Annotated in this window: 39 protein-coding genes (2 of these 39 cut by a window edge); 20 read left to right on the plus strand and 19 right to left on the minus strand. The window is 39.6% G+C overall.

Features of this window, described 5'->3' with window-relative positions:
* Positions 1-365, minus strand: partial view of an N-acetyltransferase family protein gene (locus tag AC04Q1_RS19460; protein WP_478366231.1) — the 5' portion only. 73 nt of this gene lie to the left of the window's left edge; only the first 365 of its 438 coding nucleotides appear in the window; the start codon lies at positions 363-365; its stop codon lies off the left edge, out of view.
* Positions 366-545: 180 nt separating this feature from the next.
* Between AC04Q1_RS19460 and AC04Q1_RS19465 the strand changes: the two genes are divergently transcribed.
* From AC04Q1_RS19465 to AC04Q1_RS19480, 4 genes are all read left to right on the plus strand, one after another.
* Positions 546-1,151: a TetR/AcrR family transcriptional regulator gene (locus tag AC04Q1_RS19465; RefSeq protein WP_478366232.1), complete on the plus strand. Its 606-nt coding sequence runs from the start codon at positions 546-548 to the stop codon at positions 1,149-1,151.
* Between the two features lie 71 nt (positions 1,152-1,222).
* On the plus strand, positions 1,223-2,425 hold the full coding sequence (locus AC04Q1_RS19470; protein ID WP_478366233.1) for an efflux RND transporter periplasmic adaptor subunit: 1,203 nt from the start codon (positions 1,223-1,225) through the stop codon (positions 2,423-2,425).
* Positions 2,426-2,449: 24 nt separating this feature from the next.
* Positions 2,450-5,644: an efflux RND transporter permease subunit gene (locus AC04Q1_RS19475; RefSeq protein WP_478366234.1), complete on the plus strand. Its 3,195-nt coding sequence runs from the start codon at positions 2,450-2,452 to the stop codon at positions 5,642-5,644.
* Positions 5,631-7,037: a TolC family protein gene (locus AC04Q1_RS19480; protein ID WP_478366235.1), complete on the plus strand. Its 1,407-nt coding sequence runs from the start codon at positions 5,631-5,633 to the stop codon at positions 7,035-7,037. The genes AC04Q1_RS19475 and AC04Q1_RS19480 overlap by 14 nt, the downstream gene beginning before the upstream one ends.
* A gap of 1,329 nt (positions 7,038-8,366) precedes the next feature.
* Here AC04Q1_RS19480 and AC04Q1_RS19485 read toward each other — a convergent pair.
* Both AC04Q1_RS19485 and AC04Q1_RS19490 read right to left on the minus strand, forming a co-directional pair.
* Complete coding sequence (locus AC04Q1_RS19485) at positions 8,367-8,936, minus strand: hypothetical protein (protein ID WP_478366236.1); 570 nt, start codon at positions 8,934-8,936, stop codon at positions 8,367-8,369.
* Positions 8,937-10,598: 1,662 nt separating this feature from the next.
* On the minus strand, positions 10,599-11,309 hold the full coding sequence (locus tag AC04Q1_RS19490) for a hypothetical protein (RefSeq protein ID WP_478366237.1): 711 nt from the start codon (positions 11,307-11,309) through the stop codon (positions 10,599-10,601).
* A gap of 353 nt (positions 11,310-11,662) precedes the next feature.
* On the opposite strand from AC04Q1_RS19490, the gene AC04Q1_RS19495 reads away from it, so the two are divergent.
* The 9 genes from AC04Q1_RS19495 to AC04Q1_RS19535 all read left to right on the plus strand — a co-directional run bounded on the left by AC04Q1_RS19495 (position 11,663) and on the right by AC04Q1_RS19535 (position 22,528).
* Positions 11,663-12,124 carry a lysozyme gene (locus AC04Q1_RS19495; RefSeq protein ID WP_478366238.1) on the plus strand — a complete coding sequence of 154 codons (462 nt, stop codon included), beginning with the start codon at positions 11,663-11,665 and terminating at the stop codon, positions 12,122-12,124.
* Positions 12,125-12,274: 150 nt separating this feature from the next.
* Positions 12,275-12,484 (plus strand): hypothetical protein, encoded by a 210-nt coding sequence (locus AC04Q1_RS19500; RefSeq protein WP_478366239.1) that lies wholly within the window; start codon positions 12,275-12,277, stop codon positions 12,482-12,484.
* A gap of 210 nt (positions 12,485-12,694) precedes the next feature.
* Positions 12,695-14,263 carry a type I restriction-modification system subunit M gene (locus tag AC04Q1_RS19505; RefSeq protein ID WP_478366240.1) on the plus strand — a complete coding sequence of 523 codons (1,569 nt, stop codon included), beginning with the start codon at positions 12,695-12,697 and terminating at the stop codon, positions 14,261-14,263.
* Positions 14,264-15,427: a restriction endonuclease subunit S gene (locus AC04Q1_RS19510; RefSeq protein ID WP_478366241.1), complete on the plus strand. Its 1,164-nt coding sequence runs from the start codon at positions 14,264-14,266 to the stop codon at positions 15,425-15,427. It abuts the gene before it with no gap.
* Between the two features lie 24 nt (positions 15,428-15,451).
* Positions 15,452-16,444 (plus strand): hypothetical protein, encoded by a 993-nt coding sequence (locus tag AC04Q1_RS19515; RefSeq protein WP_478366242.1) that lies wholly within the window; start codon positions 15,452-15,454, stop codon positions 16,442-16,444.
* Positions 16,445-16,451: 7 nt separating this feature from the next.
* Positions 16,452-19,298, plus strand: a complete 2,847-nt coding sequence (locus tag AC04Q1_RS19520; RefSeq protein ID WP_478366243.1) for a type I restriction endonuclease subunit R — start codon at positions 16,452-16,454, stop codon at positions 19,296-19,298.
* Positions 19,299-19,311: 13 nt separating this feature from the next.
* Positions 19,312-20,256, plus strand: a complete 945-nt coding sequence (locus tag AC04Q1_RS19525) for a toll/interleukin-1 receptor domain-containing protein (protein ID WP_478366244.1) — start codon at positions 19,312-19,314, stop codon at positions 20,254-20,256.
* A gap of 86 nt (positions 20,257-20,342) precedes the next feature.
* A complete protein-coding gene (locus AC04Q1_RS19530) occupies positions 20,343-21,266 on the plus strand; it encodes a DUF5655 domain-containing protein (RefSeq protein ID WP_478366245.1) in 924 nt (307 codons plus the stop codon).
* Between the two features lie 29 nt (positions 21,267-21,295).
* Positions 21,296-22,528, plus strand: a complete 1,233-nt coding sequence (locus tag AC04Q1_RS19535) for an AbiH family protein (RefSeq protein WP_478366246.1) — start codon at positions 21,296-21,298, stop codon at positions 22,526-22,528.
* A 437-nt stretch (positions 22,529-22,965) separates the two neighbouring features.
* Here AC04Q1_RS19535 and AC04Q1_RS19540 read toward each other — a convergent pair whose 3' ends face one another.
* The 4 genes from AC04Q1_RS19540 to AC04Q1_RS19555 form a co-directional block, all read right to left on the minus strand.
* Positions 22,966-25,635: a porin family protein gene (locus AC04Q1_RS19540; RefSeq protein ID WP_478366247.1), complete on the minus strand. Its 2,670-nt coding sequence runs from the start codon at positions 25,633-25,635 to the stop codon at positions 22,966-22,968.
* A complete protein-coding gene (locus tag AC04Q1_RS19545) occupies positions 25,635-26,366 on the minus strand; it encodes a GLPGLI family protein (protein ID WP_478366248.1) in 732 nt (243 codons plus the stop codon). Before AC04Q1_RS19545 ends, AC04Q1_RS19540 begins: the two co-directional genes overlap by 1 nt.
* 250 nt (positions 26,367-26,616) lie before the next feature.
* Complete coding sequence (nhaA, locus tag AC04Q1_RS19550; RefSeq protein WP_478366249.1) at positions 26,617-27,771, minus strand: Na+/H+ antiporter NhaA; 1,155 nt, start codon at positions 27,769-27,771, stop codon at positions 26,617-26,619.
* A gap of 683 nt (positions 27,772-28,454) precedes the next feature.
* Positions 28,455-29,075, minus strand: coding sequence for an L-threonylcarbamoyladenylate synthase (locus AC04Q1_RS19555; RefSeq protein WP_478366250.1), 621 nt, complete (start codon positions 29,073-29,075; stop codon positions 28,455-28,457).
* Between the two features lie 83 nt (positions 29,076-29,158).
* Here AC04Q1_RS19555 and AC04Q1_RS19560 point away from each other — a divergent pair, with 83 nt between their 5' ends.
* Positions 29,159-30,820 (plus strand): FMN-binding glutamate synthase family protein, encoded by a 1,662-nt coding sequence (locus AC04Q1_RS19560; protein ID WP_478366251.1) that lies wholly within the window; start codon positions 29,159-29,161, stop codon positions 30,818-30,820.
* 458 nt (positions 30,821-31,278) lie between these two features.
* Here the strand turns inward: AC04Q1_RS19560 and asnS are convergent, their stop codons facing one another.
* The 9 genes from asnS to lpdA all read right to left on the minus strand — a co-directional run bounded on the left by asnS (position 31,279) and on the right by lpdA (position 41,562).
* On the minus strand, positions 31,279-32,727 hold the full coding sequence (asnS, locus tag AC04Q1_RS19565; RefSeq protein ID WP_478366252.1) for an asparagine--tRNA ligase: 1,449 nt from the start codon (positions 32,725-32,727) through the stop codon (positions 31,279-31,281).
* 120 nt (positions 32,728-32,847) lie between these two features.
* Positions 32,848-33,843, minus strand: a complete 996-nt coding sequence (locus AC04Q1_RS19570; protein ID WP_478366253.1) for a transglutaminase family protein — start codon at positions 33,841-33,843, stop codon at positions 32,848-32,850.
* Between the two features lie 86 nt (positions 33,844-33,929).
* A complete protein-coding gene (locus AC04Q1_RS19575; RefSeq protein ID WP_478366254.1) occupies positions 33,930-34,865 on the minus strand; it encodes an alpha-E domain-containing protein in 936 nt (311 codons plus the stop codon).
* Between the two features lie 10 nt (positions 34,866-34,875).
* A complete protein-coding gene (locus tag AC04Q1_RS19580; protein WP_478366255.1) occupies positions 34,876-36,324 on the minus strand; it encodes a circularly permuted type 2 ATP-grasp protein in 1,449 nt (482 codons plus the stop codon).
* Between the two features lie 905 nt (positions 36,325-37,229).
* Positions 37,230-37,757, minus strand: coding sequence for a ferritin (locus AC04Q1_RS19585; RefSeq protein ID WP_478366256.1), 528 nt, complete (start codon positions 37,755-37,757; stop codon positions 37,230-37,232).
* A gap of 352 nt (positions 37,758-38,109) precedes the next feature.
* Positions 38,110-38,469, minus strand: coding sequence for a hypothetical protein (locus AC04Q1_RS19590; protein ID WP_478366257.1), 360 nt, complete (start codon positions 38,467-38,469; stop codon positions 38,110-38,112).
* A gap of 126 nt (positions 38,470-38,595) precedes the next feature.
* Positions 38,596-39,156, minus strand: coding sequence for a GNAT family N-acetyltransferase (locus AC04Q1_RS19595; protein WP_478366258.1), 561 nt, complete (start codon positions 39,154-39,156; stop codon positions 38,596-38,598).
* Positions 39,157-39,996 carry an MBL fold metallo-hydrolase gene (locus AC04Q1_RS19600; RefSeq protein ID WP_478366259.1) on the minus strand — a complete coding sequence of 280 codons (840 nt, stop codon included), beginning with the start codon at positions 39,994-39,996 and terminating at the stop codon, positions 39,157-39,159.
* A gap of 177 nt (positions 39,997-40,173) precedes the next feature.
* Positions 40,174-41,562: a dihydrolipoyl dehydrogenase gene (gene lpdA, locus AC04Q1_RS19605; protein ID WP_316847982.1), complete on the minus strand. Its 1,389-nt coding sequence runs from the start codon at positions 41,560-41,562 to the stop codon at positions 40,174-40,176.
* 697 nt (positions 41,563-42,259) lie between these two features.
* Here lpdA and AC04Q1_RS19610 point away from each other — a divergent pair.
* The 4 genes from AC04Q1_RS19610 to AC04Q1_RS19625 all read left to right on the plus strand — a co-directional run bounded on the left by AC04Q1_RS19610 (position 42,260) and on the right by AC04Q1_RS19625 (position 48,081).
* Positions 42,260-45,547, plus strand: a complete 3,288-nt coding sequence (locus tag AC04Q1_RS19610; protein WP_478366260.1) for a TonB-dependent receptor — start codon at positions 42,260-42,262, stop codon at positions 45,545-45,547.
* Between the two features lie 177 nt (positions 45,548-45,724).
* On the plus strand, positions 45,725-46,036 hold the full coding sequence (locus tag AC04Q1_RS19615; RefSeq protein WP_478366261.1) for a hypothetical protein: 312 nt from the start codon (positions 45,725-45,727) through the stop codon (positions 46,034-46,036).
* A gap of 380 nt (positions 46,037-46,416) precedes the next feature.
* Positions 46,417-47,610: a M12 family metallopeptidase gene (locus tag AC04Q1_RS19620; RefSeq protein ID WP_478366262.1), complete on the plus strand. Its 1,194-nt coding sequence runs from the start codon at positions 46,417-46,419 to the stop codon at positions 47,608-47,610.
* 189 nt (positions 47,611-47,799) lie between these two features.
* On the plus strand, positions 47,800-48,081 hold the full coding sequence (locus AC04Q1_RS19625; protein ID WP_478366263.1) for a hypothetical protein: 282 nt from the start codon (positions 47,800-47,802) through the stop codon (positions 48,079-48,081).
* Between the two features lie 60 nt (positions 48,082-48,141).
* Here AC04Q1_RS19625 and AC04Q1_RS19630 read toward each other — a convergent pair whose 3' ends face one another.
* Positions 48,142-49,323 carry an AIR synthase related protein gene (locus tag AC04Q1_RS19630; RefSeq protein ID WP_478366264.1) on the minus strand — a complete coding sequence of 394 codons (1,182 nt, stop codon included), beginning with the start codon at positions 49,321-49,323 and terminating at the stop codon, positions 48,142-48,144.
* Between the two features lie 764 nt (positions 49,324-50,087).
* Positions 50,088-52,262, minus strand: a complete 2,175-nt coding sequence (locus AC04Q1_RS19635) for a glutamine synthetase III family protein (protein ID WP_478366265.1) — start codon at positions 52,260-52,262, stop codon at positions 50,088-50,090.
* Positions 52,263-52,464: 202 nt separating this feature from the next.
* On the opposite strand from AC04Q1_RS19635, the gene AC04Q1_RS19640 reads away from it, so the two are divergent.
* Together AC04Q1_RS19640 and AC04Q1_RS19645 are read left to right on the plus strand one after the other, a co-directional pair.
* Positions 52,465-53,313, plus strand: a complete 849-nt coding sequence (locus AC04Q1_RS19640) for an energy transducer TonB (protein WP_478366266.1) — start codon at positions 52,465-52,467, stop codon at positions 53,311-53,313.
* 11 nt (positions 53,314-53,324) lie between these two features.
* Entirely contained in the window at positions 53,325-53,675 is a 351-nt protein-coding gene (locus AC04Q1_RS19645) for an FEKKY domain-containing protein (RefSeq protein ID WP_478366267.1), read from the plus strand.
* A gap of 720 nt (positions 53,676-54,395) precedes the next feature.
* Here the strand turns inward: AC04Q1_RS19645 and purL are convergent.
* Positions 54,396-57,671: the 3' portion of a phosphoribosylformylglycinamidine synthase gene (gene purL, locus AC04Q1_RS19650; protein WP_478366293.1), read on the minus strand. It continues 450 nt past the right edge of the window; 3,276 of the gene's 3,726 nt are visible here — the last part of the coding sequence; the start codon falls outside the window, past its right edge — the gene reads right to left on this strand; it ends in the stop codon at positions 54,396-54,398.

Below are 57,671 nucleotides of genomic sequence, written 5' to 3' on the forward strand. Positions count from 1 at the left end.
CAGCCTTGTCTGGTATAAAATGCTGCTGCGCGGGTATTGGGTGCTGTGCCCAGCCAAACCAATTCTTGTGTTTGATCGAAATACCAATCCATCATCAAGCGGTGCAGCTCTTTGCCAATGCCCTGGCCTTCAAATTCAGGGCGAAGAAATAAAGCCCAGATATTATGATCCTTCAGATCGACAATAGCGAAACCCACTAACTTGCCATCCACTTCGCAAACCCAGCCTTTACCACGTTGTGTAATAAATTCTTCACAATCTTTGTCAGTAACCAGTGCCGGATCTGACAAAGTGTTCTCTTTTACGGTATGTCTGACAATTTGCATCGCCGCAATGTCAGTCGTTTTTGCTTCACGGAAAATCATTTTATATTTTTTTTGAGAAAGTTAATTTATTTGAAAAAGCCATTTAAATGCTTTAATCGTTGATTATCAGTTATAAAACTAAGCAATAAAATGTTTATGACAAATGAATGATTGTGAATTCTGGAATTGGTTCTACATTTGCTTAACGGTGTTAGATTATTTACACCTAATATTCCAGTCATGGGAAGTAAAGAAAGAATTCTACGTTTAAAAGATGAAACCAGAACAAAAATTCTGGATGCAGCCTTGAACATTGTTCAAACAGAAGGCTGGCAGGCATTGAGTATGCGTAAAATTGCCGACCAGATTGAATATACTGCACCAATTATTTACGAATACTTTTCTAACAAAGATGGCATCTTACTGGAACTCACCAGAAGAGGTTATTTAATGTTGGCCAAAGATATCCGCGAAGCCAGAGATCAGCACGAATCTCCGGAAGATAAAATGGAAGCCATGTGGATTGCCTACTGGAACTTCGCCTTTACCCATAAAGAATTTTATCAGTTGATGTACGGTGTGGATATGGTTTGTTGTACCGTGAAAAATTCGATGGCCGAAGCCGAAAACGTAGGTAGTATGTTGGGCGACGTTATTGAATCTCTGTTTGAGAAGAAACCGGTTTCTGAAGATGATATCTGCATGAAGTATTACACCTATTGGTCGATCATTCATGGTTTGATTTCCATCAACCTGGTCCGCCCGAACGGAAGAACAACAGACGAGTTAAACCAGCAAATTTTAAAGGATGCCATTAAAGGCATTACGTTATCGATTAACAGTTAATTTTTTTTTACCCGGTAATTTAACACTGTTAGATTATCTACACACTATAATTCCCAATTAAATTTAATTATATGAAATCTCTACACCGCTTGTACCCGCTACTTAACACCGTTAAATGGTTTAATGGTATTAATTTAATGTTAACTATTTCTCTTGCATCTATAATTTTGGTAAGCTGTAAATCATCTCCTGATCAATCGGCTGCCGCACCACCGCCACCTGCATTACCTGTAAGCGCGATTAACTCGGCTACAGAAACCACTTATATCGAATATCCGGCCTCTATTCAGGGTGCTGTTGATATCGATGTCCGTCCGCAGGTAAGTGGTTACTTACAAAGCGTTCTGGTTAACGAAGGTGCTTATGTTAGCGCCGGACAAACCTTATTCAAAATTAACGAAAACCCTTTCCGTGAGGCTTTAAACAATGCTAAAGCAAGCTTACATGCTGCTGAAGCCGCGATTCTAAATGCACAACTGGAAGTGGATAAGTTAACACCACTAGTACAGAACAAAGTTGTTTCCGACTATCAGTTGAAGACTGCTAAAACAGCTTATAAAATTGCCCAGGCCAATGCCGAGCAGGCAAAAGCCAGTGTAGCTTCGGCACAGATCAACTTAGGTTATACCAATGTTAAGGCTACGGTAAGTGGTTACATTGGCCGTATTCCGAAGAAACAGGGAAGTTTAGTATCTCCAACGGATCAGGTTGCGTTAACGCAGTTATCCGATATCCACGAAGTACACGTTTATTTCGCGCTGGCTGAAAACGACTTCAATAACTTTAATGCCAACTACCCGGGTAAAACACCTGCCGACAGGATTAAACATTTACCTGCAGTTGAGCTTTTGTTGGCCGATAACTCTGCTTATCCGATTAAAGGTAAAATCGACATGATCGACGGGCAGTTCGATAAAAACACAGGTGCCATTACCTTAAGGGCCAGTTTCCCTAACGCCAGCGGTATCCTCCGCTCGGGTAATACGGGCAAGATCCGTTTAGGTTTACAGCACGATGATGCCATCCTGGTACCTCAGTCATCTACGGTAGAAATGCAGGATAAAGTATTCGTATTTACCGTAGGCGATAGCAGCAAGGTGAAAAAACAAGCCATTACCATTGTGGGTAAAAGCGGCGAAAATTACCTGGTTAAAGACGGGGTAAAAGTTGGCGACCAGATCGTATTGAGCGGCGTTGACAAATTACAGGAAGGCATGGTAATCGCGCCTCAAAAAGCAGCAGACAAAGTAGCTGTTGCAAAAACAAAAAAATAATAAACATTTAAAGTTTAAGCAATCATGTTTCAGAAATTTATAGACAGGCCTGTACTTTCGACTGTTATTTCCATCCTTTTGGTAATAGTTGGTATACTTGGCTTAACAAAATTGCCCTTAGAGCGCTTTCCAAATATCGCCCCTCCGTCGGTATTGGTAACCGCCGTGTACCCAGGGGCCAATGCCGAAACGATTTTACGTTCGGTAACCCCTTCACTGGAGGAAGCCATTAATGGTGTGGAGAACATGACCTACATGACCTCGAGCGCCAGTAACGATGGTACTTTAGCGATTACGGTTTACTTTCAACAAGGTACCAACCCCGATCAGGCGGCTGTTAACGTGCAAAACCGTGTTTCGCAGGCCACCAGTCAGTTGCCGGCAGAGGTTGTACAATATGGTATCACCACTACCAAACAGCAAAACAGTTTTATTGGTGCGATCGGTGTATACTCTGAAGATCCCAAAAAATACGATGCCGTTTTTGTAAACAACTATGCGCAGATCAATATCATTCCGGAACTTAAACGTATCCCGGGTGTAGGTTCGGCAAGTGTATTTGGTGGGATTAAAGATTATTCAATGCGTATTTGGTTAAACCCAAGTCAATTGGCTACTTATAAAATTACTCCTAATGAAGTGATTACCGCCATTCAGGACAAAAACCTGGAAGCGGCACCAGGTAGGGTTGGTGAACGTAGTGATGAGGCTTTTGAATACATCATTAAATATAAAGGTAAGCTGACCAAACCTGAGGAATATCAAAATATCGCAATCCGCTCGAATTCGGATGGTTCTATATTGCGTTTAAAAGATGTGGCCCGTGTTGAACTGGGTGCTTACAGTTATGGTAGTGTGAACCGTTTAAACGGACATGATGGTATCACCATCGGGGTAATCCAGTTATCAGGCTCTAATGCCAACGAAATCCAGATTTCGATTGATAAACTGTTGGCTAAACTGTCAAAAGATTTCCCTGCTGGGATTAAATACAATCAGTTTTACCGTACCAAAACCGATCTTGACGAATCCATCAATCAGGTGGAGCACACGCTGATCGAAGCCTTCTTACTCGTATTTATCGTTGTATTTATCTTCCTTCAGGATTTCAGGTCTACCTTAATTCCGGCTATTGCGGTTCCGGTGGCGATTATCGGTACCTTCTTTTTCATGCAGCTGTTTGGCTTCTCGGTTAACCTTTTAACCTTGTTTGCATTGGTGCTGGCCATCGGTATTGTGGTGGATGATGCGATTGTGGTGGTAGAAGCGGTGCATGCCAAGATGGAAGAAAACCCTTCGCTGAGTCCGAAGGCGGCAACTACTGAGGCGATGCACGAGATTACCGGAGCGATTATATCCATTACCCTGGTGATGGCGGCGGTATTTTTACCGGTTGGTTTTATGACTGGTTCTACAGGTATTTTCTACAAACAGTTCGCTTTAACTATGGCCATCGCCATCATTATATCAGCTGTGAACGCTTTAACTTTAAGTCCTGCATTGGCAGCCTTATTCTTAAAGAACAAACATGCCGAGGGTGGACACCACGCACCTAAAAAAGGTTTTGTAGAAAAGTTTTATGCAGGTTTTAACGGTGGTTTCAATTATATGACCAACCGCTATATTGGTGGCTTAAGAGTGCTTATCCGTAATAAATGGATCAGCATGGGCGGGCTTGCCTTAATCGTTTTGGTTACCGTTTTTCTGGTAGGCAGAACTAAAACAGGTTTTATTCCTACAGAGGATCAGGGTTTCGTGGCTATCGCGGTGGCCAGTCCATCAGGAACCTCATTGGCCAATACCAATAAAATGTTAAAACAGGCTGAGGCTGAGTTGAGGGCAATGCCATCAGCAAGGTTTGTGATGTCGTTGGCAGGTTATAACTTCTTAACCGCATCCAACAGTCCTTCAGCTGGTCAGATTTTCTTATTGTTAAAACCAAATGAAGAAAGGGGCGCGGTAAAAAATATCGATGAAATCCAGAATATCGTAAGGGCGAAAATGGCGGCCATCTCGGCGGGTACCTTCTTCGTATTCAGTTTCCCTACGGTTCCGGGCTTTAGTAACGTGGAAGCGATGAACGTGATGTTACAGGATAAAACGAACGGCCGTCTGGATAAATTTAGTGGTGTAGCAAATAACTTTATCGCGAAGTTAATGGCGAAACCGGCTATCGCTTATGCATTTACTTCATATAAAGCAGATTATCCTCAGTTACAACTGGATGTGAACGACGAAAAAGCTGATCAGTTGGGTGTAAGTAAAAAAGACATCTTACAAACGATGCAGACTTATTTCGGTACCGCTCAGGCATCAGATTTTAACCGCTTTGGTAAATACTACCGTGTAGTGGTTCAGGCTGATATTGCCGACAGAACCGACCCGGCCAGTATCGACCGTGTGTTTGTGAAAAACAAAGCAGGAGAGAGTGTGCCGATCAGTACCCTGGTGAAATTAACCCGTGTGTATGGTTCGGAAACAGCTTCGCGTTATAACCTGTTTAACTCGATCGAGGTAAACGCCATCCCTAAACCAGGCTTTAGTTCTGGTGATGCGATTAAAGCGATTGAAGAAACGGCTAAAGAACAATTGCCAACAGGCTATGCTTACGAATTCTCCGGACAAACACGTGAGGAGATTTCTTCAGGCGGACAGTCTACCGTGATCTTCCTGTTGTGTCTGGTATTTGTTTACTTCTTATTATCGGCACAGTATGAGAGTTATATCCTGCCATTGGCGGTAATCTTATCGATCCCTACTGGTGTATTTGGTGTGTTTGTGGTATTGGGTTTAACTGGTATCGAAAACAACATTTATGTACAGGTAGCGCTGATCATGCTTATCGGTTTGCTGGCTAAAAACGCCATCCTGATTGTGGAGTTTGCCGTACAGCGACGAAAGGCAGGACGCAGTTTGGTTGATGCCGCTATAGAAGCAGCACGATTGAGGATCAGGCCGATCATTATGACTTCACTGGCCTTTGTGTTCGGTTTATTCCCGATGAGTATCGCAACAGGTCCATCGGCGCAGGGTAACCACTCCATCAGTATCGGCGCCGCAGGGGGTATGGTATCTGGCGTTGTGTTAGGTTTATTTATCATTCCGGTACTTTTCGTCATCTTCCAGGCTTTACAGGAAAAACTATCAAAAAAATCATCACATGAGGTTGTTCAACACCATGAAGAACCTATAAATCATACAGTTTATGAAACGGTTTAATATCATTACCATCCTGCTCCTTGCTTTAATCTGGAGCGGATGTTCGGTTTCGAAAGATACAGCGCTGCCTAATGTAGTGCCTGGATTGTTCAGAAATTCATTGCCTAAAGACTCTTCGAGCGTTGGCGGTTTGCCTTTGAAAAGTTTTATCAACGACCTTACTGTTCAGAATTTAATTGATACAGCTTTGGTTAAAAATTACGATATGCAGATCGCGTTGAAAAATATCGATGCGGCTGAGGTATTGTTCAAACAATCGAAACTGGGTTATCTGCCTGAGCTGAAATTGCAGGTGTCGGCGAATTCGAGCCGTCCGTCGGATAACAGTTTAAATGGCTTAAGCCTGAACCAGTTTACAGGTTCTTCGCACATCGAAGATTATAACGCAAATCTGGGTGTGGTTTGGGAAGCTGATATCTGGGGCAAGATCCGTAATCAAAAAGCTGGCGCTTTAGCCAGTTTTTTGCAAACAGAAGAGGCACGTAAAGCGGTTCAGACCCGTTTGGTGAGTAACGTTGCACAAGGTTATTACAATTTGTTGATGCTTGATGCGCAATTGGAAATCGCCAAAAAGAACTTAAAGCTGAACGATAGCACCTTGAGGATTATCAATTTACAGTTCGATGCGGGTCAGGTAACGTCGCTGGCGATACAACAGGCGCAGGCACAACAGTTAAACGCCGCACAGCTGATCCCTCGTTTGGAACAGAGTGTAGTTTTACAGGAGAATGCCTTGAGCGTACTGATCGGTACCTTGCCTAAAGCGATAAACCGTGACAGCCGTTTGGATAACATGAATATCCCGCAGGAGTTAAATGCGGGTTTCCCTTCTGCCATGCTGAGCCGCAGACCTGATATTAAAAGTGCTGAACTGGCTTTAACCATTGCCAACGCAAAGGTTGGGGTAGCGAAAGCGAGTTTATATCCTTCATTGGTGATTACTGCAAGCGGCGGGATCAACTCTTTTAAAGCAAGCAACTGGTTTAATGTTCCGGCATCTTTGTTCGGTTTGGTTGGGGCAGGAATTACACAGCCGATCTTTCAAAGAGGTCAGTTGAAAACTTCTCTGGAGCTGGCTAAGATCGACCGCGAAAAATCAGTGATCCAGTTCCGTCAGTCGGTATTGAACGCTGTTGGCGAAGTGTCGGATGAGTTAACGAAGGTTGAGAAACTGAAAACGCAATATAGTATTGCTGAAAAAAGGGCACAAACTTTACAACAGGCGTCGAAAAACGCGAGTTTGTTGTTCAAAAGCGGTATGGCTAACTATTTAGAGGTAATTACCGCGCAAGGCAATTTATTGCAAAGCGAACTGGAATTAACCACCATTAAAACGGAACAGTTAAATGCGGTTGTTGGGTTGTACCGTTCGTTAGGGGGAGGATGGCAGTAAGATAATGGTGGTTTAATTTAGTTAACCACCAAGTCACAAAGACACCAGGGATGTTTTGCAATTGCAGGATGTTTCTGGTGTTTTTTTTATAATGCGCATCGCAATATGGTCGTCATCCGATAGCTATCGCTATGTTTTAGGACTATGGGTGGGCACTCCCCTCCTTCAGGAGAGCCTGTGCCGATTTTTTCGGCAGGTTGGGGGAGGTTTTTTCCCTTCGCGCAGTCTTGCCCCAGTTCGCCGCCACTGGAGGGCTCTTTCTTTTCTCTTGATAGAAAAGAAACAAAAGATCAAGGCTTGCAGCTTTTCTTGTAAAAACCTACGGAAATCTTTATCACGGCAGCATCGAGGCTCTTGGCCCCTTGCTTAAATCCCCAACGCTCCCGCTTTGATCCTGCCTTGGGCTGTGGGGTAGTGAGGGGGAGTGCATAGATTTCCGTGCTTTTTCCGTCGAAAATCTGCGAGGCCGGATGGCAGGGTGCAGATAGCGAGGTGCGCATGCAGGGAGCAGAGAAAGGCATCCGTAAATTGATTTTGTAAAACTATGAGGGGCTCGTTGTATCGTCATCTCGACCGTAGTGGAGAGATCTTTGTACTTTTTCCTCCATAAATTCGTCATCCGATAGCTATCAGATCTCGCGCATGCGGGAACCCTAATGCACTCGCTATGTTTTAAGACTATGGGTGGGCGCTCCCCTCCTTCAGGAGGGGTTGGGGGAGGTTTTTCCCTTCGCGCAGTCTTGCCTCGGCTCGCCGCCGCCGAAGGGGCTCTTTCTTTATCCTTGATGATAAAGAAACAAACAATCAAGGCTTGGATCTGATGTCGGATAAATTCGTCAAAGCTTTTTTGGTCGCCAGCACAAGCCCCGATGAAAAATCGGGGAGGGTGTGCTGCCTCGGGGTAGTGGTAGGTTGAAAGGAGGTGCTAAAGCTTTAACGTTTTCTCCTTCCATCATATCCGATGCCGGATGGCAGGGTGCAGATAGCGGGGTGCAAATTGCAGGGAGCAGAGAAAGGCATCCGTAAATTGATTCTATAAAACTATGGGTGGGCGCTCCCCTCCTTCAGGAGGGGTTGGGGGAGGTTTTTCCCTTCGCGCAGTCTTGCCTCGGCTCGCCGCCGCCGAAGGGGCTCTTTCCTGCGAGGAGGCTTTTTCAGCTGACGAAGCCTGCCTGCTGCAGGCAGGCAATCTTTCTGGCCAAAATTGCTGGCAGGAAAAATTGTTTTCCAGAACTTTGGGATTCCTCCTCGTAACGACAACATCTCTACTGGACTCTGTCAATGGTAGCCTAATCGCAGGATTCCCCTTCCAACTCCATCCTCTTCGCCTTATTTCCTTTTCGATAAACCGAATGAATATCTGAATCCGGCAACGAAACTGGTATTATTAGCGCCTGCACCTTTGGCATAAATTTCGATATTGTCACCTTTTTTCAAAGGGATTTGATAACCTAGTCCGTAGGCCTGGTAAAACCCATTTGTAGCGTAGCTACCCTGGTTATAACTGCTTCCTGAGCTGGTGTATGGAAAATTAACGGTTTCATTTTGCTCCTGATAACCCAATTCGGCGGATAGGTAAAAACGGCCGATGTAATATTTTGTACCTCCATATAAAGCACTTTGCCAAACCTGTATATTCCTGGCGTTCGTTATACTACCATTGGTATTGATATAACCCAATTCGGGGTTATTCTTTTGGATGTACCCGATATTTAATCCCCCGGTGAAACCCCAATGTTTGTTTAAGCGAAACTCGTAACCTGCTTCTGCTCCAAATACGGGTGCCTTATATTTTGAATTATATCCTGCAAAGGGCGAAATGTAAACGCTGTGTTTGATTATACCTGTAGTATCCTGCGCCCGACTTGTTTTAATGCCTAAAAATCCGATTAGTAGCATTAGTGTTAATGTTTTAGTTTTCATGAACTAAAAATGCAGTAGATAAGTTTACGTTCAATTTTAATTAACGATCTTTAACCTGGTTTACAAAATTTAACTTAAAAGTTGTTAAAGGCTGTTAATTTGTGTAGTGGTTTTTAACATACGGTGTATTTGTATAGCTCGGGTTTGTGTTTGTGATCCGATAGCTATGGGATCACACTCATGCGGAAACCGCGAAGTGCTCAGCGAAGCTAATCCCAATGCGCTCGCTATGTTTTAATACTATGGGTGGGCGCTCCCCTCCTTCAGGAGGGGTTGGGGGAGGTTTTTCCCTTCGCGCAGTCTTGCCTCGGCTCGCCGCCGCCGAAGGGGCTCTTACTTTTGGCTTGGCCCAAAAGTAACAAAAGCCCAAGGCTTGCAGCTTTTCTTGTAAAAACCTACGGAAATCTCAATTGCGGCAGCATCGAGGCTCTTGGCCCCTTGCTTAAATCCCCACGCTCCCGCTTTGATCCTGCCTTGGGCTGTGAAGTAATGAGGGGGAGTGCACAGATTTCCGTGCTTTTTCCGGCGAAAATCTGCGAGGCCGGATGGCAGGGTGCAGATAACGAGGTGCGCATGCAGGGAGCAGAGAAAGGCATTCGTAATGGATTCTATAATACTATGAGGGGCTCGTTGTATCGTCATCTCAATCCCGAATGCTCGGGAAGAGATCTTTGTACTTTTTCCTTCATAAATTCGTCATCTGATAGCTATCGGATCTCGTGCATGCGGAAACCTAATGCACTCGATATGTTTTAATACAATGGGTGGGCGCTCCCCTCCTTCAGGAGGGGTTGGGGGAGGTTTTTTCCCTTCACACAGTCTTGCCTCGGCTCGCCGCCGCCGAAGGGCTCTTTCTTTTCTCTTGATAGAAAAGAAACAAAAGATCAAGGCTTGCAACTTTTCTTGTAAAAACCTACGGAAATCTTTATCACGGCAGCATCGAGGCTCTTGGCCCCTGCTTAAATCCCCAACGCTCCCGCTTTGATCCTGCCTTGGGCTGTGGGGTAGTGAGGGGGAGTGCGTAGATTTCCGTGCTTTTTCCGGCGAAAATCTGCGAGGCCGGATGGCAGGGTGCAGATAGCGAGGAGCAGATGCAGGGCGAAGAGACAGGCTCCGTAATTGATTTTATGAAACTATGGGTGGGCGCTCCCCTCCTTCAGGAGGGGCTGGGGGAGGTTTATACCCGCAGTAGGAAATTCTGAAGTCGCAGTAAGGAGTTTTATAGTCGCAGTAAGGAGTTTTGAAGTCGCAGTAAAGAGTTTTGAAGTCGCAGTAAAGAGTTTTAAAGTCGCAGTAGGAAATTCTGAAGTCGCAGTAAAGAGTTTTAAAGTCGCAGTAAGGGGTTTTAAAGTCGCAGTAAGGAGTTTTGAACTTGCAGTAAGGAGTTTTAAAGTCGCAGTAAAGAGTTTTAAAGTCGCAGTAAGAAGTTTTGAAGTCGCAGTAAGGGGTTTTGAACTCGCAGTAAGGAGTTTTAAAGTCGCAGTAAGGAGTTTTGAAGTCGCAGTTGATAATTTGCAGTTTCCGGTAGGGCGTTTTAGGTTAGCGTTAGCTATAAAAGAAAAACAGCAACTGATTTTGAGGTCTGTTGCTGTTTAAGTTGTGGTTAGGGTTGGGATGATTTTTTTCATGGGACGATTTTTATGCTTTTATTTTTTTTAGTGTGATACCCGAAATCTGTTTAAACTGGGGGCTGGTGGATCCGAACACCGATTTGACATAGTTCTTGGTGTCTAAAGCCAGGGCTACTAAGCCGGTTTCGGCATCGTACAGGATTTTGTCGCGGTTGAGGCGAAGGGTGCTTAGCAAGGCGTTATTGTTTATTACCTCGCGGTTTTTCGCCAATAAATCGTTGTATAAAGTGGTTAGGGTGGCCAGCTGTAAATCTACTTCGTTTGGCGCATACTGTGGAATGGTGGCCAATACCTTCAGCTGCTTGTCGAGGCTGTCGAGCAGGTTATCGAAGCCGAGCTGTGCCGATGTTTTCTCGTTTACGGTGGCTCCTTTGGCAATCAGCGCTTTCTTTTCTTCTTCGGTCAGTTTGGGCGATGCCCTTTGTCCCTGTATTTTCCGGTTGTTGGTGACCGCATTATCCACCACCTGTTTGGGCACATTGCTGGCCTTTACGGCATTCAGGATCCGGGTGCTCAATGGCTTGAGGGGCACAAAGGCCTGGTCGCGGGCGGCGATGGCGTTGGCGTTTTTGGCGATGAGATCGTTCACCTGCTCGTTAACGGTCCTGGCCGCGGCGGCTTTCTCGGTTAAACTGCTTAACTGGATGCTGGCGTTACTGGGGTTGTACACCGCGCCGTAGCCGGTTACATAAGTGATCAGCTTTTCGCCGTTGACCACGTTTCTGCCGTGGCCGGTGTCAATTGATTTAGACATAGAATTCGGTTTAAAAAGTAATATAATATTTTGATTAGCATGAATTTAATATTATTTTTAATACAAGGCAAGAACGTGAAGGATTTTTTTGAGCATATTGTCGTCTGCTTCACTGACCGAAGACCAAAGCGGAATACACTAATACCAGGGCAATCAGATGCAACACCAGGCTGCTCAGCTTCCAATAAGGCAAGCTGGAGCGCCTGAATATTTAAAATCATAGGCGGACATCAGGAACCGAAAGGGGTTGTGCAAGCAGATTACCGCAATAAAGAAACGATCAAAAGGGTTACAAAAACAGAACAGGAGAAGCAATCATGGATATATCAGCAAATGGAATTGCCTTCATCAAAAATGAAGAGCTGTTTAGGAGTAAACCGTATTTAGACCCTGTGGGGATGCCTACCATTGGTTACGGTTCTACGGTTTACGAAAACGGGAAGGCCGTTACTTTAAAAGACCGTGCCATAACGGAGAAGCGGGCTACAGCACTGCTTGTGCAAAAACTTTCAAGCAGATATGTTCCCGCCGTAAATAAAGGGCTCAAAGTGGCTGTCAATCAAAACCAGTTTGATGCGCTGGCCTCATTCATTTACAATGTAGGGCCAGGTGGTACCGATGCTACCTTATTCAAAAAAATTAATGCGGGCATTACCGATAAAGCCACCATCGAATATTGGTTTGGGGTATGGAACAAAGGTACCCTGAAAGGTAAAAAAGTAGTGCTGCCGGGTTTAGTCGCCAGACGAAAAAGAGAAGCTGATTTGTTTTTAAAGTAATGTGGACAAATTTCAATTATTCCTATTGGTGATTTTTTGAGATTTAGTATTGCTGTTCAGGATTAAAGCTATTGCGTATACGGGAAACCGTATGGAATGATTGGTAGAATTGGGGAGGTTTGGATGTATTAATATTTAAAACCAAATCTTATGGCCAGTTACAGATTAAATTTGAACCAGCAAGCCAATGGCGATTATGAGGTTCATGCATTGGGATGTCCGTATTTCCCCACACAAAATTACGATGACCTTGGAACTTTTAGCGCTTGTGAGCCAGCAGTTGTTGAGGCGAAAAGAAAGCATGTTTACAAACAAATCAATGGTTGTATCCATTGTTCGAAACCATGTCATACCACTTAATTGGGGTTTAATTTTGACAGCACAGTAACTGAGAAGTTGCTGTGCTTTTAACACCACATTGTTCATAACCTCATAAATAGCAAAGATTTTAATTGTTATTTTAAAGGAGCAGCCTGCTGTACAATCAATTACAGATAATGCGTAAATAAAAATATTTTAATTGTAGTTTAGCTTCTGATTTATTATTGAAAATTGGAGAAAATCCGAATTATGTCAGAAGACCAAAAAAAAATATTAGAGAGTCAGTTATGGGGGATTGCGAACCTATTAAGAGGAAAAATTAGTGCAGATGATTATCGCGATTACATATTAGGTTTTATCTTTTACAAATACCTCTCAGAAAAACAATACTTGTATGCTAATGAATTATTAGAAGGAGAGGAAGTAACTGATTTTAAAAAGGTATCAGATGAAGAAACTTTAATCGCCATAAAAGAAGAATCTTTATTAAAATTAGGTTATTATCTACAACCATCTGAATTGTTTTCTGTTCTCGCCGCTAAAGGTAATGCAGATACAGAGGATGAAAGCAATTACATTTTAGAAGATTTAAAAGCGGTGCTCAACCATATTGAACAGAGTACCATGGGCACAGAATCTGAAGAAGATTTTAATGCCTTGTTTGAGGATATAGATTTAAACTCTACTAAAATAGGTAGAACTGTTGCAGCTAGAAATGAAATTATTGTTAAGATACTCGTTAATCTAGATAAAATTGATTTCAGATTAAAAGATATTGATTCTGATGTATTGGGAGATGCTTATGAATACCTAATTGCAAAATTTGCTGCTGGTGCAGGCAAGTCGGCCGGAGAATTCTATACGCCACAACAGGTGTCTAAAATATTGTCAAAAATAGTTACTTCGGGTAAAACAAAAATCAAATCAGCTTATGACCCTACATGTGGCTCTGGTTCTTTGCTATTGCGGGTAGCTAAGGAGGCAGATGTAAGTGAATTTTACGGGCAGGAACAGAACCGTACAACTTATAACCTGGCAAGAATGAATATGATTTTACATGATGTACATTTCAGGGAGTTTGATATCCAACACGAAGATACTCTAGAAACACCAAGACATTTAGATAAGCGTTTTGAAGCTATAGTTGCAAATCCACCATTTTCTGCGCATTGGAAGGGTGAAGGAAACCCATTATATAATTCAGACGAACGTTTCAGCGAATATGGCAGACTTGCTCCAAAAACTAAAGCTGATTATGCTTTCTTAAAACATATGTTTTATCAACTGGCAGACAATGGTACAATGGCTAGTGTTTTTCCTCATGGAGTATTGTTTAGGGGAGCAGCTGAAGGAGAAATACGTAAATATTTAATCAAGGAACGTAATGCTATAGATGCAGTCATCGGTTTGCCAGCAAATATTTTCTATGGGACATCAATTCCAACATGTATTTTGGTATTAAAGAAATGCCGCAAAATAGATGACAATGTGGTATTTATTGATGCAAGTGGCGAAGGGAATTTTATAAAAGAGGGTAATCAGAATATTTTGCGTGATGAAGATGTTACACGTATTGTGGATACGTATATTAATCGTAAGAGCATTGCCAAATATAGTCAAGTGGTGAATTTAAGCGATATTAATGATAATGATTTTAACCTCAATATTCCTCGTTATGTCAATACGTCTGAAATAGAAGAACAGATTAGATTGGATATAATTTCTAAAAGTTTAAAAAAAATAGAAACGGAATTACTTGAAGTGAATGCCAATATAGGTGAATTTTGTAAAGAGTTAAATATCGAAACCCCATTTTAAATGGTTGACAATAAATTAATACCCGAATTAAGATTTCCAGAATTCAAGGGACCGTGGTATACTTGTTTATTAGAAGATATTGCTGTACGGGGTTCTGGTCACACTCCAAATAAAAGTCACGATAATTATTATCAGGGAGATATTAAATGGGTTTCTTTAGCCGACAGTAAGCGTTTAGATAATGGGTTTATATATAACACACAATATTCTATTAGCGAGGAAGGGATTAAAAATTCATCAGCCGTTGTACATGCTAAAGGAACAGTAATTCTTTCGAGAGACGCTGGCATTGGTAAAAGTGCTGTTATGGCAGAAGACATGGCTGTTAGCCAACATTTCATAACCTGGACCTCTGATGATTTGAAATCAAATAATTGGTTCTTATATTACGTGCTACAAATTTTAAAACCAGAGTTCGAAAGGATAGCAATCGGTTCGACAATAAAAACGATTGGTCTGCCTTATTTTAAAAAACTTAAAATTAATATACCGAATATAACTGAACAACAAAAGATAGCAAATTTTCTAATTGCCGTTGACAAGCGCATAAACATTCTTCAAAAAAAGAAATCGCTCTTAGAAAAATATAAAAAAGGCCTGATGCAAAAGTTGTTTAGTCAAGAAATTAGATTTAAGGATGAAAACGGCAATGATTTTCCAAATTGGGAAGAGAGCGAATTAGGTGAGGTTTGTCAAAAGCAGTCATCCAATATATCTGCCAACAGCTTAGAAACTAATACTGGTAAATTTAAAATTTACGGAGCCACTGGTTATCTTAAAAGTGTAGATTTTTATAGAGAAAAAGACCCATATATATCTATTGTAAAAGATGGCGCTGGAGTCGGGAGAATTTTATTATGTGAAGCTAAATCATCTGTCTTAGGTACTTTAGATATTATTAAACCTTTACAGAATAATAATTTGCATTTTTTATATTTCCTTATATCAAACGTTAATTTTAACAGATATGTTACTGGAAGTACCATACCGCATATTTATTTTAAAGATTATTCAAGAGAAAAAGTCTTAATTCCTAATCCAAAGGAACAAGAAAATATAGCTTCATTTTTATCTTCCATAGATGAATTAATGGAGAAAGTTAGTTTTTTAACAGATAGAACAAAAGAATTTAAAAAAGGATTGTTACAGAAGATGTTTGTCTAAATGAAAAGAACAAGATCAATCATAATGAGTAATCTAGATAGACATAGTAATTTTGGAGAATATTTCAAAATTATTGATCTTATAGAAGAACATGAAAATATTAATCCAGATATCTGTATAGAAAGTTGCAAAGCTCTTATAGAAGGTATTTCTAAAACAATAATAATAAACTTAGATAATAAAAGAAATATTAGAAACATTGATGATGACGATCTGCCAAAGGTTTTCAAAAATGCAATTAAAGTCCTTTCAGAAGAATGTAATGATATTGAAGGCGATTTTGTAACTAGGTTCTCGGGAATAATACAGGTTTTAGGTGAAATAAGAAATAGACGAGGAGATATTTCACATGGGCGTATGGCGCCAAAGTTTGTCTATAGTTCTGCAAAATTAGCTACAACAGTAATGAGCATGACTGAGAGTATGTTGGAGTATATTTTAGAACATTACTTTACTATAGACTTAACTTCCAAAGAAAGATTAATTTATGATTCTTCGGAAACTCTATCTTACAATTCATATCTAGATGAAAGCATAGATTTTCCTATTAGAAAAGCTAGATATAGCAAAGTCCTATACGAGAATGATTATGATGAATATGAGTTAAGATATCACGATGAATACTTGAAAATTAAAGAGAATGAAACTGAAAATCTTATAGAGGATATAGATATTAGTAAATTCGAATTAAAATCAGATGATGAAAATAAATCAAAAAAAACTAATGGTTACTCTGAAGAAGTTGATATTTCAGATTTAACAAATACATTTAAGGAACATAATTTTTGGACTGAAAGAAGAAAAAATGGACTGGCAGCTATAGCTTTAACTAATTCTTTCACAGTAGAAGGGCTTGGTAAATTGATTAGTGATTATTTATCGGATGATAGACCGCCATTAAGAGATGATATAAGAAAGCTTTACAGAGGTAAAATGAATCTTCGAGAAATGAGAACTGCTCTACCTGAGTTAGAAAAAAAGATTGTAGAATGGGCTGAGGAAATAAAAGCAATTTGAGAATAGTATGACCATTCAACCCGAACAAATATTAGAAGATAATTTGGTTTCCCAACTACAAGAATTGGGTTATGAGAAAGCTACTATTTATGATGAAAAGGGACTATTATTAAATCTCAAGATCCAATTACAAAAGCATAATAAATGCATTCTAAGCGAAAAAGATTTTAAGCAAATTCTTAACTATATTAACAAAGGGAATATTTTTGAAAGAGCTAAAATATTAAGAGATCGTGTACCATATACAAATGATATGGGTGAATCTAAGACTGTAGAACTTATTAATCAATTGCACTGGTGCCAAAATGAGTTTCAAGTTACGCAGCAAATTAGTATGGTAGGTAGCTACAAAAATCGCTACGATGTTACTTTACTCATTAATGGGTTACCTTTAGTGCAAATAGAACTAAAACGCCGTGGGTTAGAATTGAAAGAAGCTTTTAATCAAACCAATCGCTATGAACGTCATTCTTATGGGGCAGGGCAAGGCTTATTTCAGTTTATCCAAATCTTTATTATTAGTAATGGAGTAAATACTAAATACTATTCAAATAGTCCAATCAAAGCTCGCTCTTTCAAACAAACTTTTTATTGGGCAACAGAAAAAAACAGATTGGTTACTCAACTAGCAGCATTTTCTGAAGTGTTTTTGGAACCTTGCCATATTGCGAAGATGATTACCAAGTATGTGGTACTCAACGAGACACAAAAGATATTAATGGTACTGCGTCCTTATCAGTTTTATGCCGTAGAAAACATTGTAGAAAGAGTAAAAACGACTTCTAAATATGGTTATATCTGGCACACCACGGGTTCAGGTAAAACCTTAACTTCTTTTAAAGCTGCACAAATCCTCACCAATTTAAAAGAGGTTTATAAAGTTGTTTTTGTAGTTGATCGTAAAGACTTGGATTACCAAACTAGTCAAGAATTTAATAGCTTTAAAAAGGGTAGTATAGATGGTACCAGTAATACGGATACCTTAGTAGAGCAATTAGCCGGTGACAATAAACTTATTGTCACCACAATTCAGAAATTGAATTCTGCGATTAACAAAGTGAGATATCTGAGTAGAATGGAGGACTTAAAAGAAAAGCGTATTGTTTTTATTTTTGACGAATGCCATCGTAGTCAGTTTGGAAGAACTCATGAAAGCATTAAAGTTTTCTTTAAAAATTGTCAATTATTTGGTTTTACTGGTACACCTATTTTTGAAGAAAATGCTGGGAAAAACGAATATGGAAAGCGGACTACCAAGATGCTTTTTGGTGACTGTTTGCATAAATATGTGATTACCGATGCTATTAGGGACGAGAATGTATTAAAGTTCTCAGTTGAGTATATCCGCACCTTTAAAAAGAAAGACCATATCCTTGATATCGAGGTTGAAGCGATAGATGAAACAGAGGTAATGGATGCATCACAACGTTTGGCTAACATTACTGATTATATTATTACCAATCATAGTCGTAAAACCCATAATAAAGAATTTACGGGTTTATTCTGTGTTTCGAGCGTAGATGCTCTGATCGCTTATTACAAGCTTTTTATTAAAAAGAAAGAAGAAGGGCATCATCAATTAAAAATAGCAACCATTTTTTCTTATCAGGTAAACGAGGATGATAAGGATGCCATGGGTTCTGTTTCTGACGAAGAATTTACCATTGCTGCTGAACCAAAAGTAGAATATGTTTCAAAACATAGCAGGGATGATCTAGAAGATTTCATAGAGCATTATAACGAACAGTTTGGAACTAACTATACCAGTAAAGACAGTAAACAATTTTATAATTATTATAACGATATTGCTAAAAGGGTAAAGCATAAGCAGATTGATGTGTTACTAGTAGTAAATATGTTTTTAACAGGTTTCGACAGTAAATATCTTAATACGTTATACGTAGATAAAAACCTCAAGCACCATGGCTTGATACAAGCTTTTTCACGTACTAATCGTATTTTGAATGAAGTAAAATCTCAGGGCAACATTGTTTGTTTTAGAAACCTAAAGGGAGCAACTGATGAAGCTATAACGCTTTTCTCCAATATCAATGCGAAGGATGAAATTATTATGCAGCCCTTTGAGGATTATGTCTCAAAATTTAATGCAGCATATATTGATTTATTAAAAATTGCGCCTACAGTTGATAGTGTAAACAATTTGAGGAGTGAAGAAGAAGAAATAGAATTTATAAAGGCATTTAGGGAATTAATGCGTTTGAAAAATGTATTAACTACATTTACCGAATTTAGTTTTGATCAACTCTCTATGAGTGCTCAGCAATTTGAAGATTATAAAAGCAAGTATCTTGATTTATATGAGAAATCAAAAGGTCAGAATCAGAAAGAAAGAGTTTCAATATTGGATGATATAGATTTTGAATTGGAGCTAATCCATCGAGATGAAATTAATGTTACGTATATCTTGAAACTGTTAGCAAAATTAAAAGATGCCCGCCCAGAAGATCAGGAAAAACAACGGAAAGCATTAATTGAAATTATGACAGGGGATGCACAGTTGCGTAGCAAACGTGAATTGATAGAAAAGTTTATACTGGAAAATCTTCCCGACATAAATGATTCTGATGAGGTTCCGGAAGCTTTTGAAGTGTATTGGGATGAAGAGAGAAAGAGTGCACTGAAAAAAATGAGTGAAGAAGAAAATCTGGATCAAGGGAAATTGCAAGAAGTAATTGGGCAATACCTATTTACGGAAAAAATACCTTTAAGAGACGAAGTAATAGGTATGGTTAAAGTTCGTCCATCACTAAAAGAGAGAGGGAGTATTGCCGAAAGAATAACTGGAAGAATCTTGTCATTTGTAGATACCTTTATTAGTGGAATTGCTAGTTAACAATAATTAAAATATGAAAGCATTTATATCATACAGTCACAGAGATCTACAGTATTTAGAACGGTTGAAAGTGCATCTTGCACAAGCTAAGAGAGACAATTTGATCTCTGAGTGGACAGACCAAGAGATAAATGCTGGGAGCAATTTAGATGCTAACATAGAAGAGGCTTTAATATCTTCACAATTATTTATTTCGTTAGTAAGCCCTGATTATATCGCTTCAAATTATTGTTTTGAAAAAGAATTTCAATCTGCATTGGAGCTGCAAGAAGAAGGTAAGATTACTATTGTACCCATTATTGTTGAACCTTGTGATTGGCAAAAAACACCCTTTGGTAGATTGAAAGCAATTCCTAAAGACGGTAAGCCAATAAGTGGATATACCAATCAGAATGTTGGTTTTTTAAATGTTGTTGACGAATTACGTCGTTTGTTAGCAGAAAAACCACAAGTCTTAATTAAAGACAATACTTTAAGTAATTTGAGTAGTTCAATTGCTAAAAGAAACTACAAGGTAAAGAAAACTTTTAGCGAGGTTGATAAGGTGAACTTCACCGAGGAAAGTTTCATGAAAATTATTTCCTATTTCAAATCTTCAATTGAAGAAGTTAATGATGTGGAAAATATACAAGCCAAATTTTTAAAGCAAAACGATAGTTCTTTTACATGTTTAATCTCTAACCGTGCTAATCTCAAGAATTCTTATTTAACAGTTTCACTAATCAATGGGAGACAAATGCAATTTGGCGATCTTCAATATTCTTTTTCAGATGTATTAAATGAATCAAGCATTCATTTGGAGAAGCTATTTAACGTTGAATCCGACGAATACAGTCAGTTTTGGGCAAAACGTGAGGGATATGGATTTCGTCAGCATAACGAAGGACGACAATTGACACCGATTGATGTTTCTGAAATAATTTGGAATGATTTTATTGATCAAGTTGGGATTTCTTAAATCATGGTTGCCAAAAATGCTTTAAATTATTATCAAATTATTAATATTATTAGCCCCTCATTTTAAAACTAGATTAATGCGAAGCTATGATACTTTTTAGTAATAGTAAGATGGGTCTTTCGACACTTAAAGAAATTCCATTTAAGTTAGAAAAGAATCTGCAAAAGATTTTTGAAACTAACTTGTTTCAACTTACACAGTTAGTTTTAGTTAAGTCTGAATTTTCTATCAAAAATTACCGTATTGATAGTTTAGCCTTTGATGAAGAAGCAAAAGCTTTTGTTATTATTGAATATAAAAGAAGCAATAGTAACAGTGTAGTAGATCAGGGAATTGCTTACCTCAATTTAATGTTAGATTATAAGGCAGAGTTTATTGTAGAGTACAATGAACAGTTTAATAAGGCTTTATTGAGAAGCGAAATAGATTGGTCGCAGACTAAAGTAATTTTTGTATCGCCCGGGTTTAATGAGAATCAGAAACAGGCTACTAATTTTAAGGATTTAGCTATTGAACTTTGGGAAGTGAAACAATTTGAAGGTGAAATTATTACTGTTAACCCGATTAAGAAAAGCAAATCGGCTCCAAGTATTAAGCAGCTTCAGGGTGCTGAAGATATTGAACTGAAAAAAGTAGTTAACGAAATTAAAGTTTATACGGAAGAGGATCATTTGCAGGGGAAATCTGACTATTTAATTGAGCTTTATGAAACTTACCGTGATGCGATACTCAATATATCAAGTCAAATTGAGATGGATGTGAAAAAATCATACATTGCTTTTAAGGTAAAAAGAAATATTATTGATGTCGAACTCCTTGCTGGTTCTTTAAAGATCTGGATCAATCTGAAAAAGGGGATATTAAATGATTCGGAAAATTTGATGAGAGATGTTTCCGTATTAAAAGGCCATAACGGCAATGGAGATTACGAATTGACTATTAAGGATACTGAAAAAATTGAATATATTATGAGCCTTGTTAAACAATCGTATAAATATGCAATAAGCTAATCACATTTATTATACATTAACGTCTCCACATGAATAGATTAATATTAGTTGGCAACGGTTTCGACCTAGCGCATGGCTTGAAAACCAGCTATAAAAATTTTATTATCTGGTATTTGGCACAATGTTTAGGTCAGGTTAGTTACCTTCCTAAGACATATCAAGATGAATTATTGAAAATTGAATTTCATGACTTTAATGATTTTATTAGGGTTATAAATGCACATAAACCAGATAATTTTAATCGGAAGATTACTAAAGAAGATTTGACCTACTTTATTGTTAATTGTTTTGAAAAGCAAACAATAAAAGAAGTTATGAATATTGGAAAGGATGACATTTATGAATTAATCACTTCTAGTAGCTTCGACACTGATGATTCAGATCATTACCGACCAGAGCCATTTAAATTTAAAGTTTTATCTAATTTTCTAAAAAGTTTAATTATCAATTGCCAGGACTACAATTGGGTAGATATTGAAAATGAGTATTTCGATCAACTTAAAACCTATAAATCAAAAGACGGCTCATTTGATACAGAAAAGGTTGGTCAGCTAAATATTGAGTTTGCTTTTCTCAAACAAAAATTAGAAGAGTATTTAACGCTACAGCAAGAACAAGCAGATATTGAAGTAATTCCAGAACTTTTGGAGGCGATTAAATCCGATTTTGAAATTTCGGATTTTGATTCTACAATGCCTTACGAAGATGTAAGGAATAAATTAGGGTTTGATAGGACAATAACACCTCAAATTCAACATAATTTATATTTCTTAAATTTTAATTATACAAATACTTTGTCAAAGTATGAGGAGGAGTTAAAAAAAGACAGAGGGAAGTTTGATAAGATCAACATCAATTATATTCATGGCGAATTAAATCAATTAGCTAATCCAATTATCTTTGGTTTTGGGGATGAATATGATAAGCAATATACTGAATTTGAAGAGCATCGAAATAATCAGCTTTTTGAGCATATTAAATCTTATCAATATTTACGAACACCTCACTATCGTAATTTATTGAGATTTTTAAACACTGATGATTATCAGGTATTTGTGATGGGCCATTCTTGTGGTTTATCAGATCGTACCATGTTTAAAGAAATTTTCGAACATGAAAACTGTAAGTCAATCAGGTTATTTCATTACAATGGTGATTTTCATGATAAAGCCATCAATATTAGTAAACATTTTAGTAATAAAGGACACATGCGTAAGCTCATAGTAGATTATCAAGCGTCAGATGCTTTTCCCCAGTCGTAGTGAATCAATAGCTTACTTTTATCTCAACAAAAAGCCCAATCATCTCCGTTCGGGCTTTTAATTTATAGCTATTTGTTTATTTATTCTTTAAGATTTCCACTTTCTCTCTTTCACTAGCCAGTACCTTTTATAAAATACTACAATTTTTTCAACCGTATTAAAAGTAGGCTGATCTTTTAGAGCGCTGGCAATTAATGTCGAATTGTCGCTACTGGTGTTATGGAATGTATTTGAAATGATATTAACTATTCGCTTAATCCCGCCTCCCCGATTTCAAAAATACAAAACCCACCACCCCCTACAAAATCGAAGCGGTTAAAATCGCGAACCTGGCTTCCGACACATGGAGCGCATCGCTAAAAGAAAGCAGGGCAATAAAGATCGGCATGGTAAAAACCGATTCCGGCGAGCATTTCTTGTTAATTGAAACATTGTGATCAAAAGTTATACTTTGCACTCAAATATACGTTCCTTTTAATCAAAGGGATGGTACTGAAATTCAATAACTGATCGCTATTGTAGTAGTAATAATAATTGCGCTGGTTGGTTAAATTGTCTGCTCTTAGGCTTAGGAAGAGTGGTTTGTGCTTAAAATTATAATTCACTTCAAAATCAAGGAGCATGAAATTGGCCTGAACCGGCTTTCCTATATTTTGGGATAATAATTTGGCATTCGAACTGATATTTACACTGGGACTGATCACGTAACGACCATTGACATCCAGCCGGAAGGTGGATACGGTATTGTTACTGGCGGCAACAGGAAGTTTTGAGCTTTGGGTGAGCAGGCCCGGATTGATTTTGAGGTATATCTTCTTTTCCCAATTCTTTTTGAATGTGATCCCTATTAAAGAATAACTAAACTTAGACTTCACGATATTGTTGTTGTATAACATCAATCTATCACTCAGGTTATAAGTTGCAGAAAAATCGAGTACTGCATTGGCCCATAATGCAGGGTAGGAAATACCGCTTACAAAATTGATATTTTGTGTGGCTGTAGAGGTAGCAGAGATATCGTTGTACTGCAAAAACCGATCGTAAGTGCTATTATTGATCTGGCTCCTTAGGTTTCGGTTATAAACGATAAGGAATGATAGCCTGGTTAAGTCGTTAAAAGGGGTAAGGGCAAAGGAATACAGCGTACTAAAATTGAGCGGCTGCAATTGCGGGTTGCTGTATTTTTCGTAATTGGTTAATGCTGTTGGATAGAAAAACTGATTTAAACGATTGATCTCCACAGCATTCTTATTTAATGAAAACCTGAATTCTCCATTAACCTTCTTGCTTAATTCATGCCTATTGGATAAGGTGATATGACCAACCTCATTCATCCAATCGGATTTTTCGTTTTGCTGTGTTGCCTTAATTTGATCAATACCAAATGAAGCTGCAAAAGAGAAAGGGCTTTTGAGGATCAAGTGAAAGGATCTGGAAAGATTTGCGGTAATGTTATACACGGAATAGTCGCCATATTGACTTTTAGGATCATCATTGTTGAAAGATGCATCCTGAAAATAACTTAAGTTGTTCAAATTTGCTGAGGTGTAACTTGCAAAAAGTCCGTAATTTAAAATCCCCCCTTTTTTTGCCCTTGAGAGGCTAGACCAACCCAAAGTGATGTTGGCATACCTGGAGTCGATCTGATTACCCATTGTCCGGAAATCTGGATTGATACCAAAGATCGCCCCGATGTCGTTTGAGTTGGCTGCACCAGATTGCCCAATTTTCTGGCTGTTTAAGTTGAGATAGAAAGCTGTTGCCCTGCGCTCAGAAACCCTGCGGGTATAATTGCCTGTTAAGCTATAACTCGACCAGTTGTTTTGTGTATTGATATCCAGGGGGCTGCTTATTTCCAGACCGTTAAAAACAAACTGTCTGTTTCCGCCCGATTGGTTGAAGTAGGCACTGGCAATCAGGCTAAGCTCTGTGAGGCTATCGATGCTGAAAACAATGCTTTCTTTGGCCGAAAATATTTTTGGATGGTATACATTAAAACTGGAATCGGTCCTGGAAACGTAGGTGTTGTTGGTATATAACTGTGTGTTATTGAAAGTGTTTTGTTCCTGCTTATCTTTTACATAGGAGAACTGAAAGAGTGATTTTGCCCTTTTGTTGATTTTTGTGTTCAATTGGATCCTGTTGTCCCACTGGTTATTCCTGATATAAGACCTGTTTTCGAAATTATTGATAAAGCTTAATGAATTGTTGTTCATCAACAAGTTAGCGGCAACATTTTCGTACGTATTTTTTAATTCTGTTTCGAGCCCCTGGCTTACTCCGTTTCCGATCTTGTTCCAATTGCCAATGAAACCTGCCTTCAGTTTACCATACATCGAAAAGACTACCGGAGAAAAATTATACCGGCCTAAATTATCGATCCCGAGTTCGGTATCGCCAAAGGCAGTTTTCATTTTCGCCTCTTTTTTGATGGATAGATTGAGGAAGGTATTGTTTTCTCCACTCAGGCCATTCAATAATTTCTGCTTACTTTGGTTCTCTATCGCCTGGATGGTATTGAGCACATGTATGGGGAAGCTGTTTAACATCAGCTCAATCTTATCGGCAAACATTTCCTCATTATCGATAGTTACTTTATCTAAGGGTTTGTTTTTGAACAGCATTTTTCCCTTATCGTCCAGTTTGAAATCGGGCAGCTTAAGCAAAATGTCTTTGAGTTTTTTTTCGTCGCCCTCTTTATAAGCATCTACTTTGTAAAAGGTGGTATCGCCCCTTACCCAGGTTTTGGGTGCGGCCACTTCGACCGTTTTCAGCACATTGGTTTTTTCTGTCAGGATGGCTTTTAGGTTAATGATACCGTTTGTTGCCGGTACTTTCTTCTCGTAAAGGGAATAAGCGGTGTGGGATATGGATATGAGCAGCGAATCGTTTAATTTTCGGCTGATCTTTTCGGAAAAGGTATTTGCGTCATTGGTGTTGAAGAAACTATAAATCTGTTTTGTTTGGGGGTCAGAAATTTTTACAGCACAATTGTTAACCTTGATGCCTTCGGTATTGATGATCTCGGCATTTACCGTAACGGAAGTTTCTTGTGCTGAAGTTAAAAGGAACTGGAAAACGAAAACCAATACAAAACACAGCCTCATCAATTGCCGTTTAAAAGCTTTAATTGTTTATTGATCTTATCTTTCTTTTCATCAATCTGAAGACCATAAGGATCTTCAAACCGCTGTTCGAATTCGCGCGGGTGAAATATTTTTTCATCAATAACACCATTCGCTACATATTTCTGCAAAACATATTTGGTTCTTGTCGGGATCATTTCAGCCTCTACCACCAAACCAGGTAATTGACTCATATTGCCTATTCCGACATCCATTGGTATGGAGGGTGCAAACCATACGATCCATTGCGGATAACCACTAACGCTTAAGTTAGCCTTTTGACAAAGCAGACCGCTAATTTCTCTGGTTTCATCCAAGTAGTCTATCTTCCATTTGATCTGGCGGGCGTTATCTTTAATGTTAAAATCAGCTTTAGCCTTTCCTGGCATATCCCGTCTATATATTCTAATATTACTATCAAGATCATGGTATGATAGGTACTGTATGCTATCTGAACATATCTCTAAACTATAGTTGTCATCTTTGATTATTCCACCTGGGTACAATTTTAGAAAATTAGGGGTGTTGAAATAAATATAGCGGTTTTTGTTTCTGTAAAAATGACCAGTAAATTCAACATTAACTGTTTTGGTCTTATTATTGGCAATTTGCATGTCCCACTGCTGTGTGACCAGGTATTTTGCCTCCAATGTTTGTGCCTTTGATTGACCAATAATTAGCAGTAAAGCACATGAGGTTAAAAAGATTTTCATAGAGTATTAAAAAAATAAAATTAAGATTTTAATTGAAAATACATAGAAATGGCTTTAATAATGAGGTGCTTTGTAGGCACTATTTTCATTTACACCGGATCACCAAAGCGATAGTCATTTTCGAACAGAGGAAACATCAGGGGGTAGCATGGAGCATATCGCATGTTGCAGCAGATTGTCTTTTAGTCCTTTCCCTTTAAGAGAGAAGGTGCCGACAGGCGGATAGGGGTTTTTGTGGCTAAATATTCGCTTAATCCTGTTTCACCGATTTCAAAAACACAAAACCCACCACACCGGATAAAATTGAAGCGGTTAGAATTGCGAACTTGGCTTCCGACACATGGAGCGCATCGCTAAAAGAGAGCAGGGCAATAAAGATCGACATGGTGAAACCGATTCCGGCGAGCATGCCCAAACCCAATACATGTTTCCAGCCCGCACCTGTAGGGAGGTTGGCCCATTTCAGTTTCACAGCTAACCAGCTGAAAAAGGTAACACCAATGGTTTTCCCTACAAATAAACCCACGATAATGCCGAGGCCGAGGGGTGAAACGAGTCCGGCGAGCATTTCTTTCTGGAAGGTGATGTTGGTGTTCGCCAGGGCGAATACGGGCATGATGATATAGTTGACCGGAGTGGTTAAAACATGTTCGAGTTTCTCTAAGGGCGATTCTACGTCGGTTTCGTTGGTGGGGATGGTGAAAGCCAATAATACCCCCGCAATGGTGGCATGGATGCCGGAGTGGTGGATGAAATACCAGAGGAATATGCCGGGGATGAGGTAAAATACGAGTTTCTTGACGCCGAAATAGTTCATCAGGGCCAACAGCAGCAAAGTGCCCCCGGCCATGGCGAGGTATTCGAAATGGATCTGGTTGGTGTAAAAGACCGCGATGACCAGGATGGCGCCCAGATCGTCGACAATGGCCAGTGCGGCCAGGAATATTTTTAAACTGGTGGGCACGCTTTTCCCGAGCATGGCGATGATGGCGAGGGCAAAGGCAATGTCGGTAGCCATGGGGATTCCCCAGCCTGATGCGGAGCTTTCGCCTGTGTTAAAGAGACTATAAATTAGGGCAGGTACAAGCATTCCGCCGAGCGCTGCGATAACGGGTAAGGCCGCGCTTTTAAGAGAGGATAATTCGCCTTCTACGAGTTCGCGTTTAATTTCGAGTCCGACGAGGAGGAAGAAGATGGCCATTAGGGCGTCGTTGATCCAGGCGAGGATGCTGTAGTTTACCGGGCCAAAGCCGAGCTGGATATTTAAAAAGTGAATAAAGGGATCTCTGGCAGGGGTATTGGCGATGATGAGGGAAATGGCCACGCAGATGAGGAGGATAAATCCGCCGATCTGTTCTGAACGGAAAAATTGTTTGAAGATGTTGAGGTTGATCAGTTTGGGCATGGGGTAAAAGTAGTGAAAGGAGAGGTTTTTGTTGTTATTTATGGCGAAGTTTTTTGGTGAAGCTCAATGAATTCGTCATTCGATAGGATCTCACACACACGGCAACCTTAATGCTGTCGCTTTGTTTTAGGGCTATGGGTGGGGGGACTCCTTTAGGAGGGGTTGGGGGGAGGTTTTGCCCTATGCTCGGGCTTGCCTCGGCTCGCCGCCGCCGAAGGGGCTCTTTCTTTTTTTCAGTTGGGTTTATGTTTTTATAGGTCTTCAAGCTTGCTTCGCAGGTCTCTTGATAGAAAAGAAACAAACCTGAGCGCAGCAAAAGCATGCCAGCCTTTGAAAACAACAAACACGAAGGCATAACATCAAGGCTTGCACCGTTTTTTATATGATCATGTTGTTTTTATCGGTATAAAAGATTGCTACGCAATTCTTGTAAAAACCTACGGAAATCTTTATCGCGGCAGCATCGAGGCTCTTATGCCCTTGCTTTTATTCCCAGGCTCTCGCTTTGATCCTGCCTTGGGCGGTGGGGTAATGAGGGAGAGTGCACAGATTTCCGTGCTTTTTCCGTCGAAAATCTGCGAGGCCGGATGGCAAGGTGCACACATTAACTTCTCTTTGAGCCTTTTCCCATTCAGGGGAAAGGTGCCGCAGGCGGATAGGGGGTAAACAAAGCGGCAATAATTTTATAAAAACTCTTCTATATTCCCTTTTCCTTCACGGATAATATCAAACTCACCGGTAGTGCAATCGATCACGGTAGAGGCATCGTTATCGCCGTAGCCGCCATCAATAACCAGATCAACCAGGTCTTCGTATTTCTCGTGGATCAGTTCGGGATCGGTAGAATATTCGATTACATCATCATCGTCTTTTATCGAGGTCGATAGGATGGGATTGCCTAGTTCCTTTACAATACAGCGTGCGATGTTGTTGTCGGGAACACGGATACCCACCGTTTTTTTGTTCGAGCTCAGTAACTTGGGTACATTGTTGTTCGCATTAAAAATAAAGGTAAAGGGCCCTGGCAGGGCTTTCTTCAACACCCTGAATGTGGTATTGTCGATGGGTTTAATGTAATCGGATATGTGCTTTAAATCGTGACAGATAAAAGAGAAGTTCGCTTTTTCGGGTTTGATGCCCCTGATGCGGCAGATTTTCTCGATGGCCTTCGGATTGGTGATATCACAGCCCAAACCGTAAATGGTGTCGGTAGGGTAGATGATTAAACCGCCTTTTTTCAGCACTTCAACCACTTGTTCTATAGCGCGTTCGTTCGGGTTCTCTGGATAAATCTTAATAAGCATAGCGTAAAAATAACAAATTAATGGTGTCAGTTGTTTAATAATCCTAATCTTTGTACTAACAAAACATACGCTAATCTAATATTATGAGAAAAGCTTTCGTCGCCATTGCCGCCTTTTTAGTTGCCCTAACCGTTATGCTGGGCTTGTACCATCCCTTTTTGTGGTGGACATTCCTTTTTACAGGTCCATTTGTTATCCTCGGTGTGTACGATTTATACCAACCCAAACACAGTATCGTAAGAAATTATCCGGTTTTTGGCCGGTTAAGGTATTTTATGGAGGAGTTAAGGCCGAAAGTTTACCAATATTTTGTAGAGAGTGATACCAATGGTACGCCTTATAACCGGTTAAACCGCTCGCTGATTTATCAACGCGCTAAAAAAGATAACGATACCATCCCTTTTGGTACGCAGTTAAACGTGTACGACAATGGTTACGAGTGGTTAAGCCATAGTATTGCGGCCATTTCGCACCATGAGCTAAATTTAGATCCGCGTGTTACCGTTGGCGGACCAGATTGTAAGAAACCTTATTCGGCGAGTATCTATAATATATCGGCTATGAGTTTTGGTTCCTTAAGTCAGAATGCAATTTTGGCCTTAAATGGCGGTGCAAAAATGGGCAACTTTGCCCACAATACCGGCGAAGGGGGAATCAGCGATTATCACCGTCAGCCGGGTGGCGATTTAATCTGGCAGATCGGTACAGGTTATTTCGGTTGCCGTAATGCCGATGGAACGTTTAATTATGACGCTTACGCCGAAAGGGCACAAACCGATCAGGTAAAAATGATTGAGATCAAACTTTCGCAAGGCGCAAAACCGGGTCATGGGGGAATGTTGCCGGCCAAAAAAGTAACGCCAGAGGTAGCCAGGATCCGTTTGGTGCCCGAAGGTAAAGATGTATTGTCGCCGCCTGCGCATTCTGCCTTTAATACACCGATCGGTTTAATCGAATTTGTTAAAAAACTCCGCGATTTATCGGGTGGTAAACCGGTTGGTTTTAAACTTTGTATCGGTCGCAAGAGCGAGTTTTATGCCATTTGTAAAGCGATGATCGAAACCGGGATTTATCCTGATTTTATTACCGTTGATGGTGGCGAAGGTGGAACAGGTGCTGCGCCGCAGGAGTTCTCGAATTCGGTAGGTATGCCATTGCGCGAAGGTGTGGCCTTTGTGTATGACGTTTTAAATGGCTTCGATTTAAAGAAACACATTAAAATTATTGCTTCGGGCAAAGTGGCCACAGGTTTCGATCTGGTTAAAAATATCGCATTGGGTGCCGATATGTGTAATGCCGCCCGCGGAATGATGTTTGCCTTGGGCTGTATCCAGGCTTTGGAGTGTAACAGCAATACCTGCCCTACGGGTGTAGCCACGCAAGACCAGAGTTTAATGAAAGGCCTTGTGGTAGAGGATAAAACCGTTCGTGTGAAGAATTTCCATAACCTTACCGTAGCGAGTGCCGTAGAGTTGTTGGGTGCTGCGGGTTTAAGGGAAACGCATCAGTTGAGCAGGGCCTATATCAACAGGAGGGTGAGTCCGAGTGTGATGCAAAGTTATTTAGAGAGTTTCCCGTATATCCCTGCGGGCAGTTTGTTGCAAACGCCTTATCCAACCCGTTACGAACTGGGGATGGCACTGAGCACTTCGGCCAGCTTTGCACCAACTGATTATAAGGTATCGGCTATAGATTATGCACATGCCAATCCGTATGGGGATACGATGCATGATGACGGCAGATAGAATGGCATAGCCTTAGGAAGTATAAAGGAAGTCAAGCGTTTTAAGCTTGACTTTTTTGGTTATAGGGCTATTTGTTTTTTTGAAAAGCAGGTGCAGTAGTGCTTGGGTTTGTTTTGTCCCGCTTTACGCTTTATACCGATGAAGGATCGGTATGCTCGCTGCAATCGGGTTTATTTGGCATGGGTGGGGGAACTATTAATGTGTAACTCACCAAACGTTCCTACGGAACGAAACCACCAATTTTGCAATTGGTGGTTCTACCCAGGAGACGTCCCGCTGGGACGATGTAAAGTAAAACCTCAGTTGTTGTGCGATCATTGTGTCGACATCCTGATCCGATAGCTATCGGATCAGGATGACGCAAAAAAGGATTCAAGTTTTTTAAACTCGAATCCTTTTTATGTTTAGACTTACGAAGTCTGAAGGACTCATACGGTGGCCAACTTCGGAAGTCTTCCCTAAAACTCTGCGTTTTTCGGGAATCTTGGGAAAGCGATGACATCGCGGATGTTGGTCATTCCGGTAACAAACAATACCAAACGTTCGAAACCTAAACCAAAACCAGCGTGTGGTGCCGATCCGAACCGGCGGGTATCTAAATACCACCAAAGTTCGTCCTGCGGAATGTTTAATGCTTCCATACGTTTGGTTAAGCGGTCTAAGCGTTCTTCACGTTGCGATCCACCGATCATTTCTCCGATACCCGGGAATAAGATGTCCATGGCTGCAACTGTTTGTCTGCCTTCGGCATCTGGTTCGTTCTGGCGCATGTAGAACGATTTGATATCTGCAGGATAATCGGTTAGGATTACCGGTTTTTTAAAGTGTTTTTCTACCAGGTAACGTTCGTGCTCGCTTTGTAAATCAGCACCCCATTCGTCAATCAGGTATTTAAACTGTTTCTTTTGGTTTGGCTTAGAAGATTTTAAAATCCTGATCGCCTCTGTATAAGTTAAACGCTCAAAATCGTTTGCCAAGCAGAAATCCAGTTTCTCCAGCAAGCTAAATTCGCTGCGTTCGTTCTGTGGTTTTTGTTTATCCTCTTCTGCTAAACGCGTATTTAAGAATTCCAATTCATCCTTGCAGTTGTCTAAAGCATATTTAATTACATACTTCATCATATCTTCTGCAAGCTGCATGTTGTCTTCCAAATCGGCAAAGGCCACTTCAGGTTCAATCATCCAGAATTCTGCCAGGTGACGGGTGGTATTCGAGTTTTCAGCCCTAAAAGTTGGTCCGAAAGTATAAATCTGTCCGAAAGCCATTGCCGCTAACTCACCTTCCAGCTGACCAGATACGGTTAAGTTGGTGGCACGGGCAAAGAAATCCTGTGAGAAATCTACCTTACCATCTTCTGTACGTGGGGTATTGTCGAAATCTAAAGTGGTTACCTTAAACATCTCACCGGCACCTTCTGCATCACTTGCGGTAATTACAGGGGTGTGCATGTATACAAAACCGCGTTCGTTATAGAATTGGTGTATAGCAAAAGCCAAAGCATGGCGCACTTTAAAAACGGCATTAAAGGTATTGGTACGGAAACGCAGGTGCGCAATTTCGCGTAAAAACTCTAAACTGTGTTTTTTAGGCTGCAATGGGAACTTTTCAGGGTCGCTGTCACCAAGTATTTCTACACTCGTGGCTTTAATCTCCACCGATTGCCCCTTACCTAGCGATTCGATCAGTTTACCGGTTGCAGAAATGGCCGCACCAGTGGTGATTCTTTTTAACAGCTCATCAGGTAAATTATTAAAATCGATCACCACCTGGATATTGCTCATGCAAGACCCGTCATTTAATGCAATAAACTGATTATTACGGAAAGTTCTTACCCATCCCATAACCGTTACTTCTGTGTCAAATGCTGTCGACTTTAATAATTCTTTAATTTGCTGTCTCTTAATCATATTGTTATTTGTAAAAGGCGCAAATTTAGAAAAAAAGTTGATCAGTTGACAGTTTTCAATACACAGTTTTCAGTTTTTTAATCAGTAGTCTGCTCCAAACTCCAAACGCCCGACTCCAAACTACTGCTGTTGCTGCTGCTGCTGTTGTTGCATCGCTTCCATATATTGTTGGTAGCTGTTTTGTGTTCTGGCGGTGGTTACGGTTCCTGAAGGTTTGGTATAGTTCACTTCTTTTGGCTGGAAATAGGTTTCGCTGTCGTTAAAGTCTTCGTCATTGTAACCCACTGAAACGTTTACTTCCATGATATGTTCGAAACCACCTTTGTATACACCTTTTACTGGCGAGCAATCGGTAAAGTTCCGGCCTACTGCGAGGCGAACGTGGTTTTCGTTTACGATACAGTTATTGGTAGGGTCTAAACCCAGCCAGCCATATTCGGGAAGATAGGCTTCTGCCCAGGCGTGGGTAGCGCCTTCGCCCCGCATGCCATCTCTGTTGGGACAGATGTAGCCGCTTACGTACCTGGCCGGGATGCCGGTTAAACGCAGCATCGCGGTTAATACATGTGCAAAATCCTGACAAACGCCTGCCCTAAGTTTCAATATCTCGTTAATGGTCGTGTCGACTGCGGTTACCCCCTTAATGTATTCGAAATTATTGAAAACATCGGCGCAGTACTTTATCGCGGTTTGGTAGGGCGTATCTTCAGGTCCCTTAATGGCTAAAGCGGTTTCTTTAAGCTGGACAATGCCGTCGAAACTTTCCTGACGTAAATAATCAATATAGGGTACTTCATATTTCAGTGCCGTCAAACTGTTCCATTGTTCGCTGCTGAACATATCGTCCTGTGGCAGGGGTTTGGCAAAAGTTTCTACACTTACCTTTGAAAAGATTTTCAGCTGGGTATGGGGTTCGTTTTGGGTGAAGGTGCCCACTTCATTTCCGTAATAATCGATAAAGATTTCTATTTCCGGACTTCCGGAGATATTCAGGTCGTGTTTTACCACTTTCTGATAGTCATCTTTAATGGGAAATAAAATAATCTGGTTCGCGCTGTCGCGTACTGGCAGTTCGTATTTGTAATTGGTGATATGTTTGATTTTAAAAACTGGCATATTGGCTGTTGTTCTATTTTATCACAGATGAATAGGAAGAATATCTGTATTGACTGGTGCTGATCTGTGTTTAAAAATTTATAATCTTATGAATTTGCAAAATAATATTCATTTAACAGGTTTCCGATCCCGAAAAGCTCGGTCCTGATTTCGGCAAGGTAATGGTGCAGTTGTTCTTCATTCATCGTATTCACCGAGCTGTAGGTAATCATGCTTTTTAAACGACCTATCTTAAATGACAGATTGTTGTAGTGGATGATATTGCTTTCGCTTTTTAAGCGGTTAAAGTATCTTTCGATATTGTTCATGGCGTACAATGCCGACCGAGGGAAATCATCATTGAGCATGGCGAGTTCGATGATGTTTTTCGCATCGAAACCCTGCCGATAGGTTTTCAGGTACAGTTCGTAACCGCCTAAGGAAAGCAATAAATGTTTCCAGTAGGAGATATCGGTCAACAGATCGGGGTTGCTGCTGATGGAACTGAATTTAATGTCCAAAATATCAACCGACTGGATACTTCTTTCGAGGTGTTTGCCAATATTCATAAAACTTCTGCTTTCGCCACGTTCCATTGCGCTATCGGCCGTTCCGTTGTACAACATCACCTGTTTGATCAGGATATCCAAAGCGGTAACGGGATCATCCTTCTGGACATACCAGAGTAATTTTTCGTCCTTAACCGTATGGTAATATTCGTTCAGGCATTGCCATAAATCTTTCGGGATATGCTCCTGAACACTTCTTGCGTTTTCGCGGGCGAGGGTAACAATGTTGAGGATCGAATTCGGATTTTCGCGGTTTAACAAAAGGTACTCGATCACGGCGCGGCTGTCGTGCTGGATATTCAATAATTCATTTTCGTCATCTGATGAAAAGATCCTGATGACCGGCTTCCAGGTAAATTCCTGTATGGTATCTTGTGAGGAAGCGTAATTTATTTTTAACATGCGCAGCATACCGTCGCTGCGCTCAACATATCTGCTTAACCAATATAAGCTTGAAGCAACTCTACTTAACATATTCTGTATTCTAAGAAGTTAAAACCCATGTATCTTTACTGCCGCCGCCCTGCGAGCTGTTTACCACCAGCGAACCTTCTTTTAAGGCCACCCTGGTGAGTCCGCCGGGAACAATCGAAATGCCATCTGGTCCGTTCAGGGCGAAAGGGCGGAGGTCAATCCTCCGTGGTGCCAGTTTTCCGTTGATAAAACATGGGGCAGAGGATAAGCTGATGGTGGGCTGTGCAATAAAATTGCGTGGATCTTTTAATACTTCAATTTTGTATTCTTCGGTTTCCTGTTCGGTTGCCGCATGTCCCATTAACATGCCGTAACCACCGCTTCCATTGGTTTTTTTGATCACCATGCTATTGATGTTCGCAAATACATATTCGAGTTCATCGGGATTGCTCAACTGGTAAGTGGGTACATTCTTTAAAATGGGTTCTTCGTTCAGGTAATACCTGATCATGTCGGGAACATAGGTGTAAACGGCTTTGTCATCAGCCACGCCATTGCCAACCGCATTGATGATGGCCACATTGCCTTTGCGGTAAGCGCCCATTAAACCGGCAACACCCAATACACTGTTGGGGTTAAATACCAGGGGATCGAGATAGTCGTCGTCTACACGTCGATAAATTACATCTACCTGTTGCAGTCCGGTAGTGGTTTTCATAAATACCTTTTGATCTTTAACCACCAAATCGCGTCCTTCAACCAGTTCTACACCCATTAAACGGGCCAGGGTGGTGTGTTCGTAATAGGCAGAATTGTACATACCCGGACTTAACAATACGATTGTTGGGTTAGAAACCGCCCTTGGCGAGAGCGACATTAAGTTTTTATACAATAGGGAAGGGTATTCGGTTACACTTCTTACACCGCATTGCGGGATGAGGTCAGGAAAGAGCCTTTTGGTAATTTCCCTGTTCTCAAGCATATAACTTACGCCAGATGGCGTGCGCAGATTATCTTCCAGCACATAAAAAGTACCGTCGTGGTCTCTGATCAGGTCGATGCCTGCAATATGGATATAGATATCGTGTAATACATTTACATTGTGCATCTCCCTTAAGAAATGCGGGCAGGAATAAATTACATTTATGGGTACAATTTTGTCTTTTAAGATAAATTGATTGCTGTAAACATCTTTTAAGAAAAGATTTAATGCTTTTAAACGCTGTTTTATTCCTTTTTCGATAAAATTCCATTCCGTTGAGGTAATTATTCTGGGAATAATGTCGAAGGGAAAGATTTTCTCAATGCCTTCGCCACTATCGTATACCGTAAAGGTAATGCCCTGGCTCATGAAGAGTTTTTTGGCGAGTTCTTCCTTTTTGTTGAGGTTATCGAGCGATTCTTTAGAGAAATTGCTGATGAAATTTGAATAGTGATCCCGGTAATGATCACCATTTAGGAACATTTCATCGTAAGTTTTGGGATGATTAAAGTAATTTTTAATAAAATCTTCTATCATTTTGCTTAAATATTCCCTTAAATTATGATTTTGTAAGATAAAAACTAAAGTTTTTGTATAAAAATTAATTTTTAAACTAATTATGTGTTTTTAAATTAGTTTTTATGTCTGTATTTTAGTGTTTTATGATTTTTTTATTAAAATATTTAATTTTTTTGATAAAAATACTTGCTAATATGGATAAAGTTCGTACTTTTGTAATGCTCGTTAATTATTATTATATATTTGGTTTAAAAAAAGCGCTGGTAACGGCGCTTTTTTTATAAAACTTTCAAGACTTATTCATAATCAACATAAACCAAACAACCTAAACTAAGAAAGCTCCAGTTTACTGGAGCTTTTCTTTTTATCATCTTTTTTTGTTTAGGTATAATCGCTTTAGAACTGTATCTTTTTCTGCGTGATCAGCGGGAAACGAGGTGAGGTTTTTCCCGCAGATTTAGAAAGATCAAAAACGCAGATTGCTAATTAAGGGGTAAGAATTATTTTAGCGCGATAAAATCGCTGTTCTCGTGCATCCCCGTTACAAACGGGGACGATGTTTAAGGTTTTTCCCGCAGATTCAAAAAGATAAGAAAAGCAGATTAAGCAGATGTTTTAATGGGTTGTGTTAACGCGGCAAAATTGCTGTGCTCATGTATCCCCGTCGCAGACCGGGAATGTATGCGAACGCTAAAATGACAGGCTATATATATAAATCGTCATTGCGAGAAGGAATCCCGAAGTTTCGGGAAAGCAATCTATCATGCTGGTGTTTCTTGCTGTAAAGATTGCCTGCCTGCTGCAGGCAGGCTTCGTCGGCGGAAAAGCCTTCTCGCAATGACGATTCCGTAAGGGTTCTAAGTAAAAAAAAAAGCTATCCAGGTGTTAACCGGGATAGCTTTTCAATATATGTTTTGTTGTTGTTATGCTTCTGAATAGGTGATTTTGTTCACATGTTTATCAATTTCCCATCTTCCGGTACCTTCTTCGCCGATCACTTCGAACAATTCTAAAGCTCTGCGTGCTTTGTATTCTTCTTCGCGTTGCTCTTTTAAGAACCAGTTTAAGAATTCCATGGTTACAAAATCCTGTTCTTTATGACATCTTGCAGCTATGTTTTTAAAGCTTTGGGTAATTGCGATCTCTGCTTCCAAAGCATCTTCGAAAACTTCCCTAAAACCTGCAAACTCCGTTTTGATGCCCGATACTTCAGGAGATATTGCGTTTCCGCCCATATCCAAAACGTATTTGAACAGTTTTAACTGATGTACCCTTTCTTCTTCAGATTGCTTTAAAAAATAATCTGCTGAAAAGTCGAATCCATTTTGGTCGCACCAAGATGACATTGATAAATATAGTGATGAAGAATGAGCTTCTTTTTTGATTTGCTGATTTAATAATGTTTCGATATCCTGAGATATTAAACATTTGATACGCATTAGATCTTTCATATTTCTGTACTTTAATAACACTACAAATGTAAACGGAAATTGTTCGCTAAACTAATTTATTTGCTATATGAAATTAGTCTAAATTGCTGATAACTAGTTATTTGTAATGAGTTTAAATAAGGGAGAAAGGAAGATGGATGAGGTGAGATGGATGATGGAATAACGCGAAACGGATAGTGGTTGAGGATCAGGGGATAATGATCAGTTTTCAGCTGGCAATTTTCAGTTTAAGGTTATCAATGAATCAGTCTGGCGTTTGGAGTAGGGCGTTTGGCGTCAGTTAACCGGGTGTAAGTTCTCCGTTGGCAATTTTCAGTTTGCAGTGATCAAGAACTAATGGCTAATGAACCAACTAATACACCAACCGATAAAGGCAATCGCTAATGATATGGTTTAGCTTGAACATGGTAAAGGTACCCTGTAACAAATCTTTTAAGGCAACGATTTCCAGTGCACTTAACAGATAAATGTGTTCGCAACCGTTAAAGGTTACCAGTTCGAAATCAGCTTTGTGGGTATTTAAAAGGAGTGCTTCGATATCGATATCTTCTACCACCTTTTTCAATTTTTGTAGCGACAGGCAGTTGAAGCGGGCAAACTTGCCGCCAAAATCTACATAAAAGCAATTTAATTTATCTGACTGATAAATAGAACCATGGGTATTTGAGAATACGTTAACCAGTTCGTTAATATCGATACATGCTTTTTCCATCGGTTACAAAAATTGGTATTATTTAGATTAAATACAAATAAAAATGGAAATAAATTTGGGAAGCGCTTAGCGGGGAGCGTTTGGCGAAAAGCGTTTAGCGGTGAAGAGCTGATAACCAGAGGCTAATTATTTGATCTTAAAAAGCATGTGGTGATACAAGCCGCCCATAAATTGCTTTTCGTTTTGGATAACAAAGCCCATTTTTTCGTAAAGCCTGAATGCGTTTTCATTATTTTGCTCTACCAAGAGGCCAATGGTATGGTGGCCAAGTTTTTTAGCCCAATTGATACCGGCTTTGATCAATTGTTTTCCAATTCCCTTTCCCTGGGCTGATGGATGTACACTGATGCTATCCAGGTAAAACTCTCCGGCTTCGGTTTCTGTGCCTTGATGGAGCTCAATTGCATGATAATGTTCACTTACATAATTAAGGAATGGTTTGCGAAGTTCGAGCAGTTTTCCACCATCATAAGCATTTAAAGATCCGATCACTTTGCCTTTCTCTTCAAAAACCAGGGTGTTTTCGTAACTGTATTGATTGCCTGGCTGTTTAAAAAAGTGCATAAATATTTCATTAATCAGCTCATCGTCTTTAACATTGGTTAATTTATGCGCAAGCGGGCCCATTGCCTGAATAATCAAGGGTACAACTTCTTCTGCGTTACTGGGTATAGCTGGCCTGATCATTTAAATGTCGCTCAGGTTGAAGGTTTCGGCAACGCGGATTCCTTTTTCTGTACGTTGCAAGGTGCAGCACTCGTTAACCGGATCGTGCTCTAAATATAGTATATAGTTATTGTTAACGGCTTCTTCTAAAAAGGCTTGTTTTTCGGTCAGGGTTTTCAAAGGGAACATGTCGTAGGCCATTACGTAGGGTAGGGGAAGGTGACCCACCGAAGGCAAAAGATCGGCCATGTATACAATGGTTTTTCCCTTGTAATTGATTTTTGGCAACATCATGGCATCAGTATGGCCATAGGCGAAACCAATGTTGATGTTTTTTTGCCATTCGATATTTTCTTCTTCAGCTATAAATTTAAGTTGTCCGCTTTCCTGGATCGGAAGGATGTTTTCTTTCAGGAAGGAAGCTTTTTCTCTTGCATTCGGTTCTACAGCCCACTGCCAGTGTTTTTCGTTGCTCCAGTAAGTGGCATTTTTAAAGGCTGGTGCCAGTTTTTCATTTTCTCTTATCACCGCGCCACCCACATGATCGAAGTGGAGGTGGGTGAGGAAAACATCGGTAATATCTGCTGTACTGAATCCCAAACTTGCCAGTGATTTTTCTGTAGAATCATCGCCATGCAGGTAATAATGACTGAAAAATTTTTCATCCTGCTTATTTCCAATGCCGGTATCCACTAAAATCAATTGATTACCTTCTTCAATTAAAAGCAGGCGCATGGCCCAGGTGCACAGGTTGTTCGCATCGGCCGGGTTGGTTTTTTGCCAGATGGATTTTGGTACAACGCCAAACATGGCACCACCGTCTAATTTAAATAAGCCTGAGTTTATGGTGTGGAGTTTCATTTTTTATAGTATCAAGTAGTTAGTGTCGGGTATCAAGTAATTAGTGCCGAGTATGAAGTAATTAGTATCAAGTATCGAGACGGGAATCGGTTAAAAATACAAAAACCCTTCAGCATTAACTAAAGGGTTTTGGTAATTGGATCATGGACTATAGACTTTCGACTACAGATTCAAGACTTATAAGTGTATCACTTCTCCGTAGGCATCAGCGGCAGCTTCCATAATGGCTTCGCTCATGGTAGGGTGAGGGTGAACAGATTTAATCATTTCATGTCCGGTAGTTTCCAGTTTACGTGCCACTACGATTTCGGCAATCATTTCGGTAACGTTGGTACCGATCATGTGTGCGCCTAATAATTCTCCGTATTTGGCATCGAAAATTAATTTCACAAAACCATCTTTAGCACCGGCAGCACTTGCTTTACCTGAAGCTGAGAACGGGAACTTACCGATTTTCAATTCGTAACCAGCCGCTTTTGCCGCTTTTTCGGTATAACCCACAGAAGCAATTTCCGGTGTGCAATAAGTACAGCCCGGGATGTTGTTGTAATCTAATGGTTCAGCATGCTGACCAGCGATTTTTTCTACACAGATGATACCTTCTGCAGAAGCCACGTGCGCCAAGGCTTGTCCGCCAACTACATCACCAATGGCATAATATCCTTTAACTGATGTGTTGTAGAACTCATCGGTAACGATTTTACCTTTTTCAGTTTTAATACCGGTTTCTTCTAAACCAATGTTTTCGATGTTGGCTACAATACCGGCAGCAGAAAGCACGATATCGGCTTCGATGGTCTGCATACCCGAAGCTGTTTTAACAGAAACCTTACAGCCTGCACCGCTGGTATCAACCGCTTCAACGCTTGCTGAAGTCATGACATCGATACCCACTTTTTTTAGGCTGCGTAATAATTGTTTAGAAACGTCTTCATCCTCAACCGGAACAACGTTATCCATAAACTCGACGATGGTTACTTTGGTGCCCATAGTGGCATAGAAATAAGCGAACTCTACACCAATAGCACCAGAACCTACCACGACCATGCTTTTTGGCAATTCGGGAAGGACCATGGCCTGGCGGTAACCAATAATTTTTTTACCATCCTGTTTAAGATTAGGCAATTCTCTCGAACGTGCCCCTGTAGCGATGATGATATTTTTTGCACTTAGTTCCTGTTGAGAACCATCGGCACCTTTAACTTCTAATTTGTTTCCTGGTTTTACTTTACCAGTACCCATAATAACGTCAATTTTATTTTTTTTCATTAAAAACTGAACGCCTTTGCTCATCCCGTCTGCAACACCACGGCTGCGTTTTACCACTGCTGCGAAATCAGCAGTTGCACCGGCAGTCGTGATACCGTAATCAGCAGCATGATTAATATATTCGAAAACCTGCGCGCTTTTTAAAAGGGCTTTAGTAGGGATACAGCCCCAGTTTAAACAAATACCACCTAATGATTCACGCTCAACAATTGCAACTTTTAGTCCCAATTGAGAAGCTCTGATTGCAGCTACGTAACCACCTGGGCCGCTGCCTAAAACAATAACATCGTAATTCATCTGTTTTTTCTAGTTTATTTTTTATCTCTCAGACGGAGCTTATATCATTTAATGATATAGGGTTCTTATCTATGTTAAAGAGATTTATTTTTTAATTGTTTTGTATTAGCTGTAATCTTCGGATAAAGGAGTCTCTGCTTAGGGCAGATTAATCTCGTGCTTATAGTTTCCTATTTTCACCTTACAAAAAGTTAAAGGGTCGTCATCCTTAAACAATCGCTCAAAACTAAAAAAAAAATGTCAATTGGCTAGATCAATATTGAGATCGCAGGTAAAATTTACAATGGATGCATATTGTTGCTTAAAATTTACCATGCTGTGTTCGGACTTAATGGTAAGGTATGCAAATAAAATATGATGAGTAATTACGATAAGTTGAATTATCGTGCTGTTTTTGCTTTAAAAGTTGTTGTTAATAGCTATTATTAGAAAAATACCAATGTTAAGCGGTATTTAATATCTAAATTATAATCAACTGTAAGTTTCGTTGTTAAAAATTTAGTTGTACGATCAATGTATTGATAAACTGAAAGTTATAACAGGCTCAATGTGTGTTAAATGTTGAAAAGTTTTGCCTGACTTAATAATTATTTAACATTGAATGTTAAAATGTGTTAAATTTTATTGGGTACATTTGCGGCATTATTATCCCTATTAGATTTATTATTCAACAACAAAAACATTTAAAAAACAAAGTATGAAGAAAATTTTACTTTTGATTATTGTTGCGCTTACAAGTTTTGGGTTAAAAGCTCAAATCACAACTTCTACCATTAGTGGTTATGTTAAAGATTCAGGAGGCGCAATCCCTGGTGCAACAGTTACTGCTGTTCACACTCCAACTGGTACTAAATATAGTACTTCTACAAGATCAGACGGAGGATTCTCTTTACCAAACGTAAACATTGGCGGGCCATATACTGTTACGGTTAATTCTGTAGGGTATCAAGCGCAAACTAAACAAGGTATTAGTGCAAACCTTGGTGACGATGTGAAAGTAAACTTTACAATTAGTACCTCGACACAGGATCTTCAAGAGGTTGTTGTTAAAGGTCAAAAAGGATATACCGTTTTTGATAAAAATGCTTTAAACACGACTACTGTTTATGATGCAGCTAAATTGGGTACTGTTCCAACTGTAAATCGTAACTTGAACGATTTTATCAGACAAACGCCACAAGCAAAAGTAGATTACCTAGGAGGTATTTCAATTGCTGGTCAAAACAACAGGTATAATTCAATTAACATCAACGGAGCACCAGCGAATGATCAGTTTGGTTTAGCTGCTACAGGTACCAATGGTGGTCAAGCAAGTTCTTCGCCTATCCCAGTAGACGCTATCGACCAATTGCAAGTAAATGTTTCTCCATTTGATACCAGATATTCAGGTTTCTTAGGAGGATCAGTAAATGCGGTAACTAAATCTGGTACAAATAAAGTTGTAGGTGGTTTTTCTTATTTTTATAAAAATCAAAACTTAGCTGGTAAAACACCTACAGATATTGAAATTCCTACTGGCAGAACTAAATTACCTGACTTTAGTTCAAAAACTTATAGTGTAAATCTTGGTGGGCCAATTATCAAAGACAAATTATTTTTATTTGTTGCTGGTGAATATCAAAAATCTGAAACACCAAAAATATTTAATTTTGCTGACTATGCATCTGGTGGGACAACAACTCAACAAGATATCACTAACTTAGTTGATTACCTAAAGAATACTTACAGTTACGATCCAGGTACTTATGAAAATAATGCTTCTACTGTTGATAGAAAAGCATTAACTGCAAAATTAGACTGGAATATCAGTACTAAACATCATTTTTCGTTATTCTATAATTATATAGATTCGAAAAATACAAGTACATCAGCCAGTTCAAGAACAGCAATTAATTTTTTAAATAACTCAGTTTTATATCCAAATAAAACACACCAGTTCACTGGAGAATTAAAATCGAATTTCTCGAATAAAGTTTCGAATAGTTTATTGTTGACCTACTCAAATGTATTAGATGACAGAAATGGTTTAGGTAATGCATTTCCAAGTGTTCAAATCAGAGATGGTTCTAGAAACATAAATTTTGGAACAGAAGCATTTAGTGCTGCAAACCAGTTGAAGCAAAAAACATATAGTTTAATTAACGAAACTAAATTTTATGCTGGAAAACACACTTTATCACTAATTGAAGATGCTGAATACAACGATTATTACAATTTGTTTATTCGTCAGGCATATGGTGCTTACGTGTACAACAGTATTGCTGATTTTGTTGGGAATAAAGGACCTCTTCAATATAACTATTCATATTCATTAGTTGACAACATTGCTGGTGACGGTTCTGCTGCAGCCGCCAAGTTTAAAACTTACCGTGTTGCTTTAGCTTTCCAGGATAAATATGAAGTGTCTCCATTAACAACCATATTGTTGGGATTAAGAGCAGATCTTATCGGTTACGCAACCCAACCTGCAGTGGATAACTTTTTCAACAATACAGCTGTAGGGTTTATCGAAAAATATTACAATTTAGAGGGCGCACGCTCAGGACAAGCACCTAATGCATATGTTTCTCTTTCTCCACGTTTTGCAATTAAACATTCGTTTGAGAATCAGACAACACAGATACGTGGAGGTTTTGGACTTTTTCAAGCTAGACTTACTGGTGTAACCCCAGGTGGTATGTATTCAAACAGCGGTGTTTTGATCGGAGGTAACTCAATCACAAATGGTACTGCTACAAATCCAATTAAGTTACCTAATGGTACACCACTTCCTTTCCAACCAGATCCTAGTAAGCAATATACCGCTGAAGCTTTTGGAGCTACAACAGCAGTTCCGGCTGGAGAGATGGATGTTATGGCTAAAAACTATAAATCACCTAAAATTGCTAAGTTCAATGTTGCATTGGACCAAAAATTGCCAGGTGGAGTTACTGCAAGTTTAGAGGCTAACTATAATTTAAACATCAACCAAACGATGTATTATAATGTTAATATTTTACCATCAACAAGTAATACAGCGGGCCCAGGAAGCCGTCCAATTTACACTACCACTAAAATTGATTTCAACCCAGCTTTGGCGGGTGTTCAGAATCCATACGGAAGTAATGTTTATTTGATTACCAATGGTGGTAGAGCAGGTCGTTCTTACTCTTTCTCGGGTTCATTGGCTAAGAAATTTGAAAGCGGTTTAGACATCTTCGGATCATATTCATACACTAGGGCTCAAGTTATGAATGAACCCACCAGTAGCCAGAATGCATCTCAATGGAGATTTATGGAAACTATTAATGGTAAAAACCAAGTTTCATTATCAAATTCAGATTTTGACTTTGGTAGCATGTTCAAAGTGAATGTAAGTTATAATAAGGATTGGTTCAAATTCGGTGGTACATCGATCGGTATATACTATACAGGTCAATCGGGTACTAGATTTACTTATGTGATGAGAAACAGTATTTTGGGTGATGACGGCTTAACAAGCAATAATGATGTAATGTACGTTCCAAATTCAGCATCTGAATTGAAATTTGTTCCATTAACTGTTGGAACCAGAACTTACACTCCTGCTGAACAAGCAGCTGCATTTGATAGTTATATCAATAACGATCCTTCTCTAAGAAAACAGAGAGGAAATTTCGCAGGCCGTAACGGCGCACGTTTGCCTTTTGTTAATATGTTCGATCTTCATGCTGAACAAAATTTATTTGTTACAGTTGGTAAATCGAAACAACATTTAGCATTCTCAATTGATATTAATAACCTTGGTAACTTAATTAACAAAGATTGGGGTAGATTCTATTTCTTAACTAATGATAATTATGCATTATTAACTTATAGTGGTTTAGATGCAAATAAAGTTCCAACTTATCAATTTTCTCCTACACTAACAAGTGCTAAAGATAATGCATTCTCGATTCAGGATAACTCAGGTTACAATTCATCAAGATGGACAGCACAAATTGGTTTAAAGTATTTCTTTAACTAATTTAAATAGTCATTTGTTGCTAAGCCCTGATCATTTGATCGGGGCTTTTTTTATGGTTTTATTTTAAATACTATTTATTTTAGAATAAGTGTTTAATTTAGTGAACTGCTGTAATGATGAATAGAAATTGTAGCATTTATTATCCTTGATACGTTTTTGCAATAAATCTAAAAGAATATGAAAAACCTTATTTATTTAACACTCTTATTTTTATGTTTTACTTCTTGTAAAAAGCTAACGGTAAAGGAGGAAAAAACATTTGTTGAAATCAATGTACCTAAGCCTAATGGATACCTTAGCAGTGCAATACGTGTTACACTCATGGTTGATGGTAAAGCAGATATAGTGCCAGGTGGCGATGTATCAGATAGGGGTACTTACAAAATTAAGGGTAAAAAGCTTACCGTTACGGCAGGAAAAGAATATGAATTTGCGATCACCTCCGAAACAGAAATTAAGTACGGTGAACGGATTTTGAGGTTACAATAGCTGATACAGATCACTAAATGTTTTCGAAACGCCCCGGTCTTTTATTCGTGGCTTTCGTTTTTATCAAGATAAAATAAATCTTTTGTATGTTTTAAACAGTGTTTTGTGTAATAAAATAGCTACCTTATGTAAAAATAATATTTACTTAATAGTTGATTTGTATTTTTATAAAGGAAAACAAATAGCTATTATAAAAAATGCGTGCGCTCCCTGTAAGACATACCTCTTCTTTTATTAGAATATTCACGTTTCGTTTAATATAAACGAACCCCTTCCTTATTTCTAATTGAAAAAAATCCTAAGCCTGCGCTTTTATAACTAATGGTTAATTGTTTATGCTATTAATAAATTATTGAATTAAACGCTAAAAACATCTTAACATGAAAAAAATCTATTACCTTTTTGCTACGCTCCTCATTTTTGTAGGTGCGTGTAAAAAAGAAACATCAATTAAAGGAGAGCAGCAAGAAGCGCCTAAGAAAACCATAACCTATCATTTAAAAAATGGGGGTGAGGTAACTGTAGCGATTAACAAAAAAGGCGAATATGTTGTTGGTGGTGACGTTATTTTATCAAAAGACCAGATTGCTTATTTGGAATACAATAAAGTTGGAGATGGTAAAGAAACTACACCAAGAAGTACTTTTACAGCTGAATATCAAAAGTTGTGGCCTGGAGGAATTATTTACTATGTGATTAATGATGCTGCGCATAGTGCGGACATCTTAGGTGCGATGAGCGATTGGGAAGCCAGCACGCCAATTCGTTTTGTGCAACGAACTAATCAGGCTAATTATGTGAATTTTGCAGGACTGCCAGAAAATGGAGCTGGAGATTCAAGATTAGGCATGATTGGGGGTGAGCAATCCATTAGGTTAGCTGCCGGTGCCGATAAATCTACTGTCATCCATGAAATTGGACATGCGGTAGGACTGATGCATGAGCAAACCAGAGCTGACCGTGATCAATATATTAATATTGATTTTTCAAATATCAATTCTGATTGGACTTATCAATACGCTACCTATAATGCACAAGGTAGGTATGGTTTTCAGATAGGCACTTTCGACTATAATTCAATCATGTTATATTCTTCGAGTGTGCCCGAAGCCAGGGTAGGCGGAAACACCTCACCACAAATGACCAGAAAAGATGGCTCTACATGGTGGTACAACGACCACCTGTCACAAGGAGATATTGATGGGGTAAACTTTCTTTATAATCCTCAAATTTTTATAAAATATGTTGCAAATTACAATGAAAGCGAATCTTTTAATTATAGTCAGGGCGGGACGGATGATGTAAGAATTGTTTTTGATATATCTATAGAACTATATAGTGATTATGCATTAACAGTTCCTATGACTTTTTCTAGTCCACTGGCAGTTAATATAATTAATTATTACAACGATAATCCTGTTAAAGCTAAGGTTATTATACCTTCTGGTACGCATACTATTCCAATTGGGCAAAATATTGAAGAATATTATATGGACTACGGGCAATATAGATTTCATAATTATTACAACGTTTTTCCTGAAAAAGGTGTTGGCTACATTATACCTGGGCCATAAAAGTTAAATAATACAAATTGTATAATTTGTGCGTAGCTATGGTGACGCGTACATTTTTGTGATTATGATTATGGCTACAAAAAATTCCCGGTCAATTTAATCGGGATTTTTTTTAATAAAATAAAACCATTTCTGCTGTAAAGCGATTTTAATATTAGATCTATTTATTTAAAACTAATATGTAAAGAAATGAGCAGTTCAGAACAAACCCATGATCATGCTACCATAAAAGCATGGGCAGAAAAACATGATGGTTTACCGGCTATAGTGGCTGATACCGCAAAGGGAAAAAGTGAAGGTGTTTTAAGGATACACTTCCCAAAACACAGCGACAGTTCTTCAGACTTAGAGGAAACAGATTGGGATACTTTTTTTAAAACCTTTGACGACAACAAACTTGATTTTTTGTATCAGGATAAAAAGGCAGATGGAGAGGAGAGTACCTTCCACAAATTTGTAGAACGTGGATAACCAGTCAAAAAAAAGCCTGCTGAAATTTAATTTCAGCAGGCTTTCTTTTGAAAGTATTTCTTAATTATAAATAAATGTTCCTTTTTCGCTTTCGATGGTTACCTGTTTTTGCCCAGCTTTTTCTACGCGGCCGATTAGCTGTGCGTCGATGTTAAAGCTTTTCGAAATTTCGATGATGCTATCTGCGATTTCCTGTGGCACATATAACTCCATACGGTGCCCCATGTTAAATACCTTGTACATTTCTTTCCAATCGGTGCCCGATTGTTCCTGTATCAGCTTAAACAGGGGTGGGATAGGGAATAAATTGTTTTTGATTACGTGAATATCGTCGTTAACGAAATGTAATACCTTGGTTTGTGCACCGCCGCTGCAGTGTACAATACCATTGATCTGACTGCGGTAAGCTTCTAAAATCTTTTTGATTACAGGTGCGTAGGTGCGGGTAGGAGATAAAACCAATTTACCTGCCGTTATTTTGCCGAATCCTTCAATCTCTATTTCTTCTGTTAATTGTTTTTGGCCAGAAAAAACCAGGTCGAAAGGTACTGCCGGATCAAAGCTTTCCGGATAACTATTGGCTACCGTTTTATCAAATACATCGTGGCGGGCAGAAGTTAATCCGTTCGATCCCATACCACCATTGTATTCTGTTTCGTAGGTGGCCTGTCCGTATGACGCCAGGGCCACAATGACGTCGCCTGGTTGAATGTTGTCGTTGCTGATGATGTCTTCGCGCTTTAACCTGCAGGTTACGGTAGAATCGACGATAATGGTCCTCACTAAATCGCCTACATCGGCCGTTTCGCCACCTGTAGAATAGATGGTGATGCCTTGCTCGCGTAAATCGGCTAAAATTTCTTCTGTACCGTTAATTACGGCAGCAATTACATCGCCTGGAATCAGGTTTTTGTTCCGGCCGATGGTTGAGGATAATAAAATATTGTCGGTAGCACCTACACAGATTAAATCGTCGATATTCATGATGATGGCATCTTGTGCAATACCCTTCCATACCGAGATATCTCCGGTTTCTTTCCAGTATACGTAAGCCAAAGATGATTTGGTACCTGCACCATCGGCATGCATGATATTGCAATATTCCTCGTCACCGCCTAAAATATCGGGAATGATTTTGCAGAATGCTTTAGGGAAAATTCCTTTATCGATGTTTTTGATGGCATTGTGCACATCTTCTTTTGAGGCTGAAACGCCACGTTGATTGTACCTGTTATCACTCATGTTGGCGCAAAGATAATGGAAAAAGTCGGGAGTCAGAAGACCGATGTCAGAAGTTTTTACCACAATACGCCGTCAAGCTGATCCGATAGCTTTCGGATTGATTTCAGCTTCTCTTTTAAAAGCTAAGCTATCTGAGCTTTTTACTACCTGAGGCACCTGAGTTCATCTAAGTGATTTGACCACAAAATCACAAAGAACATTAGGATTTGCTATGATTCTACATTGTGGTGGGTTTTGCACTTGCACGGGCCTTTATTAAATAAACCTGATTGGATGGATGCTGTAAACAATGAATTAAAAATCAGGAGGTAAATTTACAGCAGAAAGGAAAGCAGGACTGGATTAGCCGATGCGCACTGAAATTGCTTTCCAATTGTTTTACCACCTGAGGCACCTGAGTTCATCTAAGTGATTTGACCACAAAGACACAAAGAACACCAAGATTTGCGATTGCAAATGAAAGGTTGTTTTTTTTACGATGGATTTTTTTACACCGCTCAAGCAATTAGCTCGGATTTACCACTCTCTATCAGATCCTGAAACAAGTTCAGAAGGACGCTATGAAGGGGATTTGGTTATCCGATTTAAACAATTAACCAGTGTATAATTTACAGTTTGCAGTTTCCAATTGGCAGTTGGGAATACGAATAAACAAATGGCAAATGAACCAATGATCAGTTTTCAATTGGCGGTTTGCAGTACCATTAAAATGAAAAAGGCGCAGAGTAAACCCTACGCCTTAAACCTTTTAGCTTACGCCCTTCTTATTTCATGAATAACAATTCTCTGAATTTTGGTAAAGGCCAAACGCTATCGTCAACAATCTGCTCTAATTTATCAGCATGGTAACGGATGATTTCGAAGTAAGATTTAACTTTCTCATCGTAGGCAATCGCTTTCTCGCGGGTATCTTCGATTTTGTTGGTTACTTTACGTTCTTCTAACATCGCATCGATATTGGTTTTCACAATTTCTAAATGCTCCGTTAATTTTTTAACGATATCGATAGAAACTTTGCTGTCTACACCAATTGCTTTTAATCCCTGTACGTTAGCGATTAAAGAGTTTTGATAAGCAATAGCCGCCGGGATAATGGCAGTGTTAGCCACTTCGCCCATTACACGTGCTTCGATCTGTAATTTTTTGTAGAAGTTTTCTAACATGATTTCATGACGGGCATGAATCTCACGTGCACTGTAAATACCTGTTGTAGCAAATAACTCAGCAGATTTTTCAGTTAAGTAAGCATCTAAAGCTTTTGGTGTAGTTTTGATGTTTGATAAACCGCGTGTTGCCGCTTCATCTTCCCACTCCTGGCTGTAACCATTGCCTTCGAAACGGATACCTTTAGATTCTTTGATGTATTTTTTGATCACAGTTAATAAAGCGATGTCTTTTTTATCACCTTTTTTGATCAATTTATCAACCTCAACTTTAAATTTAACCAATTGCTCGGCCATAATCGCGTTTAAGATCGTCATCGGGGCAGAAGAGTTAGCTGAAGATCCAACAGCTCTAAGCTCGAATTTGTTACCTGTAAATGCGAAAGGAGAAGTACGGTTACGGTCGGTATTGTCTAATAAAATCTGAGGGATTTTAGGGATACCTAACCAAAGTGCATTATCTTCTTTGATTTTTTTGCTGATACGTGAGTGCTCAATCTCATCTAATACATCGTTCAATTGAGAACCTAAGAAGATAGAGATAATTGCAGGTGGCGCTTCGTTGGCACCTAAACGGTGATCGTTGCTTACTGATGCAATACTTGCACGTAATAAATCGGCATGCTCGCTAACGGCTTTGATTGTGTTTACAAAGAAAGCAAGGAACATTAAATTGTTTTTAGGCGTTTTACCTGGTGCCAATAAGTTTTTACCGGTATCGGTAATTAACGACCAGTTGTTGTGTTTACCTGATCCGTTGATGCCTGCGTATGGTTTTTCGTGTAACAATACACGGAAATGGTGGCGACGGGCAACTTTTTCCATCAAATCCATCAACAATTGGTTGTGATCGATAGCCAGGTTGATTTCTTCATAAATCGGTGCACACTCAAACTGAGATGGTGCAACTTCATTGTGACGGGTTTTTAAAGGAATACCTAATTTTAAAGCTTCGTTTTCGAAATCTACCATGTAGCTGAATACGCGCTCAGGGATAGAACCGAAATAATGATCTTCTAATTGCTGGCCTTTAGCAGACATGTGTCCGAATAAAGCGCGGCCTGTTAATAATAAATCGGGACGAGCATTGAACAATGACTCATCAACCAGGAAATATTCTTGTTCGATACCTAAAGAAGCATTTACTTTGGTAATGCTTTTATCGAAATATTGGCAAACATCAACGGCAGCTTTATCAAGCGCAGCTAATGCTTTTAATAAAGGTGCTTTATAATCCAAGGCTTCACCGGTATATGATACAAATACTGTAGGGATACAAAGTGTTTTACCTGCTTTACTTTCCATGATAAAAGCTGGAGAAGAAGGATCCCAGGCAGTATAACCACGTGCTTCGAAAGTATTACGGATACCACCGTTAGGGAAACTGGAAGCATCAGGCTCTTGTTGAACTAATGCGCTACCAGCGAATTTCTCGATAGCTCCATCGCCACTTGGCTCAAAAAATGAATCGTGTTTTTCTGCAGTTGTACCAGTTAATGGCTGGAACCAGTGCGTATAATGCGTTGCGCCAGCGCTCATTGCCCATGCTTTCATAGCAGTTGCAATTTGGTTGGCATCGTCTGAATTAATTAATTCACCCTGGTTGATAGAGGAGATTAATTTTTCGTACACGTCCTTAGATAAGAAATCTCTCATTTTTCTCTTATCAAATACATTAGCGCCAAAAAAGTCAGAAATTTTTGCTGATGGTGCTTTAACTTCTGGTGAAATTCTGTTTTGAGCCTCTTTTAATGCGATGGTTCTTAAGCTTTTCATTAATTTGTTATGTTTTTTGTCAAAAATAGTATATTTTATTAATTTTCGTAAAACAATCGTATTATTTATATCAATTTTATTGAAAATGAAATAAAAAAATGTTTTTCAGATGAAAAATTTCATTTTTTGTAAAGAAAATAGATTTTTTAACGCTTTTATGGAATTGGTGATCTGGCTGCATCATGCTATAAAAATAAAAGCTATGTTCAACTCTTTCATTAACGTATACAAAACCGAGTGGCTCGATCTTGTATTTGCAGACCGCAACAAAAATTATGGTGCTTATCAATTAAGGTCTAAATCTTCGTCGATTATGACAAGGGCGCTTTTTGTAGCTGGTAGTCTATTTATCCTGTTGTGTTTTTCTCCCTTGATTTATGGGAAGTTGTTTCCAAAGGAAGTAATTGTAGACACAGCACCAACAGTGGTAGATTTAAAAGATGTAATCCATCAGATGAAACCAAAAACTCCTGAACCTGAGAAAAAGATCGAACCTGCAAAAGCCGATCCGCCGAAGGTAAAAACAGTTGCTTTATCAAAAAATATTGTTGTTGTAAATAAGGTTGAGCTTCCTGATCCACCTACTGTTAAGGATATTCAGGATGCGGTAATAAGTGATAAAACACAAGATGGTATTATTGCGCCCAATCTGGTAATCCCTGATACCAAAGGTAACGGTAATGGTACAGGTGTGGCGAAAGACGGTGCTGGTACCGGTGATCCGAATGCAGTTGTAGATTTAGGTGGTGTAGACGAATATCCTGAATTTAACGGCGGTGCTAAAGCCTGGTCTAAATACATGGAGCGGAATTTAAGGTATCCTTATCAGGCGCAAGAAGCAAATATCCAGGGTAAAGTATTTGTGAGTTTTGTGGTAGAGCGGGATGGCTCTGTATCAGATGTTAAAGTATTGAGGGGGCTTGGTTTTGGTTGTGATGAGGAGGCGATTAAAGTGATTAAAAAATCTCCATTATGGAAGCCTGGTAAAAACAGGGGTACTCCAGTTCGTGTAAGATATAATATGGCGATTAATTTTACCATTTCTAATTAAAATATTAGATCATGAAAAAAACCTTTTTAATATTGTTCCTTGTTTGTTTTGCAACGCTGTATTTAAGTGCACAAGTTATAAAGCCTATTGATAGTGCGCAGGTACACAGCACTAAACTCGCTCATGCCGATTTGAAGAATGGAAGCGTTAAATTTTTAATCCGCGGGGGGATTGTATCTTCATATGTTAAGGGACAGGAAGTATTTGAAAAGAAATATGGTGTTGCCTATTATAGTTTTGGCTGTGTAATGCCGGTTAATATCTCTATCAACGATTATAATAAAGTGGTTGCTTCTTTTATGGACCGTAAATATGGAAGGGACTGGAGGAAAGAGGTGAGGAGTGATATTCAAGGGATATGATTTAGAATGGATGATGTAGAATGGGAGATGGGTGATGTATCATTAATTTTTATAATCTGCATAATAGATGTTGAATCAAGTTCAGCACGACGACTAAACGACAGCTATTAACGCTCTCGGTTTTTAGGAGAAGTTGGGTTGGGTAAATTGAAACGGTTTGGGCGGTGCCCGGGCCGTTTTTTTGTCCTTGAGGTTTTATTCTTTTTTGGAAAGCAGGAACAGTGCCTTTTTGTAATTATAGTCCCGCCCTTTGTTTCAAATCCTCGCCCTCGTACCTCGGGCTGTGGGTTTTCCACTTCGGTCGGGTTTAGGTGGCAAGGCTGGTAGTGCTATTTATGGTTTATTGCGGGTGCAGAAACAGGTGGCACACAGCAGAACAGAACAGGCTTTTGTTCAATAAATCCGACAGCGCGGTTAGCCCGCAGTGGAGTGCAGCGGAACGAGGACTATAAGCGATGGCGGGAGTACAGCAGCTATGAAAAGCATCATGCTCATTTCATGATAAAAGAAATCATTTAGCATAATACAAGAGAAGCGTCATTTCGATCCGATAGGTATCGGATGAAGCTAGCCGGTTTTTCATCGGTAGCGAAATGGAGAAATCTATCTCGATAAATCTCTCGACCCCGTTGCACTCTGCTCGAGATGACGAATATATTTAAACAAAAAATGGATGATGGTTTTAATTCCATCATCCATTTTACATTTTCCATCAGGTAATTATCCTTTATTCTCGATCCACTTGCGTGCATTGACAAAGGCTTCCATCCATGGTGAAACTTCATCTTTACGGCCTTGCGGGTAATTTGCCCAGTGCCATTGAAACAGTGAACGCTCAATGTGTGGCATCATCACCAGGTGACGGCCGGTTTCATCGCAAAGCATCGCGGTGTTGTAATCAGACCCATTTGGACTGGCCGGATAACCTTCATATGCATATTTGGCTACGATTTTATATTTGTCTTCTGCATATGGTAAAGAGAATCTACCTTCGCCATGTGATACCCAAACGCCTAAGGTGCTTCCGGCTAAAGTAGATAACATCACAGAATTGTTTTCCTGTAGGGTTAAGGAAGTGAAAATACTTTCGTGTTTGCCACTTTTGTTATGCAGCATTTTAGGTTTTTCTGCGTGGTCTTTATTAATTAAGCCCAACTCTACAAATAACTGGCAACCGTTACAAACCCCAACTGATAAGGTATCGGGGCGGGCAAAGAATTTCGCTAAAGCTACCCTTGCTTTTTCGTTGTATAAAAACGCACCTGCCCAGCCTTTGGCCGATCCTAAAACATCAGAGTTAGAGAAACCGCCAACTGCACCGATAAACTGAATGTCTTCCAAAGTTTCCCTTCCGGTAATTAAATCAGTCATGTGGACATCTTTCACATCGAAACCAGCTAAATACATGGCATTGGCCAGTTCGCGCTCAGAATTGCTTCCTTTTTCGCGGATAATGGCTGCTTTTGGACGTGGTTTGGTGGTGTCGATTACAGGTTTCTTTCCATCAAATTGAGATGGGAAAGTATAATTTAATACCTGGTTTTTATAATTGTTATAACGTTCTTTCGCTAATCCGTTCCCCGTTTGTTTGCTATCTAACAAGAATGACGTTTTAAACCAAACATCACGTAAGTGGTCGATGTCGAAGTTAAAACTGTCTGTAGCATTTTTAAGCGCCAATTTAGCTGAGGCATTTACCTCACCGATTTTATGGAAAGCAACGCCATTCTGTTTGAAAGTTTCTTCAACCGAAGCATCGGCCTGGAATACAATACCAATGTTCTCTGCGAACAATACTTTAATGCTGTCTGCTTCTGCCAATGAAGATAAATCTATCGATGCACCTAAGTCGCGATCGGCAAAACACATCTCCAATAGGGTTGTGATTAAACCACCGCTGCCAATATCGTGTCCGGCCTGGATTTTATCCTCCTTAATTAATTGTTGTAATGTGTTGAAGGTCGTTTTAAACTGAGCAGCATCCTTAACATCAGGTGTTTCGGTACCGATTTTGTTTAAAACCTGTGCGAAAGACGAACCACCTAATTTATACGTATCGTTAGAAAGGTTGATGTAATAAATCGATCCGCCATTTTTCTGAAGTACAGGTTCAACCACTTTAGTGATGTCATCGCAATTTGCACCTGCAGAAATAATCACGGTGCCCGGTGCAATTACATCACCATCTTTGTATTTCTGTTTCATCGATAACGAATCTTTTCCGGTCGGGATATTGATTCCTAAATCGATGGCAAAATCAGAACAGGCTTTTACTGCCGCATATAAACGGGCATCTTCGCCTTCGTTTTTACAGGCCCACATCCAGTTGGCAGAAAGTGAAACACTTTTTAAGCCATCTTTTAGCGGTGCCCAAACGATGTTTGACAGTGATTCGGCAATGGCATTACGGCTACCTGCTGCAGGATCGATCAAAGCCGAAAGTGGCGCATGACCAACTGAAGTGGCAATACCTTCCTTACCCTGAAAATCTAATGCCATTACCCCACAGTTGTTTAAAGGCAACTGCAATGGACCTGCACATTGTTGTTTGGCCACACGGCCACCCACGCAACGGTCTACTTTATTGGTTAACCAGTCTTTAGCGGCAACCGCTTCTAATTGAAGTACCTGCTCTAAATAGGTGTTTAATTCGTTGTTGTTATACTCAACAGCTTCGTATTTACGGTCGATGGTTTGATCGTCCATTACAATTTTTGGTGAACTGCCAAACATGGCGGCCAGTTCAAAATCCATTGGTTTTAAACCTGTTGTTGCAGATTTAAAGGTAAAACGGTGATCGCCGGTTACTTTACCCACCGTATACATTGGTGAACGTTCGCGGTCGGCTATTTTTTGCAGGGTTTCGATATGCCCGTTGCCGATCACCAATCCCATTCTTTCCTGCGATTCGTTGCCAATAATTTCTTTGGCCGAAAGGGTAGGGTCGCCGACAGGTAGTTTATCTAAGTCGATTAATCCACCGGTTTCTTCAACCAGTTCTGATAAACAGTTTAAGTGACCACCTGCACCGTGATCGTGGATGGAGATGATCGAGTTGTGATCGCTTTCTACCATGCCACGTACCGCATTGGCCGCACGTTTTTGCATTTCAGGATTTGAGCGCTGAATGGCATTTAATTCGATGCCGCTTCCATGCTGACCGGTATCTGCAGATGAAACGGCTGCACCGCCCATCCCGATCCTGTAATTTTCTCCACCAAGAATAACGATGTTATCGCCTTCCTTTGGTTTAAGTTTTTGCGCCTGACTAGCTTTACCATATCCGATACCACCTGCAAGCATAATTACCTTATCGAAACCTAATTTTCTTGAGTTTTCTTCGTGCTCGAAAGTTAAAACCGAACCTGTAATGAGTGGCTGTCCGAATTTATTTCCAAAATCAGTAGCACCGTTTGATGCTTTGATCAGGATATCCATTGGGGTTTGGTATAACCATTCTCTTTCTTCAACACCTTTTTCCCATGGACGGTTATCTTCTAAACGTGAAAGTGCGGTCATGTAAACTGCTGTTCCGGCCAAAGGCAATGAGCCTTGTCCGCCAGCTAAGCGGTCTCTGATTTCCCCACCTGAACCTGTTGCAGCACCATTAAAAGGCTCAACAGTGGTCGGGAAATTATGGGTTTCTGCTTTTAATGAGATGACCGATTCGAAATCGCTTGTGGTATAATAATCAGGTTCATCGGCACGTTTAGGCGCAAACTGCTGCACCTTAGGGCCTTTAATAAAAGCTACGTTATCTTTATATGCTGAAACGATATCGTTAGGGTTTTCTTCAGAAGTTTTGCGGATTAACTTAAATAAAGAAGTAGGCTGCTCTATTCCATCAATTACGAATTTTCCATTGAAAATTTTGTGGCGGCAGTGTTCTGAATTTACCTGAGAGAAACCAAAAACTTCCGAATCAGTTAAAGGTCTTTCCAGTTTTTGTGCTAAGGTATTTAAGTACTCAACTTCTTCATCGCTCAATGAAAGTCC

The organism is Pedobacter humicola (genome assembly GCF_056490705.1).

Excerpts from the sequence above, each read along its gene's own strand:
- asnS (WP_478366252.1), bottom strand. The coding sequence starts at position 32,727 with ATGATTAAGAGACAGCAAATTAAAGAATTATTAAAGTCGACAGCATTT.
- AC04Q1_RS19485 (WP_478366236.1), bottom strand. The coding sequence starts at position 8,936 with ATGCTACTAATCGGATTTTTAGGCATTAAAACAAGTCGGGCGCAGGAT.
- AC04Q1_RS19475 (WP_478366234.1), top strand. The coding sequence starts at position 2,450 with ATGTTTCAGAAATTTATAGACAGGCCTGTACTTTCGACTGTTATTTCC.
- AC04Q1_RS19535 (WP_478366246.1), top strand. The coding sequence starts at position 21,296 with ATGAATAGATTAATATTAGTTGGCAACGGTTTCGACCTAGCGCATGGC.
- AC04Q1_RS19580 (WP_478366255.1), bottom strand. The coding sequence starts at position 36,324 with ATGATAGAAGATTTTATTAAAAATTACTTTAATCATCCCAAAACTTAC.
- AC04Q1_RS19530 (WP_478366245.1), top strand. The coding sequence starts at position 20,343 with ATGATACTTTTTAGTAATAGTAAGATGGGTCTTTCGACACTTAAAGAA.
- AC04Q1_RS19570 (WP_478366253.1), bottom strand. The coding sequence starts at position 33,843 with ATGCCAGTTTTTAAAATCAAACATATCACCAATTACAAATACGAACTG.
- AC04Q1_RS19500 (WP_478366239.1), top strand. The coding sequence starts at position 12,275 with ATGGCCAGTTACAGATTAAATTTGAACCAGCAAGCCAATGGCGATTAT.
- AC04Q1_RS19510 (WP_478366241.1), top strand. The coding sequence starts at position 14,264 with ATGGTTGACAATAAATTAATACCCGAATTAAGATTTCCAGAATTCAAG.
- AC04Q1_RS19540 (WP_478366247.1), bottom strand. The coding sequence starts at position 25,635 with ATGAGGCTGTGTTTTGTATTGGTTTTCGTTTTCCAGTTCCTTTTAACT.
- AC04Q1_RS19590 (WP_478366257.1), bottom strand. The coding sequence starts at position 38,469 with ATGGAAAAAGCATGTATCGATATTAACGAACTGGTTAACGTATTCTCA.
- AC04Q1_RS19465 (WP_478366232.1), top strand. The coding sequence starts at position 546 with ATGGGAAGTAAAGAAAGAATTCTACGTTTAAAAGATGAAACCAGAACA.
- AC04Q1_RS19495 (WP_478366238.1), top strand. The coding sequence starts at position 11,663 with ATGGATATATCAGCAAATGGAATTGCCTTCATCAAAAATGAAGAGCTG.
- AC04Q1_RS19560 (WP_478366251.1), top strand. The coding sequence starts at position 29,159 with ATGAGAAAAGCTTTCGTCGCCATTGCCGCCTTTTTAGTTGCCCTAACC.
- AC04Q1_RS19480 (WP_478366235.1), top strand. The coding sequence starts at position 5,631 with ATGAAACGGTTTAATATCATTACCATCCTGCTCCTTGCTTTAATCTGG.
- AC04Q1_RS19595 (WP_478366258.1), bottom strand. The coding sequence starts at position 39,156 with ATGATCAGGCCAGCTATACCCAGTAACGCAGAAGAAGTTGTACCCTTG.
- AC04Q1_RS19555 (WP_478366250.1), bottom strand. The coding sequence starts at position 29,075 with ATGCTTATTAAGATTTATCCAGAGAACCCGAACGAACGCGCTATAGAA.
- AC04Q1_RS19615 (WP_478366261.1), top strand. The coding sequence starts at position 45,725 with ATGAAAAACCTTATTTATTTAACACTCTTATTTTTATGTTTTACTTCT.
- AC04Q1_RS19505 (WP_478366240.1), top strand. The coding sequence starts at position 12,695 with ATGTCAGAAGACCAAAAAAAAATATTAGAGAGTCAGTTATGGGGGATT.
- AC04Q1_RS19630 (WP_478366264.1), bottom strand. The coding sequence starts at position 49,323 with ATGAGTGATAACAGGTACAATCAACGTGGCGTTTCAGCCTCAAAAGAA.
- AC04Q1_RS19610 (WP_478366260.1), top strand. The coding sequence starts at position 42,260 with ATGAAGAAAATTTTACTTTTGATTATTGTTGCGCTTACAAGTTTTGGG.
- AC04Q1_RS19640 (WP_478366266.1), top strand. The coding sequence starts at position 52,465 with ATGTTCAACTCTTTCATTAACGTATACAAAACCGAGTGGCTCGATCTT.
- AC04Q1_RS19600 (WP_478366259.1), bottom strand. The coding sequence starts at position 39,996 with ATGAAACTCCACACCATAAACTCAGGCTTATTTAAATTAGACGGTGGT.
- AC04Q1_RS19525 (WP_478366244.1), top strand. The coding sequence starts at position 19,312 with ATGAAAGCATTTATATCATACAGTCACAGAGATCTACAGTATTTAGAA.
- AC04Q1_RS19470 (WP_478366233.1), top strand. The coding sequence starts at position 1,223 with ATGAAATCTCTACACCGCTTGTACCCGCTACTTAACACCGTTAAATGG.
- AC04Q1_RS19515 (WP_478366242.1), top strand. The coding sequence starts at position 15,452 with ATGAGTAATCTAGATAGACATAGTAATTTTGGAGAATATTTCAAAATT.
- AC04Q1_RS19520 (WP_478366243.1), top strand. The coding sequence starts at position 16,452 with ATGACCATTCAACCCGAACAAATATTAGAAGATAATTTGGTTTCCCAA.
- lpdA (WP_316847982.1), bottom strand. The coding sequence starts at position 41,562 with ATGAATTACGATGTTATTGTTTTAGGCAGCGGCCCAGGTGGTTACGTA.
- AC04Q1_RS19635 (WP_478366265.1), bottom strand. The coding sequence starts at position 52,262 with ATGAAAAGCTTAAGAACCATCGCATTAAAAGAGGCTCAAAACAGAATT.
- AC04Q1_RS19645 (WP_478366267.1), top strand. The coding sequence starts at position 53,325 with ATGAAAAAAACCTTTTTAATATTGTTCCTTGTTTGTTTTGCAACGCTG.
- AC04Q1_RS19620 (WP_478366262.1), top strand. The coding sequence starts at position 46,417 with ATGAAAAAAATCTATTACCTTTTTGCTACGCTCCTCATTTTTGTAGGT.
- AC04Q1_RS19575 (WP_478366254.1), bottom strand. The coding sequence starts at position 34,865 with ATGTTAAGTAGAGTTGCTTCAAGCTTATATTGGTTAAGCAGATATGTT.
- AC04Q1_RS19585 (WP_478366256.1), bottom strand. The coding sequence starts at position 37,757 with ATGAAAGATCTAATGCGTATCAAATGTTTAATATCTCAGGATATCGAA.
- AC04Q1_RS19625 (WP_478366263.1), top strand. The coding sequence starts at position 47,800 with ATGAGCAGTTCAGAACAAACCCATGATCATGCTACCATAAAAGCATGG.
- AC04Q1_RS19545 (WP_478366248.1), bottom strand. The coding sequence starts at position 26,366 with ATGAAAATCTTTTTAACCTCATGTGCTTTACTGCTAATTATTGGTCAA.
- nhaA (WP_478366249.1), bottom strand. The coding sequence starts at position 27,771 with ATGCCCAAACTGATCAACCTCAACATCTTCAAACAATTTTTCCGTTCA.